Genomic DNA, 54,342 nt, shown 5'->3' with positions numbered 1-54,342 from the left:
CGCCGATCATGATCGCACTGGTGGGATCGACCCTGGCTTCGTCGAGGGCGTAGCGGAGCAGGTCGCGCTTGTCGACGCGTGTGCCGTCGAGCTCGGAGCCGAACACGCGTTCGAAATAGGGCTTCAGGCCGAAATGATCGACGATGCGCGTGGCGTAGACCGCGGGCTTGCTGGTGGCGACGAACATGCGCGGTGTTGTCGCGGCCAGCGTCGCCAAGGTGTCCGTGATGCCGGCATAGGCCTCGTTTTCGAACAGGCCGATATCGGCAAAGCGCTCACGATAGAGCAGCAGCGCCCGGTCGGCGAGCTCGTCGGTGCCCGTCAGCTTTTTCAGGCTGGCATGCAGCGGAGGCCCGATGCACCAGGTCAGCTTGTCCTCGCTCGGCACCGCGAGATTCAAGCGCTCAAGCGCGTATTGGATCGAGCGGGTGATCCCAGGCTTCGGGTTGGTCAGGGTGCCGTCGAGATCGAAATAGATTGTCATCATCAATGCGGAACCGGCGTGGAGACTGCCGCCCGTTGCTAATTGGATCGGGCCTCAAGTCAAGACCCTTGCATCATGCCGTCGTGCGCATTCGACGATCAGAATGCAGCGCGACCAAGCTGAATAATGCCTGGCGGCGCTGAGCTTGTTCCGGACAATGCAATCTCCCGGTATGCGTCGGTCGGCACAGGCTGCGGAGAGGTTCAGGAAGGCGGCGCTCGCGGACAGATTTGGCGAGGAAACCAGGAGCAATCTCGGATCCGGCGCCGTCAGCCGTCTTGTTGCCGCGGCATTTCAGACAATTCGAAATGGTTGGTCCGTCGAAATCGCGTTCGCTGATGTCGCGCCCCGTTATAAAGCTCGCTATTGGCGGGACGTAAGCGTAGAGTCGCGTCATCACCGCCCTTCCCACGGCTTCCATCGGTGACTGAGGGTCACGAGCGCTCCCGCCGAACGAGGAAGAGCGTGCATGCCTCGATTTCGTCTGGCCGACTGGATCGTGCCGCCAGTGATCGTCCCGATGTTTCTACTGCTTCTGGTGGCTGCGGCGGCTTTTCTGCGTGGATAGGACGCCACTGCAATATCTGGTGAGCGCGCGCGATCAAAGCGGCTACGTCAGCTTGGGTCGCACCACAACGGCTGCTGCTTTGAAGAAGGCGAGGGAGCTGTTGCAGGAAGGCTATCTCGACGTGCGGATATGCACACCGCAAGGCCGGATTCTGCTCTCCGATGAGTTCGACCAGTTCGAGGCATGAGGTGACGCCTGCGGTTCGTCACATGGCGCGCCTGGGTCCATCGCAAGAGAATGCCTCGTGTGAACGCCGCCCCGGAAAGGTATCTGGATGAAAACGCTCCTTGTCGTATTGACGCTCGGCGCATTCGCGCAAGGCGCTATCGCCGGTGAATCTGACTGCCGCGAGATCGAAAGCACGAGCGGACGGCTCGCCTGTTACGACGCCGCGTTTCCTCCGAAGGTGAAGAAGTCCATTGCCGTGGAAATCGACATATCTCGGGCCCCATACAAGGATCCATTCGTTGCGGAAGAGGCCCGAACCGCGGCGAAGCTGAAGAATATCTGTCGCGGTTGTTGAGGCTTGTAACCAGGCAGCGCGGGCGTGGCAGCGGGCTGACGGCGTGAACAAGCGCCATTAACGGGAGGATCTGTCATGTCACTTAAACAATTTGGCGTCGATGACGGGCCACATACCATGGACGGGCTGCGACTGAGCGCGCGGGATGGCGCTAAGCCGGTCGAGGCGTTCATTGGCCGCAAGGTGATGGATATCTGGGTCGCCTCGGTCGCGCATCGTGTCGGCAAACAAAGCCTGTTCCGTGGTCAGTACAATGCGCTCGGCAAACTGAATCTTGCGTCGATCGAGCGCATCGTCAGTGCAAAGTACCAGCTTGGAGTCACGCTCAACCGCCAACACCCGTTTGTCGAGGTTCTGGTCTCGGACATTGAGGAAAGTGGTGAGGCCCTTGATCTGAGCGAGCTCGTGCGCGAGCCGTTGCCGCCGGCATTCCATCGGCTGGCTTGAGCCGGACAGGATGACCATCGAGCATGCCGCCGTCGAGATCGCCCGCAAACCCTGGGGCCGCGTCGATCTGCGTCCCTGGAGCAGCATCGACGCTTCGGCTGATCCGGTCGGTGAGTTGCGGCTTGGGCGTATCGACAAGCGTGCGCCCAGCCCGGCGCTCCTGCTCAAGCTGCTGTTCACCAGCCAGCCCTTGTCGATCCAGGTTCACCCGAATGACGAATTCGCACACGCCATCGGCTTGCCGAACGGGAAGACGGAGGCGTGGTACATCCTGTCGGCGCCGCCGGGCGCGCGGGTTGCGCTGGGGTTGAAGCGGAAACTCACGCCGCAGGCATTGCGCGCGGCAATCAGGGACGGCTCGATTGCGGGCCATGTGCAATGGCGTCCTGCCGCGCCAGGCGACGTCATCTTCGTTCCCGGCGGCACGATCCACGCCATCGGCGCCAATATCGTGCTCGCCGAGATTCAGCAGCAGAGCGATACGACATTCCGTCTGTTCGATTTTGGCCGGCAGCGCGAGTTGCATGAGGACAGTGCCGTGGCCGCCTCCGATGCCTGGCCGCCGCCAACGCAATTGCCTCCGCGGCGTCTCACCGACGGTCGTACGGTTCTCGTCGCGAGCTCGCCTTTCGTGCTCGAGCGGATCGATCTTCAAGCCAATTCGCATTGGGAGCTCGATACCGATCGGGAAGCCTGGCTCCTCGTGATCGACGGGAAGGGGCGCATCGGACGGGCGAACGTGACCGTCGGAGAGGCCATCTTCATTGAGGCCGACAGCGCCGGTATCGACATTGGCCCGAGCGGGATGAGCATGCTGCTCGCCTATCCGGGACCGGATCCCATCGCATCCTTGCTGCAGGATTGTACGGGACTGACGAAAAATTCCACCGCCGCCCAGGCGCCGACATCAAGTGAAATCATCGAGGTACCGACATGACGCCGCTCCACCGTATCGCCGTCATCGGCAACTCGCTGCCTCGCCGATGCGGAATTGCAACCTTCACGACCGACTTGCACAAGGCGATCTCGATGTCGCGTGCGGATCTGGAGACCAGCATCGTGGCGATGACCGATCCCGGTCAGGCCTACGACTATCCTCCGGCGGTCGCTTTTCAGATCAAGGACGGCCATATCGACGACTACATGCGCGCCGCTGATTTCCTCAATGCCGGCCGGTTCGACATCGTGTGCCTCCAGCACGAATTCGGGATTTTCGGCGGCGAGGCCGGCGCCCATATCCTGGTGCTGTTGTCGCGCCTCACCATGCCGGTCGTGACGACGTTCCATACCGTGCTGGCGCGTCCGACGGCCAAGCAACGCGCCGTCGTGGAGCGTATCGTCGACGCGTCGTCGAAGGTCGTGGTGATGGCCAACAAGGGCCGGGAGCTGTTGCGTGACGTCTACCTGGTGCCGGACGACAAGATCGAGGTAATTGCGCACGGCATTCCCGATGTCGCATTCGTCGGGTCCGACGCAGCGAAAGCCAGACTCGGATTTGCGGGAAAGTCGGTCATTCTGACCTTCGGCCTGCTATCGCCCAACAAGGGCATCGAGGTCATGATCGACGCCATGCCGTCGATCATGAAGCGCTGCACGGACGCAGTCTACGTCGTGCTCGGCGCAACGCACCCGAATCTGGTTCGAGACCAGGGCGAGGCCTATCGCGAGGGCCTGATGGCGCGGGTGCGTGAACTTGGCATCCAGGATCACGTGGTGTTCCTCGATCGGTTCGTCGATCTGGCAACGTTGCTCGAATTCATTTCGATGTGCGACGTCTATGTCACGCCCTATCTCAACGAGGCCCAGATGACGTCGGGGACGCTAGCCTACAGCTTTGGGCTGGGGAAGCCGGTGGTCTCGACGCCGTACTGGCACGCCCGCGAGTTGCTCACTGAGGGATGCGGAGTCCTGGTGCCGTTCGGCGATGCCGCCGCGATCGGCGGCGAAATCGCAAACTTGCTCACCGACGACGTGCGACGGCAGGCGATGTCTCGGCGCGCCTATGCCGCGAGCCGAATGATGACGTGGGAATGCACGGCCGAGCGTTACATGTCGGTCTTCGAGACGGCACGGCACGGTCACCGGCCCAGGGTGTTTGCGCGCTCCGACATGGGCTTGCCGGGACTGCGTGGCCCCGCGCCGCCGGATATGCAGATCGGCCACTTCCTGTCGATGTGCGACGATGTCGGCCTGCTCCAGCATGCGGTGCATTCGGTGCCCGATCGCGCGCACGGCTATTGCGTCGACGACAATGCCAGAGCGTTGCTGCTGGCCTGCGCCCTCAACAATCCGGGCGAGCAACCGCTGTCGGAGGTCCTGACGGCCCGCTTTGCCGCCTTTGTGCAGCACGCGTGGAACCCCGACACCGGGCAGTTTCGCAACTTCATGGGCTTCAATCGCACCTGGCTTGAAGACAGGGGCTCCGAGGACAGTCACGGGCGGACCCTCTGGGCCTTGGGTGAGGCGGCGCGCACGGACGCGAGCCCGGCGCGGCGCCGGTGGGCTGCGGCCTTGTTCGCGCAGGCATTGTCGATCGCGGAGAGCTTTCGTTCGCCCCGCGCGTGGGCCTTCATGCTGCTGGGTTTGGACGCCTACTGCGCCGTGGCGCCGGACGATCTCCACGCCAGGGAAGTCCGGCATTCCCTTGCCGACAGGTTGATGTCCTGTCTGGCGTCGGTGGAGACGCCGGACTGGGTGTGGTTCGAGGAGGGGCTGGCCTATGACAACGCGCGATTGCCGCAGGCCCTGATGCTCGCGGGCATGGCGACGCAAACGCCTCAATATATCGATGCGGGATTGCGGTCGTTGCGCTGGCTCATGACGCAACAAACGACCGCGGCAGGTCAATTCCGGCCGGTCGGCACCTCTGGCTTCGGCGAGCAGCGGCAGCATCCCCGTGCCTTCGACCAGCAGCCGGTGGAAGCAACGGCGACGATTGCGGCCTGCCTCACGGCGTGGCGTGCGGATGGCGATGCCGAATGGAAGGCCATGGCAACGCGAGCCTTCGCCTGGTTTCTCGGCAGCAATGATCTCTCGGTGGCGCTGGTCGATCCGCTCACCGGCAGTTGCCGCGATGGCTTGCACCCCGATCGCGCCAACGAAAACCGCGGGGGCGAGTCGGTCGTTTGCTATCTCCTCGGCCTTGCCGAGATGCGTCAGCTTGCGCGCGTCAACGCGAGCCTGACAAGGCCGATCGCGTTGCGCGCCGTGGGCGCCTGAACTTCACCTTCCCACCTAGCGAGCCGAGGATACCGTGTCACAACCTTCCTTCCTGAACCGGCAGGGACTTCATCTGCGCCCCGATCCAGCGCGGGTCATCGTGCGGCCGTTCAAGCCGGCGACCGAACCGCGCGATCTCAATCCGACCGACAAGATGCGCGCAAATCATATCGTCGAGCGGGTTCTCGCACTTAATTCGGAAGCCGTTGCGGCCCAGCTCGCGGACGTCCTCGATAATTTCGAGGGCCGACATCGGAACCTCCTGGAGAGGTTCGAGGCCCGCGCCGACGATATGGAGGATGCTTTCGCAACGCATGGTATCTTCTCGAAAGCCCAGCGCCAGCTGATCGGCGCCTATTTTCTCAGCGAGTATTCGTTCGAGGCCTCAGCCTTGTTCAATCCGAGCATCGTACCGCACCCCGATCAATCCGGTAGCCCGGAGGGCGGCAAACGCTTCATCCTCAGTCTCCGGGCGATCGGCGAAGGGCATGTGTCGTCGCTGACGTTTCGAACCGGAACGATCGCGGCTGAGGGGAGCCTGACCGTCGATCCGACGGCTCGCCTTGCCTCGGTCCCGCGGATCAGCCATCGCGCATCCGGCCCGGACGGCGACCGGGTCGAGCTGACGTTCAGGCCCGAGGAAGATCTCAGCGAGCGTGTCATCTTTCCCGTGACCGAATCCCAATCGAACGGCATCGAGGATGCGCGCTTTGTCCAATTCAGCGACGGCGATCGGAAGACCTATTACGCGACCTACACGGCCTACAGCGGGCGGGCGATCCGGTCCGAATTGATCGAGACCAGCGATTTCATGTCGTTTCGACTGACGCCTTTGCGGGGCGCTGCGGCCCACAACAAGGGCATGGCGCTGTTCCCGCGCAAGATCGGCGGCAGCTATGCCATGATCGCGCGACAGGACAATGAGAACCTGTATCTGGTCTATTCGGACGACCTCTCCACATGGGAAGGCGGCCGGGCCCTTCTGAAACCGCAGTTTCCCTGGGAGTTCGTCCAGATCGGCAATTGTGGGTCGCCGATCGAACTCGACGAAGGCTGGCTGCTGCTGACGCATGGTGTCGGCCCTATCCGGAAATACTCGATCGGAGCGGCGCTGCTCGACAAGCACGATCCATCCAGGGTGCTGGCGCGTTCGAGCGAGCCGCTGTTGCGGCCTGAACCGTCCGAGCGCGAAGGGTATGTCCCCAACGTCGTCTATACCTGCGGCGCGATGAGGCACAATGACCAGATCATCCTGCCATATGCCGTGTCGGACACCTTCTCCAGTTTCGCAACGATCAGGATTTCCGCGCTCATGGATGCGATGCGACGCTGAGCGTTCGCAGTCGTTGACGTCACTTCCGTTTGCCAACAGGGTCAGAGGAGCCGTCATGGTTCGCCAAACAACCTACGTCGTGCAGGCGTTCAATGCCGGCAAGGGCGGGAATCTCAAGGCCGACTCTCCGATCGTCTGCAAATCGGAGAGCGGCGCGCTGCGAACGGCGGAGAGACTGGCCTTGAGCAAGCTCGGTGTCGTTGCGTTCTCGTCCAGCGGCGATGCCGAAATGGGTGACTATGACGATGAGCCGACGGTGTTTTTCCGGAAAGGCGAGATTCCGGCCGGCTTCGACTAAAGTCCCTGGTTGCGATCGAGAAGATACTTTTCAGAGGAGCCTACATGAGCGAGCGACTTGAAACCCTGAAGAAGGCCCGCGATCGCATGATCGAGGACAGAGACGCGCATGCGAAAGTGCTGGCCGCTCCCTTTGTGCGCGACACGGCCGAGCGGGCGCGCAACAAGTTCGTCGAGATTCAGGCGCTGATCGACGCCCTCGACCGCGCCATCAGCGGCGAAAGCCTGGTGCCCGTCAAGAACTGAGGCAGCGCAACGGGAAATCAGCCGACATCTCGTCGCAGGGGAGCGGTCGCATGCCGATGGCTGCGACCCCTTATTGCTGTCTCGCCCATTCGACGATCGCCGCCGCATCCGCGCCGGCCTGGGTCTCCCAGGTGGCGATCGTGTCCGTCGCGGCGTTGCGGAGTGCGGTGACGAGGGACGGCGGTGCGGGCTCGGCGATGTTGACGCCGTTGTCGCGCATGCGCGCATAATTCTCGGTCGTGCGATGGGCCAGCAGCGCGAACTGGCTCTGCTCGGTCTCGGCCGCAGCCGCCATCACCTCGCGCTGCATCGGCTCGGACAGCTCCGCGAACGCCTCGCTGCGGACGAAGGCGATCGAGACCGGCATCGCATAGTTGATGGCCGTGAAATGCGGCAGGAAGTCCCAGAGCTTGCGTCCCGCGCCGCCGTCGCCGGAGGTGAGGAACGCGTTCAGCTGGTGCTCCTTCAATCCGGCGAGCGCTTTGTCCATCGGCAGGAACTGCGCATTGGCCCCGGCCGCGCGCATCACCGCGCTGGAACTGGCGTCATAGGCCCGCAGGTTCAGCTTTGGCAGATCGTCGGCGCCTGCGAGCGCATGATCCGACCAGAGGCCCGTCGCCGGCCAGATCGTCAGATAGAGCAGCTTGAGACCGCGGGCGGCGAACGCCTTTTCGTAGAGTGGGCGTGCCCGCGCATTGGTGGCGCGAGCGACGTCGACCGATTGCACCAGGAAGGGCAGGGTAGAAAGGGCGAGCACCGGGTCGAGGCCGGACAGTGCGCCCGCAAAGGCATCGCCGCCGGCGATCCGGCCGTCCAGCGCCGCGCGCGGCATCTCGCCCGAATTGATCTTGAGCTCGTTGTCGAAGGCGTTGGCCACGGTCACGAAACCGTTGGTGCGCGCCGCGACGCGGTCGGCGAAAGTGGTGAGGCCGATCCCGGAAATGTTGCTTTGCGGATATTCCGTGGTCATCCGCCAGTTGACTTGCGCCATGGCCGGCGCGGCGGACAGGACCAGGGCGGCGAGGGCAAGGATCGCGCGGATCCGTTTGGCGGGGAAACGCATTGGGAGAAGCAGGTCAGGCAGCATATACTGGCAACTCGTCGAACCATGGCACGATGCCACAACATGGCGGATCATCTTCTCGCATGCCGCGCCGGCGTGCGCCACAGCGATGCTTGGGCAGTGTTGGCGCGAATTGCATCACTCGCCGTTGCCGTGCTGCTGACCTCTGCGACAGAGGTCGCGGCAGGGGACAGCTCGCCCGCGGGGACCGACGTCGCGGTGCCGAGCGTCGAGGAGCTGGCGACGCCGCCGCAGAAGCCAGCGGATGCGCGCGAGAGCGACACGCGGGAGTCCATCTGCCTGATCGTCGAGGCGGCCGCGCGGGACGCCAACCTGCCGCTGGAATTCTTCGCCCGCGTGATCTGGCAGGAGAGCCGATTCCAGGCCGATGCGGTGGGGCCCATGACGCGCAGCGGCGAGCATGCGCAGGGGATCGCACAGTTCATGCCGGGCACCGCGAGCGAGCGCGGGCTGCTTGACCCGTTCAACCCGGTTCAGGCCTTGCCGAAATCGGCCGAATTTTTGAACGAGCTGCGCAACCAGTTCGGCAATCTCGGGCTTGCGGCGGCCGCCTACAATGCGGGGCCGCGCCGCGTCCAGGAATGGCTGGCCGGTACCGGCCCGATGCCGGAGCAGACCCGCAATTACGTCTATGCCATCACCGGTGCGACGGTGGATGCCTGGGCGAAGGCCGGCGGTACCGGCAAGGGCCCGCCGAGCGCGCCGCCGACGAGCTGCCGCGATCTCATGGCCCTGTTGAAGCGCGCGCCGAATCCGTTCGTCGCCGAGCTCGAGCAGCATGTAGAGCTGGCCGCCGCGAAGATCTGGGGCGTGCAGCTCGCCGCCGGCTTCGACCGCAACAGGGCATTGGCGATGTATTCCCGCGCGGTCACGCGGCTGAGCGCGGTGATCGGCGAGCGCGACCCGAGCCTGCTGAGTTCGGTGATGCGCAGCCGCGGCACGCGCGCGTTCTACCAGGTGCGCATCGGCGCGGATACGCGCAGCGAGGCGGATGATCTCTGCAACCGCATCCGCAAGGCTGGCGGTGCCTGCTTCGTGCTGAAGAACCGCGGTGTGAGCGGGTAGGGCAACTCTCTCCCGCCGTCATTCCGGGGCGCGCCCCTTGGCGCGAACCCGGAATCCATTGTTCAACAATCTCTGCGGCCTGATGGATTCTCAGATGCGCAATTGCGCATCATAGCTCGCGACTTCGTCGCGCCCCGGAATGACGGCGGCGGGTGTTGGCCGTGCGCATGCCAGCTCCGCCGCGCGGTTCCTTGACGCGGACCGCCGCATTGCCCGTTATGCAGGCACGATTCCGTAACCCCAGCCGGCCGTCCCGTGGCGCTTCCTCCGCTCGATTCACCTCAATGGCAAAGTCCTTGGCGCGCCTTTGCGTGGGGGCTGCGCTCGATCACGCAGACGATCCTCACCATCGTGCTGTTCGTGACCTATCTCGGCATCGGCGCGCTCGCCCACGACACCCATTTCAGCCTGCTCTGGGCGCTCTGCTCGACGCTGTTCGTCTGGGCAGGCCCCGCGCAGATCATCCTGATCACGACGCTCGGCTCGGGCGCGACCGTCATCCAATCGGCGATCGCGGTGACGGTCAGTGCGATCCGCCTCTTTCCGATGGTGGTCTCGGTGCTGCCGCTGATGCGCACGCCGAAGACGAAACGGCGCGAGCTGGTCTTCGCCGCGCATCTCACCGCCGTGACGCTCTGGGTCGAATGCCACCGCTTCCTGCCGCAGGTGCCGCGCGAGCGGCGCATCGCCTTTGTCCACGGGCTCGGCTGTGGCCTGGTCTCGGTGTGCCTCACCGCCAACACGGCCGGCTATTTCCTCGCCGCCAACCTGACGCAGACGCTTGGCGCCGCGATCCTGCTGCTGACGCCGCTGTCCTTCCTGTTCTCGACCGCGCGCAACAGCCGCGAGGTCGCCGACGTGGTCGCGCTGGCGCTCGGGATTCTGCTCTATCCGCTGGCGGCGAAGATGAACTCCGGCCTCGACATCCTCGTCAGCGGCGTGGTGGCCGGGTCGATCGCCTACGGCGTGCATTGGTGGCGGGAGGTGCGCGCATGAGTTTCGCACAGCTCATCGGCGACTGGCATGCGCTCGCAGTCCTGTTCGTCGCCGGCGTCGTGCCCAACCAGATCTGGCGCATGCTGGGCCTGTGGTTCGGCGGCGGTATCGACGAGGGTTCCGAGCTGCTGGTCTGGGTGAGGGCGGTCGCCACCGCGATCCTGGCCGGCGTTATCGCCCAGATTGTGGTCGAGCCGCCGGGCGCATTGGCAAGCGTGTCCGATGTCCTGCGCTACGGCGCGGTCGGCGCCGGCCTCGTTGTCTTCCTGCTGACCCGCCGCTCGATCTTCGCGGGCGTTGTCACGGGCGAAGTCTTCATGCTGGCCGGCACGTGGTGGTTGGGCTAAAACCTTCGCGAACAGCAAGGAACTGGAAATATGGTTCGCGAAAACGAGCTCCGCGAGGGCGAGGTCGCCATCGAGCTGCCGCCCGCAGAGGATGCCGGCCTCGTCTTCATCGGCCGCATCCGCACGCCCTGGACGTCGCGGCTGGAGACGCCGCGGCAGGGGCGGCACGACGGCCCGATCTGCCGCCTCGAGATCTTCGAGCCGTTCGTGCCGGCCATCAAGGGCGTCGACTTCTACAGCAATCTCGAAGTGCTCTACTGGCTCGACAAGTCGCGCCGCGACATCATCCTGCAAAGCCCGAAGAACAACGAGAAGACCCGCGGCACGTTCTCGCTGCGCTCGCCGGTCAGGCCCAACCCGATCGGCACCTCGATCGTCAAGCTGGTCGGCATCGAGGGCAATGCCATTCTGGTGCGCGGGCTCGACTGCATCGACAACACGCCGCTGATCGACATCAAGCCCGACCGCTGCGAGTTCACGCCACTGGCCGCGCCGCAAGCCGGGGATTTCCAGACGGAGTAGTCGTCATTCCGGGGGCGATGCGAAGCGTCGAGCCCGGAATCCATCGGGCCGCAGAGATCGTCGTGAAATGGATTCCGGGCTCGCGCCAAGAGGCGCGCCCCGGAATGACGATGTGGAGAAAGTCAGCCCGCCTTCAGCGCCGCGATCAGCTTGGTCGCGTTCTCTTCCAGCACCTTGACGTCTTCCTTGCGGCTCGCGGGCGGCAGCATCGCCACCCCGTCGTGGCGCGGCAAGACGTGCATGTGCAGGTGAAACACCACCTGTCCGCCGGCCGGCTCGTTGAACTGTTGCACGGTGATGCCGTCGGCCTTGAACGCCTTCATCGCCGCGGCGGCGATCCTGTGCGCGCCGCGAGCGACATGGGCGTAGTCGTCGGGCTTGATGTCGAGGATGTTGCGGGCAGGGGCCGTCGGGATCACCAGCGTATGGCCCGGCACCCGCGGCATGATGTCGAGGAAGGCGAAGACGTGCTCGTCCTCATAGACCTTGTGGCAGGGAAACTCGCCGCGCAGGATCTTTGCGAAGATGTTGTTGGCGTCGTAGGCGGTCATGGCAGCTCCTCGGCGGCTCCTCGGAATTTTGCGCTTACTGTCACCAGCCGCATCGAACCGTCAAGGCGCCTCGTCGGCGCCTTTCCGGAACGGGCCGAGCTCGGCCAGCTCCCGTCCGGCCTCGGCGACATAGGCGCGCTCGCGCTTGAGGTAATCGTCGATGGCGCGGCGCAGGCCCGGATCGGCAATGAAGTGGGCGGAATGGGTCGTCTTCGGCAGGTAGCCGCGCGCGATCTTGTGCTCGCCTTGCGCGCCGGCCTCGACGTGTGTGAGGCCGCGGGTGATCGCGAAATCGATCGCCTGATAGTAGCAGACCTCGAAATGCAGGAACGGATGATGCTCGACCGCGCCCCAGTTGCGGCCGAACAGCGTGTCCGAGCCGATGAAGTTGATCGCGCCCGCGATCCAGCGGCCATTGCGGCGCGCCATCACCAGCAGCACGTCCTCGCTCATGGTCTCGCCGATCAGCGAGAAGAACTCGCGCGTCAGATACGGACGGCCCCATTTGCGCGAGCCGGTCTCCATGTAGAATTCGAAGAAGGCGTCCCAGGCCTCCTCGGTGATGTCTTTTCCGGTGAGCCAGTGGATGGTGATGCCGGACGCGAGCGCGTCGCGGCGTTCGCGCTTGATCGATTTGCGGTGGCGCGAGTTCAGGGTGGCGAGGAAGTCGTCGAAGCTCGCAAAACCCTCGTTGTGCCAGTGGAACTGCTGGTCGGTGCGCTGGAGGAAGCCGTGCCCGGCGAGCAGCTTCCACTCCGCCTCCCGCGCGAAGGTGACGTGCACAGAGGAGGCCTTGCTGACCCCGCACAGCGCCACCAGCCCGCTCGCCAATGCCTCCATGATGCGCTCGCGGTCGACACCGTCGCGGACCAGCAGCCGCGGCCCGGTCGCCGGGGTGAAGGGAACCGAGACCTGGAGCTTGGGATAGTAGCGCCCGCCGGCCCGCTCGTAGGCGTCAGCCCAGCCGCGGTCGAAGACGTATTCGCCCTGCGAATGCGATTTCAGATAGCAGGGCACGACGCCGGCAACGCGGCCGTCGATCTTGGCGACCAGATGCCGGGGTCCCCATCCTGTGCGGATCGTTGCCGAACCCGATTTCTCGACGGCGGAGAGAAACGCGTGCGAGACGAACGGGTTATAGGCAGGCTTTAAGAGACCGGCCGAATCGCCTGGAAGCCCGGATGAGGATCCCTTGCCATGCCCGTTGCAAGCCTTTTCGATAAGAGCCTTGCCGGGATTTGCGCAGGCGTCCCAATCTTCGGGCGACACTTCGCCAATAGACGGTACGGCCTCGAGCGTGATTTCGGTTGATGCCATCGTGCCCAAGATCGTGCATTGCAGCAGCGACTTCAAGAGGGCGGGAACTGAGGTGTAGATGCAAACGCGGTATCAGCGATTGTGCAAAGATCTATCCCGAGTCGTCCTGGCGATAGCCAGGACCCATACCCACAGAATTTGGTTTGGCGATGACTCGGAGTTGCAGCTTCGGGCCACGACTCCTCCCTGGGGTAATGGGTCCTGGCTTTCGCCAGGACGACCCTAGGGCTACGGCACGAACCCCTCGAAGATCATCTGGTCCGCGTATTGTCCGACTCGCGTCCGCTGCTCCGGCGTCCGCACGGTCCAGCCGAGCAGGGCGCAGCCGAACACATTGCGGGCGATCCAGGGGGCGGGTGCCGGGAGGTGGTCGACCTTGAAGGCGACGAAATGCGGCTGGGTCTGGAAGCCGTGGCGCAGGTACAGCATGCTGTCGCGCTGCGCCGCGGTCAGCTTGGCCCAGTACTCGTCCTCATAGCTCCGCTGCGCGACGATGCCGCGCGGGCGAGAGGGCAGCAGTTCGCGCAGCGCCAGCACCTGGTCGGGATCGAAGGACATGCCGACCGCGGGGCCCTGATAGGACGCCAGCACCTCGGCCATCCGCTTCACCAGCTTGCGGTCGCCGCCAAAATGGCTCTTCACCTCAATCACCAGCGGCACCCGGCCGCCAACCATGGCGCAGAGGTCGGACAGCGACATCATCCGCTCGTCCGTGTCCTTGAACCTGATCGCCCTCAGCTCCGCCGCGGTCCTCTCGATCACCTCGCCGGTGGCCTCGGTGAGGCGGCCGAGTGCATGGTCGTGATGGACCATGGCCTCGCCGTCGGCCGAGAGCTGGATGTCGACCTCGATCGAGAAATTGCCTGTGATCGCAGCCTGGACCGCGCCCGGCATGTTCTCGACGATTCCGCGGGAAATGTCGTGCAGGCCGCGATGGGCGACCGGCCGGGCTGTCAGCCAATCAGGGGCGCGCATTCGCGTCAGGCGACCTCGAACACACCCTCGACCTCCACCGCCGCATCCGCGGGCAGCGAGGCGACGCCGACGGTGGTGCGGGCATGGCGGCCCTTGTCACCGAAGGCGGCAACCATCAGGTCGGAGGCACCATTGAGCACCTTCGGCCCGTCGAGGAAGTCCGGCGCCGAGTTGATGAAGCCGCCGAGGCGTACCACGCGGACGACCTTGTCGAGATCACCCAAGGCCGCCTTGACCTGGGCCAGCAGGTTGACGGCGCAGCCGCGCGCGGCCGCGGCGCCTTCTTCGATCGAGACGCCGGCACCCAGCTTCCCCTTGGCGATCAGCTTGCCCGCGGGATCGAAGCAGACTTGGCCGGAGACGAACAGCAGATTGCCGGTGCGCACGAACGGCACGTAGTTGGCCACGGGGGTGGGCGCCTCGTGCAGCTTGATACCCTGTTCCGCCAGTTTCTGCTCGACCGTGCCCGCCATCTTCGACCTCGTTGTCCAAAAATCATCCACCCCGGGCGCGTCCCATCGGCGGCCGGGCGCGCCCTGTTTCGCCCATCGTGCCGCCACATGCAAGCAACCCCGGCGGGCTGCGTTTTGTTGAGGCAGGGCAGGAGGTTCAGGGCGAGGGCCGCAACTTTACGTGAAACGGCCTCAGTTGCGACGCAATGGAACGGTCATTAAAATGTCGAATCTGCGCTTCCCAAGGACGCATCTTCAAGGAACAGACATGATGCACCTTTTCCGGACTTCGCTCGGTGTGATGGCGCTCGCGGCGGCCGCTTGTGGCCCCGGCGGCGGGGCGCTGGCCGCCAACGGTCCGTTCCTCGCGCATCAGGCGCTCTATGACCTCAGCCTCGTCAAATCGCGTTCCAATTCGGTCAACAGCGCGCGCGGCCGCATCCTCTACAATTTCACCGGAAGCTCCTGCGAGGGCTACACCTCCGAATTCCGCCAGGTCTCCGAACTCGACAGCGGCGAGGGCAAGATCACGCTCAGCGACCTCCGCTCCAACTCCTGGGAGGACGCCGCGGGAAAAAGCTACCGCTTCAAGATCGAGACGCGGATGAACGAGGCCGACGCCGGCCGGGTCGACGGATCGGCAGAGCGCGACGGCGACCACATCAACGTCAAGCTGAAGCTGCCGGCGCCGAAGAGCTTTACGCTCGACGGCAAGATCGTGTTCCCGACCGAGCAGATCCAGCGCATCATCGCCGCCGCCAAGGACGGCAAGTCGCTGCTCGAGCTGTCCGTCTATGACGGCTCCGACGACGGCCAGAAAGTCTACAACACGCTGACCGTGATCGGCCAGCCGATCCCCGCCGACCGTGCCTCCTCGACCGATCCGTCCACCACGGACGAGCACATGAAATCGCTCAAGCGCTGGCCCGTCACCGTCAGCTATTTCGACCGCGACGCCCAGCAGAAGGAAGGCGAGCAGACGCCGATCTATGCAATGGCGTTCGAGCTCTATGAGAACGGCGTCTCGCGCCAGCTCGTGCTCGATTACAATGATTTCGTCATCTCGGGCGCGATGGGCAAGTTCGACGTCAAGGACAGCAAGCCCTGTAATTGAACGTCGATCGTCATTCCGGGGCTCGCGAAGCGAGAACTATGGTGCGCAATTGCGCACCTGAGAATCTCGAGATTCCGGGTTCAGTCCTGCGGACCGCCCCGGAAGGACGGCGAGAGTTGTTTGTCGGCTCTCACTCCGTGTCGTCATTGCGAGCGCAGCGAAGCAATCCAGAATCTCTCCGAGGAACGATTCTGGATTGCTTCGTCGCAAGAGCTCCTCGCAATGACGGGCTGGCCCTCAGCTCCCTCTCCCGCTACGCTCTCTCCCAACACAACTCCGGGAGCCCCCCATGCCCAAGCTCGATCATCTCCGCCCCAGCGGCCTGCACCACAATCCGGCCTATTCCCACGTCGTCACCGCCACGGGCGCGCGGACGATCTACATCTCGGGCCAGGTCTCGACCGACGAGGAGGGGCGGATCGTCGGCGAGGGCGATATCGCCGCGCAGACGACGCAGGTGATGCAGAATCTCGGCCTGGCGCTGAAAGCTGCCGGCGCGAGCTACGCCAACATCGTCAAGATCACGACCTTCGTGGTGAACTACAAGCCGGAACTGCGCCCGATCATCGGCAAGGCCCGCTCCGCCTTCTTCGAAGGCATGGAGCCGCCGGCCTCCACCCTCGTCGGTGTCTCCGCGCTCGCCGCGCCGGAATGGCTGATCGAGATCGAGGCGGTGGCGGTCGCGGATTGAGGTGCGGACGGAATGACTTTGCAGAATTCCATTCGGATCGCTGCTGCATTGATGAGCAGGAGCGATGGGCGCGTCCTGCTGGTCAGGAAGAAGGCTACCGAAAGCTTCATGCAGCCCGGAGGAAAGATCGAGACCGGCGAGCATCCGCAGGACGCGCTGAGGCGCGAATTGTCGGAGGAGCTCGGGATCGATATCGATCCGAGCGAGATGACCTATGTCGGGCGATACACTGCGCCTGCCGCGAATGAGCCGGGCCGGCAGGTCGATGCGGAAGTTTTCCGCATCGTCATTGCGCATCCGGTCGCTCCGGGAGCCGAGATCGAGGAGATTCTCTGGCTCGATCCGTCCACGCCCGGAGCTGTCAAACTCGCGCCTTTGACGCGGGACAACCTACTTCCGCTGTGTTCGTGAATCCCGTAGCCCGGATTGCGCTTCGCTCCACCCGGGCTACGAGTGCTTCGCTTTGGACATCTCCCGCAGAACGGCCATCGCCTCATCGGCCTGGTCGACAGCCACAAAGAGATGGTCGTGGTGGAAGGCCGAAACGGCATTCACGCTGATGCCGGCTTCGGCCAGTCGCGCCGTGATAGCCGCCAGAAAGCCCACCGCATCGAGTGCGGAGTGAACTGTCAGCGTGATCAGGCGCGATGCAAACGCGTAGCGTAAGCCTGATGCCTCGGCTTCTTCGCGTCGGATCACCAGCGTCGTTCCTTCCTGCTCGCGGAACGTCAGCAGTGGGTTGACCGCTGCGGGAATGGGCTCGTTGGGCGGGATCGTGCAAAACACGAAGGCGCCGGGCTGCATCTCCGGCTTCATGTTTCTCAACAGCACGCTGAGGTCGCGTTCGCCTGTCACGGTGCCAGCTCCTGGGCGGGCGGGATCGTTTGAGCCCTTGCGAAGCTATCGGCGCCTGAAGCCGTTGGAGTCACGGTCAACATACCTTTGTATATCTCTTCCAATCTTTCTCATACGCTGACCTTACGCTGGTACAATTGAGCGACGGCGGGAGATTCTTACAATTTGAGTCCACTCGGGTCACTGCGAGGAAGCTCAAATGAACGTCATCATTCGAAAGCTCAACGGCCTGTGGCACCTCGTCGTCGGGTCTTGTCAGATCCGAACTCCGTTCCTGGAGACTCAGGATCGGCAGTTGGTCGTTCAGTATGCCCGGCGCGTCTATCCGGGTGCGCGGATCTTCGAACGCGACTGAATTGAGCAGGACAAGATCACTCCTGCTGTCCTGTTTCGGGACCATCATACGCGATGCCACGAATGACGGCGGAGTTGCCGAACTTCTTGCGCAGACTGTCCACCGCGCGCTCGGCGTGGGCGGCGCGGCGGTCGAGCATGTCGGTGTCGTCGGCGGGCGAGCCTTCGCGCAGCGCGCTGACGCCGGCGCCCATCAGGCGGAAGGCGGTGCCGTCGATTTCCCTGGCCAGCATCTCGCGGCAGATCGAAAAGATCTTTGCGGCGAGCTGCGTTGGCGCTGCGATCGACTGCGAGCGCGTGCGCTGGCGGAAGTCGGCGGTCTTCAGCTTCAGCGTGACGGTCGAGCCGGCAAGCTCGCTGCTCTTCAGCCGCGACGACGTCTTCTCGCAGAGGCGCCAGAGAATCTTCTCCAGCGTCGCGAAATCGCGGATGTCGGTCTCGAAGGTGGTTTCGCTGGAAATCGTCTTGGCGCCCCGATCGGGCTCGACGCGGCGGTCGTCGATGCCGCGGGCAAGCCGCCACAGCCGACGGCCGTCGCTCGGAAATTGCCGCATCATCTCGATCTCGTCGGCCTTCTGAAGATCGGCGATGATGCGGAAGCCGCGTTGCACCAGGCGTTCCTGCGTCGCAGGACCGACGCCGAAGATGAAGCCGACCGGCCTCGAAGCCAGCATCAAACGCGCTTCCTCCTGATCGAGTGCGGCAAAGCCGCGCGGCTTGTCGAGGTCGGAGGCGATCTTGGCCAGGAACTTGTTGCAGGAGAGGCCGACCGAGACGCTGATGCCGATGTCGCGCTCGATGTTGCGGGCAAACCGCGCCAGCACCTTGGCCGGGATCATGCCGTGGACCCGCTCGGTGCCGGAGAGATCGAGGAAGGCCTCGTCGATCGAGAGCGGCTCGACCAGCGGCGTCAGCGCCTGCATGGCCTGGCGTACCTCGCGGCCGACGCGGACGTATTTCGCCATGTCGGGACGGATCACGATCGCGTGCGGGCAGGCATCGAGCGCCTTGAACATCGGCATCGCCGAGCGCACGCCATAGGTGCGTGCGATGTAGCAGGCGGCCGACACCACGCCGCGCTTGCCTCCGCCGATGATGACGGGCTTGTCGGCGATGTCAGGATTGTCGCGCTTCTCGACCGTCGCATAGAAGGCGTCGCAGTCGATATGGGCGATGGTCAGGCTCGAGAGCGCGCGGTGGCGGACGAGGCGAGGGGAACCACAAGCCGAGCAGCGCCGCACGCCCATATCCAGATCGACCAGGCAATCCCGGCAGAAGCAGCGGGGCCCGGCCGGGTCGGAGACGGTCACGGCACGTCGCGCTCCCAGGTCCGGTCGCCGAGCGCGTCGCCCAGCACCTGCCGCGCCGCGGCAACGTTGGTCGGATGCAGCTCCGAGGCCGTGGCAAAGGCCTTCACGGTCGCGTCATCGCGCAGCACGAAATCGAGTACGCTGAGGAGGAAATTGGGGTCCGAGGCGGCGTTCCGAAGGGTCTCCGGGCCGACACCTGTCTCGGCCAGGAACAGGCCCAGCCGCTCGGGCTCGCCCGCGACAAAGGACAATGCCTGAATCGCAACGATTTCAGCGACTTCGCGGGGGTTGTGAACAGGCTTTTTCAAGGGCCCAGTTTGCCTTTCCGTTAACTTTCAGTGTCTACTTTGGAATATGCCCGAGTCTCGCGACTGAGTCTTGCGACGCCCGACAAGCAACTGGAAACCACATCGCAGAAAGTGGCCCCTCGGGTTTAACGAAACTAGAGCGAATCTGAGGCTAGTTTGAATCCAGTTTTCGAAGCGCCGGGGAGCGGCGCCTGAGGCGTCACATGTATCGGGCTTCGTGCCAATCAGGAGGACGGGATGGCTAAGACCGTCCTGATCGTGGAAGACAACGAGCTCAACATGAAGCTCTTCCGCGACCTGTTGGAGGCGCACGGTTACCAGACCACGGGCACCAGCAACGGCTACGAGGCGCTGGATCTCGTTCGGAAAATGCGGCCCGACCTCGTGCTGATGGATATCCAATTGCCGCAGGTCTCGGGCCTGGAGGTGACGCGCTGGATCAAGGACGATCCGGAGTTGCGCTCCATTCCCGTCGTCGCGGTCACGGCCTTCGCGATGAAGGGCGACGAAGAGCGCATCCGCGAGGGCGGCTGCGAAGCCTATTTGTCCAAGCCGATTTCGGTCGGCAAGTTCATTGAGACGGTCCGGCGTTTTATCGGATAGGAAGTGAGTTCAAAGTGTCCGCGCGTATCCTGGTTGTCGATGACGTTCCTGCCAACGTCAAACTCCTCGAGGCCCGGCTTTCCGCCGAATATTTCGACGTGATGACCGCCTCGAACGGCACCGAGGCGCTGGCGATCTCCCGCCGCGCCGAATGCGACATCATCCTGCTCGACGTGATGATGCCCGACATGGACGGCTTCGAGGTCTGCCGCCGCCTGAAGACCGATCCGGCGACGCACCACATCCCCGTCGTGATGGTGACGGCGCTCGACAGCCCGTCCGACCGCAACCGCGGGCTGGAAGCGGGCGCCGACGATTTCCTGACCAAACCCGTCTCCGACGTCGTGCTGATCGCGCGCGTGCGCTCGCTGACGCGGCTGAAGATGATGACCGACGAGCTGCGCATGCGCGCCATCACCTCGCTCGAGATCGGCATGCAGGCGCCGGAGCGCACTGCGGTCGCCGACACCGGCAAGGGCGGCCGCATCCTCCTGGTCGACGACCGCCAGTCCTCCTATGAGCGGCTGGCGAGCCTGCTCGCGGCCGAGCACACCGTCGATGTCGAGCCGAACCCGACCGAAGCGCTGTTCCACGCCGCCGAGGGCAATTACGACCTGCTGATCGTCTCGCTCGACCTCAACAATTTCGATGGCCTGCGGCTCTGCAGCCAGGCGCGCTCGCTGGAGCGCACGCGCCATGTGCCGATCCTGGCGATCGCGGACCCCGAGAATTCGACCCGGCTGCTCCGCGGCCTCGAGATCGGCGTCAACGACTATCTGCTGCGACCAATCGACAAGACCGAACTCTTGGCCCGCGCCCGCACCCAGATCCGTCGCCGCCGCTACACCGATCATCTGCGCGACAACGTGCAGAACTCGATCGAGATGGCGATCACCGACGCGCTCACCGGCCTGCACAATCGCCGCTACATGGAGAGCCATCTGGCGACGCTCGCCGAGCAGGCCGCAACCCGCGGCAAGCCGCTGGCGCTGATGATCCTGGACATCGACTATTTCAAGTCGATCAACGACAATTACGGCCACGATGCCGGCGACGACGTGCTTCGCGAATTCGCGGTGCGCGTGCGCAAGTCGATCCGCGGCATTGACCTGGCCTGCCGCTATGGCGGCGAGGAGTTCGTCATCGTGATGCCGGAGACCGATCTCCACGTCGCCGGCATGGTCGCCGAGCGCCTGCGCCGCTCGATCGCGGGCGAGCCGTTCGCGATCCACAAGGGCACCAAGCGCATCGAGGTCACGATCTCGATCGGCCTCACAACGCTGGAGCAGAAGGGCGAGGCGGTCGCCGACGTCCTCAAGCGCGCGGATACCGCGCTGTACCGCGCCAAGCACGACGGCCGCAACCGGGTGGTCTCGCAGGCGGCGTGAGGGCGGCTCGCACAAAAGTTGTGAAAACAACCCCATGCACAGTAGCCGGCGCTAGCCGGATCAAGGGCTTACGCGGGTTGCAAGACGGCTTGCGCTGGCGATAGCGCCGTTTGGCTCGTCGGGCAAAACAGGGGCATTTTGTTAGGATCGCGGCGGTCCTACAAACTCCGCTGTCATTCCCCGCGAAGGCGGGGAATCCAGTACGCCGCGGCCTCTCGGTTCAATCACAACCGCCTCTGGAATACTGGATCACCCGCTTTCGCGGGTGATGACAGCGAGCGATACGGCGACAATGGTTAGTCTGGCGGGCGCTTGTGCCCCTTCGCGGGCTTCGCCGCACCATCCCCCACATCCACCCCCGCATTCCGCAACAACACCTTCGCCGCTTCCTTCGCGGCGCGCGCCATCGCGGGGTCGTCGCGGACGAGGTCCTGGGCGATGGAGCCGTCGACCAGCAGCACGAGCTGCGTTGCCAGCGCGTCCGCATTCGCAACGCCGAGTTCGTTGAGCCGCTCGCGAAACCAGACGCGGCGGCTTTCCTTGAAGGCGACCGCGATCTTCCTCACCGCGCGGTCCTTTGGGCCGAGCTCGGCCACCGCATTCACGAACGGGCAGCCGCGAAAATCCTTCGCCGCAAAACGGCGCTCCAGCGAATCGAAGGTGGCAAGGATCTGCTCGGCCGGCGGCTTGTCGGAGGGGCGCGGAGCTACGAAACGGCGCTCGAGGTAAGCCGCGATCAGCGCGTCCTTGGAGGGGAAGTGGTTGTACAGCGTGCGCTTGGAGATGCCGATCTCGGCCGCGATGGTGTCGACGCCGATGGCGCGAATGCCTTGCAGATAGAACAGCTTGTCGGCGGTCTCGAGGATCCGCTCCTTCATCGTCTGTGGGGTCGTCGGGGGAGCCATGCAGCAGCGCGCGTCCTGTTCGCTTGACAGCGTGCACCTTTTCATAGCCTAAGTACACAGGTCTGTGTAACCAAAATCAACTGATATTGCAGACGTCGGCGCTCGCGCCGCGCCCACGAGGGAGAAGAAACATGCCCCTGTTGCGGGTCCTGCGGCCGACATTGCCCATCCTGATCGGCGCCTCGATCATGCTGACTCTGAGCATGGGGTTGCGGCAGAGCCTCGGCATCTTCATGCAGCCGCTGACTCACGACATCCACATTTCGATCTCGGATTTCACGCTGGCGCTCGCCGTGCAGAACCTTGCCTGGGGCTTTCTCCAGCCGCTCGCCGGCGCGATGACGGTGCGCTACGGCTTCCGCCCGATCATGATCGTCGGCTCGCTGATGTACATCGCAGGCCTCATTCTGATGGCGACCGCGGGCGGGCTCGTCAGCATCATGATCGGCGCCGGCGTGCTGATCGGCACCTCGCTCGCCTGCACCGCGGCGGCGATCGCGATGTCGGTGGCCGCGCGCGCTGTGCCCGAGACCGTCCGGTCCACCGTGCTCGGCATCGTCTCCGGCGCGGGCTCGCTCGGCGCGCTGCTGTCCGCGCCGATCGGGCAGTTGCTCAACGAAGGCTTTGGCTGGCGCATCGGGCTCGCCGGCTTCGTCATCATGTCGGTGCTGATGATCCCTGCGGCCTGGTATGCGGGGCGTGTCGACAAGGTCCCGCTGCCGAAGCCGGCCGCCGACGATATCGGCGACGCCACGGCCGCATCGGTGGCGACGGCCGCGTTCGGCAACGCCTCCTTCGCGGTGATGACCTGCGCCTATCTCGTCTGCGGCATGCAGCTCGTGTTTCTCACGACGCACCTGCCGTCCTACCTCGCGATCTGCGGCCTCGATCCGATGCTGAGCGCGCAGACGCTCGGCATGATCGGCGGCTTCAACGTGCTGGGCTCGCTGTTCTTCGGCTGGGCCGGCCAGCGCTGGAATAAGCTCGCGCTGTTAGGGGGCATCTACATCCTGCGCTCGCTGGCGCTCGCCTGGTACTTCATGCTGCCGGCGACGTCGTTCTCGACGCTGCTGTTCGGCGCCATCATGGGCTTCCTGTGGATGGGAGTAGGGCCGCTGGTGGCGGGCGCGGTCGCCGAGATGTTCGGCCTGCGCTGGCAGGCGATGATCCAGGGCCTCGCCTTCATGAGCCACCAGATCGGCAGCTTCCTCGGCGCCTACGGCGGAGGGGTGCTCTACGACGCGCTCGGCTCCTACACCATGGCCTGGCGCATCGGCGTCGCGCTCGGTCTTGCCGGCGGCATCGTGCAGGTGGCGTTCGCGCTGATCCGGCCGTCGCAGCCGCCGGTGCTGCGGACGGCGTAGCCGGGGCGGGGACTCGTGAGCGGCGGTTTGGGGGATGCGGATGTCGCCGCTCGCAACCCGAAGCCGACACAACGGCGCAAGCCGAGGGGCTGTCGGCTCGGCGCCTCTGAGGATCTCACGGAAATGAGCTGTAGCTGCGCAACCGATTGCAGCGCCTGCAGGGCGATTGCTGCTTAACGGAGACGTCGCCGCCAGTCGCTCGGTGTCACGCCGGCGAGCTTTCTGAACGCCGCGGCAAAGGCGGTTTGGGAGGCGTACCCGAGCGCCGCTGCGATCGAGACGACCGAATCGTCAGTATCGCGCAGCATGTTCATGGCTTGCTCGAGTCGGTACTGGCGGAGCCAGGCATGCGGCGAGAGCCCTGTGCTTTCCTTGAAGGCACGACAGAAATGGAAGCGTGACAGGCCGGCATCCGAAGCAAGCATCGCGAGAGAGACATCGGAATCGCTCTCCGAGCGCAGGCGATCGATCGCGCGGCGGAGGGCTGTTGGCGACAGCCCGCCGATCAGTGCCTGGATCGCGGTAGGCGAACCGACGTGCGCGGCCAAGATGCGGGTGGCCAGGAGATCTGTCAGTTGATGTCTGAACAAGGCATCCAGGGCCGCATTGCCGTCCAGTGCATCCGCTGCACTCAGCAGCAGGCGGGATGTGATGGGATCGGGATGCCCCGTTCGCTCCATGAGGTCGCCAGGTGCAGCCGCGCGGGCTTCCCGGGCGACACGATCGAGCGTCGTGTGGGGGAGGTAGAGCTGAACGACATTGATGTCCCCGGCAATGTCCCATCGGGCGCTTGAGCCAGCCGGAATGATCGTCACCACGCCGGAACGGGCCGTTCCGATCGCGACCGACTTGCCGGCGCGCCGCTCAAGTCGCTGCACGCCGCACGGGTAAGTCATGACGACATGATTGGCCATGGGTTCAACGACGTCATGCAGGGCGCCATGTTTCCAATGGGCGATGGCGCCGCCCAACGGATCGGAGGCCATACGAATTGGCGCGGTCTTGAGCACCCGCGCCATCTCCACATCGGCCGGGCGGAGCTCGGGAACCGGAACGTCCCTCGGGTGCGCCGCCGGCGAGAACAGAGCCGCCAAGGGATCGTGCAAGATGGTTTTGTTCATGGGCTTGTGCTCGACATTGTCGTGCGCCGTCCTATCCGATGGCGAACAAGCTAAGCCCAACCGTCACGAATGGCCCGTCATGCGTTGTGAAATGTTGTTAGGAGGCGTCAGTCCTTCGCCCTTGGTAGTGTGAGGACTGCACGGCAATTTCCCGACCGTTGGCCTGACGCGGGACCTTGGCCTAAAATGTGGTCCGGAGCATGGGCACAATGCGACGGTTCCAATGACGACGCACGGCAAGGAAGTCCTGTCGTTCGGGCCGTTTCGCCTGACTGCAAGCGAACGGTTGCTCACCAAAGACGGAGTTCCCGTCGACTTGGGCGCACGCGCCTACGAAATTTTGACGGCTCTTGTCTCCACGCCGAATGAAGTCATCAGCAAGAAAGACCTTCTGTCGCTGGTCTGGCCCAACGTCACGGTCGAAGAGGGCAGCCTGCGCGGTCAAATGGCCAGCCTGCGCAAGATGCTCGGCGACGGAAAAGACGGCGCGCGATACATAACGACCGTGGCCGGTCGAGGCTACTGCTTCGTAGCGCCAGTCTCACGGTCGCTCGGGGAGCCCGAGGCGGCATCAGCTGCCGCTGAGAACTTTCGAAACGCCAACCTGCCCGTCCGTCCCGCAGGATTGATCGACCGGGAAGATGATCTGCAAAGGGTCGCCGCCCAGCTGGAAGTGGCGCGCTTCGTCACGGTGGTCGGCCTCGGAGGCGTCGGCAAGACCACGCTCGCGACCGCGCTCGGGCACCACCTGATTGAGGCATTCGGCGGCGCGGTGCTGTTTGTCGATCTGAGCATGTTGAGCGATTCACGGCTGGTGACGAGTACCGTCGCATCCATGCTGGGACTATCGGTGCGATCGGACGACGCTACGCCGAACCTGATCGCCTATCTTCGGGACAAGCGTGTCCTGTTGATCCTCGACACCTGCGAACATCTGATCGAGTCGGTAGCGACCTTCGCGTCGTGCGTCTTCAGAGAGACCCCGCAAGTCCACATACTCGCGACCAGCAGAGAAGCGCTACAGGTTGATGGGGAGCAGATCTATCGACTGGAGCCGTTGGCATGCCCGCCAGACGACGCGATGCCAACGGCGGCAATTGCGCGATCGTTCCCAGCTACGCAGCTGTTCGTCGAACGCGCAGCGGCGAGCGGCGCCCGGTTGGATCTCGACGATGCAGACGCGCCAATCGTGGTCGGTATCTGCCGGAAGCTGGACGGCGTGGCATTGGCCATAGAGCTGGCAGCAAGGCGCGTCGAGGCCTATGGATTGCGCGATACGGCGGCACTGCTCGACCAGCGCTTGACCTTGTTGTGGCTGGGTTCGCGCACCGCGCCGCCGCGTCATAAGACTTTGCAGGCAACATTGGACTGGAGCTACCGGTTGCTTTCCAGCGTCGAGCGGCTGGTACTTCGCCGGCTGGCCGTGTTCGTCGGACATTTCACGCTGGACGCAATGCTCGCGGTGGTCACAAGCGTCAACGTCGACCAGACCGCCGTCCTTGGCGCGATCGACAGCCTCATTGCCAAGTCGATGGTTACGACCCGCCCGATCGGAGCCATGATGCGCTATCGGCTGCTTGACACGACGCGCACTTACATTCTCGGGACGGAAATCGCCGATCCGGAGGCTGCCGATCTGGCCGCGCGTCACGCAAACTACTTTCGGCGCTGGTCGGAGCAGGCGGGAAGGGAATGGGCAGCGTTGTCGAGCGGCGCTGAAAGGGAGGCGCACCTTGCCGACCTCAACAATGTCCGGGCGGCGTTGGAATGGTGTTTTGGCGAGGGCGGCGATCCCGAAATCGGGATCAAGCTGGCGGCAGCCGCAGCGCCTGTCCTCTTGGCGATGTCGCTGTTGTCCGAATGCCATCGCTGGTCGCAGCACGCAATCGTCGCGCTGGAAGGCAGGACCCGCGGCGAACCGGAGGAGATGCAGCTCCAGGCAAACCTCGGGGTTGCATCAATGCACATGAACGGGCCGAGCGACGCAGCGCGTGCGGCGTTGGACCGAAGCCTCGCGATTGCGGAGGCAGGCGGCAACGTGCTCAGCCAAGTTGGAATTCTCGGCACGCTGTCGATGTTCTGCACGCGCGACGGCGAATTCAAGACTGCGCTGGATCATGCAAGGCGCGCGCGGACGGTTGCCGGGGCCGCCGAGGACCCTCACGCGATGGCCCTGGCCCAATCGGCCGTGGGCAGGGCGCTCCACTTCATCGGTGAGCACGGCAGCGCCCGGTCGGAGCTCGAGGCTGCGCTCCAGCATTGGTCGCACGCCCAGCGGGCCTATCTTGGGTTCGATGACCGTATCCTGGTTGGCCTCGGCCTTGCGCGGGGCCTATGGGTGCAGGGGCATCCCACCAAGGCCGCGGTCCGCGCGCGCGAGACAATCAAAGACGCGGAATCCAGCACCAATCCCGCATCGCTTGCTGTCGCTCTTGCCTGGGCTCCGGACGTATTCGTCTGGAACGGCGATCTCGCAAGCGCCGAAGCACATGCTGACCGCCTGGTGGCGCATGCCCGGTCCCATTCCCTGGGCCCCTATCTTCATGTTGGCTACGGGTACAAAGGCATCCTCGCGATCCGTCGTGGCGATGCAAGGGGCGGCGTCGACACACTTCGCGGTTGCCTGAAGCACTGCCACGCGATGCACTACGAGGTGCGCAACACGGAGTTCAACATTCTCCTGGCGCAAGGGCTCCTCGCAATCGAACAGGTCGGCGAAGCCATAAGATTGGTCGATGACACGATCAGCCGGGCCGAGGAGAATGGAGATCTCTTCTTCATGCCAGAAGCGTTGCGTGTCAGGGGACGCGCCGTCCTGGCTATGCCGACCCGGGTTGACGATGCGGAACGCTGGTTCAAGCAGTCGCTCGAATTGAGCCGTCGCCAAGGCGCGCACGCCTGGGAGTTACGCACCGCAATCGATCTGGCTGCGCTGTTGGCGGGTCGAGGGCAACCTGACGATGCCTGCGGGCTGTTAAGGCCCGTGTTCGAGCAATTCACGGAAGGCCTGGAGACGGCAGATCTGGCAGCTGCCGGCCGCCTGTTGGCGTCCCTGGTCGGCAGGACGAACTCGTGATGGAGATGGCCGTTGGCGCCGACTGCTGGCGCCAACGTTGGAATCGGACGGCTTCAACGTGGCGACCCGCGGCAAGCGCGGGCCGACATCCGCGGCTGAGTTCAAGCGGACGGGACTAGCGCGGACGCCCCGACCGCTTGAGTTCTGCGACCTTAAACCTGTTGCCGGCGGCCAGGCTGCTGCAGAACCAGTGGGCTCTGTTTCGATTCTCGCCCAGGAACACCTTCGTCTCGACGCAATTCTCGTAGGACGTATGGGTGATGGTGTCTCGGCACGTTGGCGAGAAAGGTCCATAATCTATGTTGCCGCCCGACTCGCTACAGCCAATCCAGGGCTCCTTGCCGTGTGGGAAACTTGATGCACAGCCACCGTTGCAGCTGCTGGCGACTTTCTCCAGGCTGGCAATCCTCCCCATCACTGAACCCGGTGCATACGAAGGCGTCCGTGCGGTTGACGATGACGTTTGAACGGTTGACGCAGTCCGGCGCGATGATGCCCCGGTGTTTGCCGCCCGCTGCGGCGCAGGTGGCTTCGTCAATTGCTTCGGTGCATCGACCGTGACGGGGGGGAGTGTGGCGGCGGAGCCGGTCGGGATTTGCGACGCGGCGGGACCGCACACCAGGACGGTTGACAAGACAGCGACAGTTGAAGGCACGACAAGGCTTGATGACAATCTCATGACCATGTCCTTCCCAAATCCGGGACGGAAATGCCGTTCCGGTAAGTGCACGGTAACATACATTCCGGATCGGGCAACCGAGGGTTGAGCGGATGTCTGCCGGTGGCCCGCGGCCGAGATGGCAGCCATGCAGAACGCGGAATGCTCGCGCCGTCATTGCGAGCCACCGGCCGCGCAAAGCGCGGCGCGATGACAGGCTCCGCGAGGCAATCCAGGGTGCCTCTGCAGAACGACTGGATTGCTCCGCAATTTTGTCGCGAGCTCCTCGCAATGACGGCGTGGAGAAGGAGTAGCGCGTCAGCTTCAGTCTCGCGCTCCGGACCCAGCGCCACAGTGCCCGCGCGTTGCCGCGCGCCCGGGACACGACAGACAAAATAAAAACGGGGCCGTGAGGCCCCGTCAAAAGTCCGTAGCGTATCCCGCGATCTTACTTGATCTTCTTACTTGATCTTGGCTTCGCGGAATTCGACGTGCTTGCGCGCGACCGGGTCGTACTTCTTCTTGACCAGCTTGTCGGTCATGGTGCGCGAATTCTTCTTGGCGACGTAGTAGAAGCCGGTGTCGGCCGAGGACACGAGCTTGACCTTGATGGTGACCGCTTTGGCCATGTTCAGAACCTCAGAAATGAAGGGAATCTGGAGCCGGCCAAACGGCCCGCGTTGGCCGGCAACCTAGCCAGAAACCGCCTGATGTCAAGGTTTTACACCCTGAAAACCACCCAAATCGGGCCCATTACGCCTCGAAGAAACGGTTTTTCGGCCGCGGCAGGCCCAGATTCTCCCTCAAAGTGGCCCCTTCATACTCTTTGCGGAAAATCCCGCGCCGCTGGAGCTCCGGGACCACCTTGTCGACGAAATCGTCGAGGCCGGCGGGCAGGAACGGGAACATGATGTTGAAGCCGTCGGAGCCGCGCCCGACCAGCCATTCCTCCATCTGGTCGGCGATGGTCTTAGGCGTTCCGACAAAGGCCAGCCCGCCATAGCCGCCGACGCGCTGGGCGAGCTGGCGGACGGTGAGCTTTTCGCGGGCGGCGAGGTCCACCATGCGCTGCCTGCCGCTCTTGCTGGCGTTGGTCTCGGGGATCTCCGGCAGAGGCCCGTCCGGGTCGAAGCCCGACGCATCGGTGCCGAGGATGACGGAGAGCGAGGCGATGGCGCTGTCGTAATGCACGCGGCTGTCGAGCAGCGCGCGCTTCTCCTTGGCTTCATCGACGCTGTCGCCGACCACGACGAAGGCGCCGGGCAGGATCTTGAGATGTTCAGGGTCGCGGCCGACCTTCGCCATGCGGCCCTTGATGTCGGCGTAGAGCTTTTGCCCGTCGGCGAGGCTGCCGCCGCCGGTGAACACGGCCTCCGCCGTCTCGGCCGCAAGCTGCCTGCCGTCTTCGGAGGCGCCGGCCTGCACGATCACCGGCCAGCCCTGCACCGGGCGGGCGATGTTGAGGGGGCCGCGCACCTTCAGATATTTGCCGTTGTGGTCGAGCGTGTGCATCTTCGAGGGCTCGAAGAACAGCCCGTCCTCGACATCGCGCACGAAGGCATCGTCGGCGAAGGAATCCCACAGGCCGGTGACGACGTCGTAGAACTCGCGGGCGCGCTTGTAGCGCTCGGCGTGCTCCATGTGATCTTCGAGCCCGAAATTCAGCGCGGCGTCCGGGTTCGAGGTGGTGACGATGTTCCAGCCCGCGCGGCCGCCGCTGAGATGGTCCAGCGAGGCGAAGCGGCGCGCGACGTGATAGGGCTCGTCGAAGGTGGTCGAGCCCGTCGCGATCAGGCCGATCCGCTCGGTGACGGCCGAGAGCGCCGACAGCAGCGTGAACGGCTCGAACGACGTCACGGTGTGGCTGCGCTTCAGCGCGTTGATCGGCATGTTCAGCACGGCGAGGTGATCGGCCATGAAGAAGGCGTCGAACTTGCCGGCCTCGAGCTTCCTGATCAGCGTCTTGATGTGGCCGAAATTGAAATTGGCGTCCGGCCACGCCCCCGGATAGCGCCAGGCGCCGGTGTGGATGCTGATCGGGCGCATGAACGCGCCAAGCTTGAGTTGCCGTTGTGCCATCGCCCCGTATCCGTTCTGGGTGTCGTTGGGGAAAGACATAGGCATGAGTGGCAACTCCGCCATTGGGGGAGGCGGGAAGAATTTTTCGTATTTCGCGATCCACTCAGCACAATCCCGTCATTCCGGGGCGCCGCGTCAGCGGCCAGCCCCGGAATGACGGTGAGGGAGTGGGCCGCCCATCGAACCAATCCGCCGCTCGCTCCGACCAAAGCCATGACCTCGTGAGGAGACCATCAATGGCAGGCGCGATGACAGTGGATGGCGGCATGGTCCGTATCGACCGGCCGATGCCCTGGGTTGGCCGGCTGCTGTCGTTGCCGCTGCTGGCGGCCAGCGGTTATCTGCTGTGGAATGTCGCGCTCGGCCTGCGCCAGGATTTTTCCAGCTTCGGCCGGCTCGCCGATGACCTCGTGCCGGTGCTGGTGTTCACCGGCCTCGGGCTGCTCGTCGGCATCCCCGGCCTGATCCTGCTCACCTTCCGCTATTTCGTCGTGCTCAACGAGACGCTGCGCCAGATCGTCATCACCAGCCAGTTCGGCCCGCTGAACATTCGCAGGCATCGCAATCTCGCTGACTATCACTTCATCAGCATCACCGACGACTACGACGCGGATCTGACGACCTATGACGTCAATCTCTGCGGCAACAAGGGCACCGAGCCGATCAGCCTGATGAGCTTCACCAGGCGCGAGGAGGCGGACAAGCTCGCGGGCGAGATCGGCCGCGTCCTCAAGCTGCCGGCGCGCGACTATGTCGGCACCGAGCCGGATAGCGACGACGCATGATAAGAATACTCGATCGGCTTAGCCCGGTTCATTTCTCCCTACGGGAGAGGTGAGCAGTCAGCTCAAAATATCCTTCTGCATCTTGCCGCCGTAGAAATGGAAGAACGGCACCGGCGCGTCGTGGCGGAGCGGGCCGGTGGCAAGGCGCGTGTCGAGCTCGTTGAGCACGTTGCGCGTCATCGGATGCAGATCGGCGAGCGGCTTCGAGCCGAGTTCGACCCAGACCAGCTCGACCAGCTCCGCATCCGCATGGATCACGCCCTCGACGCGATGGGTGATCGCGGAGGCATCCGCGGTGAAGAAGCGCGTGTCGAACCGCTTGACGCGACCGGGCGGGGTGATGGCGCGCGCGATCAGGAACAGGCCTGAGGGGTCGGGCAGCAGGCCCGCATCCGCAAACGGCTTCCAGGCGCTGTCGAGCTTGGGCGCTTTCCCCTCGGCCTTGCGCCCGAGGCAGAGGCCGGTCTCCTCGCAGGCCTCGCGGATCGCGGCGATCGCCAGCGATTTTGCGCGTGAGGCCGGCGTCTTCGGGCTGCCCTTGGCGAGGTTGGCTTCCAGCTCGGAGGTGATGGGGGCCGCACACGGCACACGGTAGTCGGCCTTGTCGACGCGGCCGCCGGGGAAGACGAACTTGCCGGGCATGAACACCACCTTGTCGTGGCGCTTGCCGACCAGGACTTTCGGAACGGCGCCGCCGCGATCGACCAGGATCAGTGTCGCCGCATCCTTCGGGCGGAAATAGGGATGATGGTCGGCTTCCTTGCCCTCGTGGATCTTCGCCTTCTCGGCTGCCTGCAACGTGTCCGTCATGTCCTCACCCAAACCGCTTCTTGCTTATTGCTTACACCGGCGGAATACCATCCGGAGGGTTGTCGTCAAAGCCGTGCATGCGCAGAGCCCATTGCAATCCGACCACGGCGCCCTTGACCGGCTGGAGCAGCGCGAGCGAGGCGAAGAACGTGAAAGGCAGGTAGGCCGCGAAACTGAGCCAGACCGGCGTCGTGTAGTTGGTCTCGATCCAGAGGATGCCGGGCACCACGATGTGGCCGACGATGACGATGACGAGATAGGCGGGCAAATCGTCGGCGCGATGCGGCGTGAAGTCGAGGCTGCACGCCGAGCAATGATCAGCGGTCTTCAGGAAGGCGCGGAACAGTTTTCCTTCGCCGCAACGCGGGCAGCGGCCGCGAAAGCCGCGCTTCATTGCCGTCCAGACATCGCGCTTCTCGACGAGGCCGGTCTCGCGCGTCCAGATTTTCGGGGCCGTGCTCATCGTCACCATGCCTTGCCCTTCTGGCCTTTGCCTTTGTTCTTCTTGCCCTTGCCGGGCTTCTTCGGCTTCGCCGGCTTGTGCTTCTTCGCCGGACTGCGTCCGGGATGCGCCTTGAACGAGGGGCGGCGTTGCGGACCGGATGCCCTGCGGCCCTGCGGCGCGGTCTCGCCGCTTGACGACAGCAGCTCGAAGCGCAGCGCGCCTGCGATCGGAGCTGCTTCTATCAGACGGACGTCGACCACGTCACCTAGCTGATGCATGGCGCCGCTGCGCGTGCCGACGAGGGCATGGCGGCTCTCGTCATAGTTGAAATATTCCGTGCCAAGGGATCGGATCGGGATCAGGCCGTCGGCGCCGGTCTCGCTCAGCTTGACGAACAGGCCGGCGCGCGTGACGCCGGAAACGCGGCCCTGGAAGCTGGAGCCGATGCGGTCGGCGAGATGGTGCGCGATCAGCCGGTCCACGGTCTCGCGCTCCGCCTTCATCGCGCGCCGCTCGGTCACCGAGATGTGGGCGGCGACCTCGCCGAGCGTTTCCGGTGTCTCGGTGTCGGGCAGCGCACCTTCGCCAAGGCCGAGCGCGCGGACCAGCGCGCGGTGCACGACGAGGTCGGCGTAGCGGCGGATCGGCGAGGTGAAATGCGCATAGCGGCGCAGGTTGAGGCCAAAATGACCGTAATTCTCGGCGGAATATTCGGCCTGCGCCTGGGCGCGGAGCACGACCTCGCTCACCAGCGGGAAGTGGTCGTGGCCCTCGAGCTGGGCCAGCACGCGGTTGAACAGGGCCGGGCGCAGCGCGCCTGATTTGGCGAAGGGAACGTCGAGTGTCTCCAGAAACTCCGCGAGGGCGTGCACCTTCTCCAGCGTCGGCTCGTCATGCACGCGGTAGATCAGCGGCAGCGACTTCTTCTCCAGCATCTCGGCCGCCGCGACGTTGGCGAGGATCATGAACTCCTCGATCAGCTTGTGCGCATCGAGACGCTCCGGAACGATGACGCGATCGACCGTGCCATCGCTCTTCAAGAGGATCTTGCGCTCGGGCAGATCGAGATTGAGCGGATCGCGCTCGTCTCTTGCGCGCTTGACGCAGGCATAGGCGGTGTAGAGCGGCCTCAGGATCGGATCGAGCAGGGGGCCGGTGGTGTCGTCAGGCCGGCCGTCGATCGCGGCCTGCGCCTGTGCGTAGTTCAGCTTCGCCGCCGAGCGCATCAGGATGCGGTGGAACGTATGCGAGCGCTTGCGGCCGTCGGGGCCGATCACCATGCGCACCGCCAGCGCGCCGCGCGGCTCGCCCGGCACCAGCGAGCAGAGATTGTTGGAGATGCGCTCCGGCAGCATCGGCACGACGCGGTCGGGGAAATAGACCGAGTTGCCGCGGTCGAGCGCGTCGCGGTCGAGCGCGGTGCCCGGCCGCACGTAAAAGCTCACGTCGGCAATGGCGACGTTGACGATGAAGCCGCCCTTGTTGTTGGGATCGCCATCGGCCTGCGCATGGACCGCGTCGTCATGATCTTTCGCATCGGGCGGATCGATGGTGAGGAGCGGGACGTCGCGCCAGTCCTCGCGCCCCTTCAGGTTCGCCGGCTCCGCCGCTTCGGCTTCACGCTCTGCCGCGGGGCGGAATTGCAGGGGAATGTCGTGCGCGTAGATCGCGATCAGGCTGATCGCCTTCTCCGACTTGACCGAGCCGAGCTTCTCCTTCACGCGGCCTGAGGCGAGGCCGAAGGCGCGTGAGCGGACGATGTCGACGCTGACGAGGTCGCCGTCCTGGGCGTCCTGTGCATCGGCCGCGGCAATGTTCAGTTCGCGGTCGGCAGACTTCTTGTCGACGGGGACGAGCCGTCCGCCGCCTTCGGGCAGACTGCGGAACACGCCGAGGATGCGGCTCTTGGCCTTGTCGAAGACCTTGATGATGTGGCCGCGATAGGCCGGGCCTTCGGTCTCGTCGATGCGCTCGACGCGCAGCAGGGCGCGGTCGCCGACGCCGGCGGCGGTGCCGGGCTTCGGCCGGCGCGGCATGACGATGAGGATTTTTGGCGGTTCGCCGCTTTCGACCTCGTCCCATTCGGTGGGGGAGGCGATCAGCTCGCCATCGGAGTCGCGGCCGGTGATGTCGGCGACCAGCGTCGACGGCAGGGTGTCCGGTTCCGAGACCTTGTGGCGCTTCTTCTTGATGGTCCCGTCGTCGGCGAGCTCGCGCAGCATGCGCTTGAGCTCGACGCGATCGGCGTTCTTCAGGCCGAACTCGCGCGCAATTTCGCGGGTGCCGACGTTTCCTTGATTTGCCTTGATGAAGGCGACGATGGCTTGCCTGTCGGGAAAGCCACGGTCATTCTTGCGTTTCACTTAACCTCTAATTCTTGCCGGCACTCTTCTTGGCCGGAGTGTTTGCAGGATTCTTGGTGGCGGCGGCCTTGGTCGGCGACGTCTTTGCAGTCGACGACACGGCGGCGCGCGCCTTGCTGGTGGATTCGGATTTGGCCGCGGCTTTCTTCGCGGCCGGTTTCTTGGGTTTGGGCGCGGCGTCATCGCCGCCGGCGGCCTTCGCCGCAGCCTTCTTGGCCTTGGCCGGCTTCGCCGCCTTCTTCGCCTTGGTCTTGCCGCCACCCTTGGCCGCGCGCTCGTCGATCAGCGCGATCGCCTGCGGCAGCGTGACGGTGTCCTTTTCGAACTCGGCCGGGATCGTCGCGTTGACGCCGCCGGCGGTGACATAGGCGCCGTAACGGCCGCTCTTCACGGTGACGGTGCCGAGCGTCGGATGATCGCCGATCGCCTTGCCGGGGTCGGCGCCGAAGCGGCGGCTCGGGCCCTTGGCGACCTTTTCCGCGATCAGCGTCACGGCGCGGTTGAGGCCGATGTCGAAGACCTCGTCGCCGGCCTCGAGGCTGGCATAGGTCTTCTCGTGCTTCACGAACGGCCCGAAGCGGCCGAGGCCGGCGGTGATCGGCTGACCGGTCTCCGGATGCTTGCCGATCTCGCGCGGCAGCGACAGCAGCTTCAGCGCAAGCTCGAGCTCGACGTCGCCGGGCGAGGTGCCCTTCGGGATGCCCGCGCGCTTCGGCTTCTCGCCTTCCTCATAATCCTTCTGCTCGCCGAGCTGGATGTACGGGCCGAAGCGGCCAGCCTTGACCCAGACGTCGCGACCGGTGTCGGGATCCTGGCCGAGCGAACGGTCGGCCGTCGCCTCGCTGTCGGCGGCGAGCTGACGGGTGTAGCGGCACTCCGGATAGTTCGAGCAGCCGACGAAGGCGCCGAACTTGCCGGCCTTGAGATTGAGCCGGCCGTTGCCGCAGCTCGGGCACTGCCTGATGTCGCCGCCGTCGGCGCGGGGCGGATAGATGTGCTGTCCGAGCATGTCGTCGAGCACGTCCAGCACCTGCGCCACGCGCAAATCCTTGATCTCGTCGACGGCGCCGATGAAGCCGCTCCAGAAATCCTTCAGCACCTGCTGCCAGGAGATCTCGTTGTTGGAGATGCGGTCGAGCTGCTCTTCCAGGTTGGCGGTGAAGTCGTATTCGACGTAGCGGCTGAAGAAGCTTTCGAGGAACGCGACCACGACGCGGCCCTTGTCCTCGCCGTGCAGGCGCTTCTTCTCCAGCTTGACGTAGCCGCGGTCCTTCAGGACCTGGAGGATCGAGGCATAGGTCGAGGGCCGGCCGATGCCGAGCTCCTCCATGCGCTTGACCAGCGAGGCCTCGGAGAAGCGCGGCGGCGGCTCGGTGAAGTGTTGGGTGACGGCGAGCGACTGCCGCTTCAGGCCGTCGCCGGCGCTCATCGCGGGCAGGCGGCGGGAGTCCTCGTCCTCCTCGTCGTCGCGACCTTCCTGGTAGAGCGCGAGGAAGCCGTCGAACTTGACGACCTGGCCGGTGGCGCGCAGCTCCAGCGTACGGCCGCCGGCCTTCGCCGTGATGTCGACGGTGGTGCGCTCGAGCTCGGCGGCTTCCATCTGGCTCGCGATGGTGCGCTTCCAGATCAGCTCGTAGAGCCGCGCCTGATCGGAATCGAGCTTGCGGCTCATGCTGTCCGGGCGGCGGGACATGTCGGTCGGGCGGATCGCTTCGTGGGCTTCCTGGGCGTTCTTGGCCTTGGCCTGGTACTGGCGCGGGGCCTCCGGCACGTAGGCGTTGCCGTAATCCTCGCCGATCACCTTGCGCGCCTGGGTGATCGCGGACGGATCGATCTGCACGCCGTCGGTACGCATATAAGTAATGAGTCCGGTGGTCTCGCCGCCGATGTCGATGCCTTCATAGAGGCGCTGGGCGATGCGCATCGTGTGCGCGGGCGCAAAGCCGTATTTGCGGCTGGCTTCCTGCTGCAGCGTCGAGGTGGTGAAGGGGGCCTGCGGATTGCGCCGGGCGGGCTTTGCATCGACCGCGGTGACCGCGTAGGCGGCGGCTTCCAGCGCCTTCTTGAAGTCTTCGGCTTCCGCGCCGGTGCCGATGTCGAGGCGCTGGATCTTCTTGCCGTCGGCGCCGACGAGACGCGCCTCGAACGCATCGCCGCGCGGGGTGAGCAGGGTCGCGACCAGCGACCAGTATTCGCGGGCGACGAACTTCTCGATCTCGAGCTCGCGGTCGCAGACGAGGCGCAGCGCCACCGACTGCACGCGGCCGGCCGAGCGGGCGCCCGGCAGCTTGCGCCACAGCACGGGGGAGAGGGTGAAGCCGACCAGATAGTCCAGCGCGCGGCGCGCCATATAGGCGTCGACCAGCGCGCCGTCGATCTGGCGCGGATGCTTCATCGCGTCCGTGACGGCCTGCTTGGTGATGGCGTTGAACACCACGCGCTCGATCTTCTGATCCTTGAGAGCGCGCTTTTCCTTCAACACCTCCAGCACGTGCCAGGAGATGGCCTCGCCCTCGCGATCAGGGTCGGTGGCGAGAATCAGGCGGTCGGCGTTCTTCAGAGACTTGGCGATATCGTTGAGCCGGCCGGCCGCCTTGGGGTCGACCTCCCAGATCATCTTGAAATTGGCGTCCGGATCGACGGAACCGTTCTTCGCCGGGAGGTCGCGGACATGGCCGAACGAGGCCAGAACCTCATAGGACGAGCCCAAATACTTGTTGATCGTCTTGGCTTTCGCCGGCGACTCCACAATGACGATATTCATGTAGTTCCAGTAACTTACGGGGAAATTCTAGGCCGAATTCGACGAGATTCGGGTCGGCCGTTTCGAACCGAACATGGGTGGTGAGGCCGTCGCTGTCAAATCGAGGGGTGTAGAAAGCCGCCGCGATGGGAAAAGTTTCATATCGAGAAAGTTGCAAAATACCACCTTGGAGTTGCGGTCGATGTGGGCGTAATGTTCCCGTGGGGCATGGATTCGGGGTGGGGTCTGGTGACTAGGCCAGGAAAGAAACGGGCGCGCGCCGCATCAGGCGCGCGGGAAGGCTCGCGCCACGAGGAACCGGGGGAAGGCGGGGCCGATGAGGCGGTTGCCTTCATCGCCGAGCAGGTGGCGGTGTTGCGCAAGCTCGCCGAGCGCCACAGGCTCGACGTGCTGCATTATCTCTTAGGCATGACGCAGCTGGAGGCCGACGAGCATCTGCGGCTGCGCACCAAGCGCAAGCTGTCGTGAGGCTGGCGTTTCCATCGGTCCCGTCATCCTGAGGTGCGAGCGATGGGGTGCGAAGCGCCCCATCGGGAGCCTCGAAGGATGAACGGCCAGGATGCAAGCCGGGCCGTCGCCCTTCGAGGCTCGCCGAAGAGGCGAGCACCTCAGGGTGACGGGGAAAGACTTGAGCACGCAACATCGCGATGACGATGTGATTAGCCGTTGCGGCTTGCCATTCTGGCCAATCGCTGGCCGAGATATTCGGCCGTGTTGAGATCGCTCCAAGGCAAGGCGCCGTCGACCAGGTGTGTCGCCAAGCCAAGCTGGCTGCCCAAACGATTGCGGCCGTCCCGATCCTCTCCGCCAGGGATATCGAGCCCGCACCAGAGCATGCCGTGCTGAGCACCCAGGATCGTAAAGTAGGTCAGCGTGTGGAGTTGATCCCCGCTTGCGCAGGCGCCCGTGGTGAACCCGGCTGCGATCTTGTTGGCCCAGGCTTGCTTGCTCCATCTGTCGCTCGAAGCGTCGGCAAAAGCTTTGAATTGGGCCGCGGGTCCGCCCATGTAGGTGGGACTGCCAAATGCGACCGCGTCGACGCGGTCGATCGTTTCCAATAACCTCTCATTCTGAAACCGGCCTGACACGATGTCGTCGCCTGTGATGCGACAAAGTGCGACGTCCGCCGTGCCAGCCGCTCCGCGCGCCACCGCATGCGCCAGCTTCTCGGTGGTGCCGGAGATGGAAAAATAGACGATGGCGAGCAGGGGCATAGCGGTGCCACTTTGGGATGTTCAGCCATCTTTGACGCCGTCGATATTTTGTACAAGTCCCCCTGCGCGGTAGTGGCAGCCGTGCGTCGTCACGCCGATCGCCGGCGCGGCGCCGGTCGCGGTTTCACTGTCGTGTCCGCGGGGCTGAGCAGCCGGCCGTCCTCCGCGCGCATTTCGAGCTTCTTCACCGGGCGGCCTTTCTCGCGATCGACCAGGATGGTCGCGATCTGCTCGGGGTGGTCGTCGAATTCCTCGCTCCATTGCCGCAGCGCGACCAGGATCGGGAAGGTGCCGCGGCCCTTCGGCGTCAGCAAATATTCAGAATAGGCGCTGCCGTCGGAGGCGGGGGCGGTCTCCAGAATGCCGTGATCGACCAGCGCGCGCAGCCGCGCGGCCAGAATGTTCTTGGCCATGCCGAGCTTGCTCTGAAACTCGCCGAAGCGGCGCAGGCCGAACAGCGCCTCGCGGATAATCAAGAGCGACCACCAGTCGCCGATCGCCTCCAGCGAGCGTGCGATCGGGCAGGTATCACCCTCGAAGCTGGTTCGTTTCACCATCGTCCTGGTCCCTTTCGCGTTCGCCCGATTCCGGAGGCGATCACGCGCTTGTGTGGTTGCATCATAAAACCAAATGCCCTAGATGGCAACGTAGTTTCATTATGAAACCACTGGAGGCGAACGTGAGACTGAAGAACAAGACGGCATTGATTACGGGCGGCAACAGCGGCATCGGGCTTGCGACGGCAAAGCTGTTCGTGGCCGAGGGTGCGAAGGTGGTGATCACCGGGCGCAACAAGGAGACGCTGGCGGCTGCCGCGAAGGAGCTCGGCCCGAACGCGCTTGCGGTCGTCGCCGATGCCACCGACATCGCGGCCACCGAAGCCGCGATCAGGCAGGGCGCCGAGAAGTTCGGCAAGTTCGACATCGTGTTCGCCAATGCCGGTATTCCCGGCAGCACACCGCTCGGTGCGGCGACGCTGGAGGTCTTTGAGAAGGTGATCAGCACGAACCTCACCGGCGTGTTCTTCACGGTTCAGTCGGCGCTGCCTCATCTCAACGACAATGCCTCGATCATCCTCAACGGCTCGGTGATCTCGGTGCTCGGCATTCCCGGCTATTCGGCTTACGGCGCGGCGAAGGCCGGCGTGCGGGCGATGGCGCGGATCATGGCCTCGGAGCTGTCGCCGCGCGGCATCCGCGTCAACGTCGTCGCGCCGGGCGCGATCCGCACGCCGATCTGGGGTGCTGCGATCGCAACGCCTGAAGCCGAGAAGGCGTTCGAGAAGCGCATCGCGCTGTCGACGCCGCTCGGCCGCATTGGTGAACCCGATCACATCTCGAAGACGGTGCTGTTCCTCGCCTCCGATGATTCCGCGCATATTCAAGGCCAGGAGATCTTCGTCGATGGCGGCGCAGTCGCCGCTCCGAGCGGTGCGCCGATCTATCGCGGCTGATCAAATCAAGTGCAAATTGAATCGGTCGGCGCCACGAGGTCGGTTGCGCCGACCGGTTCCCTCGTCCTGCGGGATGTATTTTCTGAACCTTGCGTGATGAGGTTGAACCTTGCCGCAAGCTGCCAAGACCCTTTTACGGGCAGGGGGTCATAAGACTCATTTTCAGGGAGCCCGTCATGCCAAAGGCAGCTCGCATTTTTTCGTCGATTTCAGCACCGCGCATTTTCACCGAACGCTCCGCCATTCCCGCCAGGCGCTCCGACAAATCGGAGCTCATCGGGGTGGCTGTTTTCTCCGGCATCGGCCTGTTCGTTTCGCTCGTGGCCGTCATCCTGGGCATGCAGGGCGCCTGGTTTTAGCCGGTGCGATCTGTCAGCCGCCGCCGGAATCCGGCAGCGGCTGCTGCGGTCGGCGTGAGCCTCACGCCGCCTGAAGGCTGGTGGCCGCCTGAAGTGCGCCGGCCAGCGCTTTCTCACGATGATCCGGTCCGACCTGGATGCCGTCGGCGGAGATGAACTCGGGATCGGTGATGCCGATGAAGCCGAACACCCAGCGCAGATAGGTTTCGAGATGCTCGCCAGCGGCAGTCGGCATGTCCGCGCCGTAATAGCCGCCGCGCGAGATCGCCACGATCACGCGCTTTGCGCCGGCAAGGCCCTGAGGTCCATTGGCGCCGTATTGGAATGTCTTCCCCGCCACCAGGATGCGGTCGATCCAGGCCTTGAGCTGGCTCGGGATGGTGAAATTGTACATGGGCGCGCCGATCACGACCACGTCGGCAGCGAGGAACTCGTTCAGCACGGCCGCGCTCGCGGCAAGGTCGGGTCCGAGTTCCGCCGGCGCGGGCGCGCCTTGCGCGGCCGCCAGATGCGAGCCGGAGAGGTGGGCGAGCGGGGTCTGGGTCAGATCGCGATAGACGACCTCGAGTGAGGACGTCGCCTGGCGGAGACGGTCGACGATGGCGGCGGAAACCTGCCGGCTGACGGAGTGGGGGCCGAGCACGCTGGAGTCGATATGGAGGAGTTTCATTGAGGTCACCCATGGTATAAATTTGTAACCCGCACTACATGAGTGACCATCGAAATCCCCGCAAGAACGCACTTTTTTGAGCCATGGACACATCTTTGAAACCTGCGCACATCGATCTGCCTGCTTCGCCAAGGCCGGATCAAAGGCCCGATCCCAACCATGCGGACTGCCGCGGGGTCGCCTCCGTGCTGTCCCGCGTCGGCGACAAATGGAGCGTGTTCGTCATCATGATGCTCGGCGACGGACCGAAGCGCTTCAACGAGCTGAAGCGCATGATCAACGGCATCTCGCAGCGGATGCTGACCTTGACGCTGCGTGGCCTCGAGCGCGACGGCCTCGTCACGCGCACGATCTTCCCGACCATTCCGCCGCGCGTGGACTATGAGCTGACCGATCTCGGCCGCGGCCTGTCGCGGCCTGTGGAGGCGCTCGGCAAGTGGGCGATGGAGCATCTGGCGCAGATCGAGGCCGCACGTACGCGGTTCGACAAGCGCGGCGAGAACTAAAGCAGCGACACCAATCCGCCGCCGTGGCGTTCGAGCCGGCCGGCGAGCTCGAGCTCCAGCAGCACGGTGCGCACGATCGCCGGCGAGGCGCCGGACATCCGCACGAGATCGTCGAGGCCGATCGGCACGGGGCCGAGCAGGCTGACGATCTGGTCGCGGTCGTGCGTCTGCGGATCGCTCTCGAACGGCTCGCTGTCGGGCTCGCGCGCAGGAATCACCAGCGGCCGCTCCATGATCGGTGCGACAGCGTTGATGACGTCGGCAGCTTCGGTGACGAGCGTTGCGCCCTGCTTGATCAGATCATTGGTGCCGGCGGCGCGCGGATCGAGCGGCGAGCCCGGCACCGCGAACACCTCGCGGCCCTGTTCGGCCGCCATGCGCGCGGTGATCAGCGAGCCCGAGCGGTGCGCGGCCTCCACCACGACCACGCCGAGCGAGGCGCCCGAGATCAGCCGGTTGCGGCGGGGGAAGTCGCGGGCGCGCGGCTCGTGGCCGAGCGGCATCTCGGAGATCGCCGCGCCCGCGTGATCGAGGATCGATCCGAGCAGGTCGCCGTGCTCGGGCGGATAAATGCAGTCATGGCCGCCGGCGAGCACGGCGATCGTGCCGCTTTCGACGCTGGCGCGATGCGCGGCCTGGTCGACGCCGCGGGCCAGCCCCGAGATGATGATGAAGCCGGCTTCGCCAAGCTCACGCGCGAGCTGACCAGCAAATTTCAGCCCTGCGCCGGAGGCATTGCGCGAGCCGACGATCGCGATCATCGGCCGCATCAAGGTTGTCGTGTCGCCGCGTACCGCGAGCAGCGGCGGGGCGTCGTCGAGCGTCGAAAGCCGCGCCGGATAGCCGTCCTCGCCGGGCGCGAGCCAGGCGATGCCGAATTTGCGGCTGGCGGCGAGCTCGGCCTTCGCCTCGTCCGCGCTACAGATGCGCCCCGACCGCGCCGCGCCGCCGCGGCGTGCCAGATCCGGCAGCCGCTCCAGCGCAGCGCGCGCCGTGCCGAAATGATCGACCAGCGAGCGGAAGGTGCGCGGCCCGACATTGTCGGAGCGGATCAGCCGCAGGCGGTCGACCCGTTCGGCTTCGGTCAGCTCCACGCTGGGGTTGATGGCGTCCACGGTGCCTCCTTGCAGGCGCAGCATGGAACAACCTGAGCGCGTGGGCAACAGGGGTGTGCGCTTGCGCGACCTCGCCCCGATGCTAAAAGCGATGGCAATAAGAAGGGTATTGCCATGATCTCACTCGCCGACCTCCAGCGCCGCATCGAAACGGGCGAGCTGTCGCCTGACGCAGCCATCGCCCAGTCGCACGCGGCGATCGAGGCGCGGGAGAAGGAGGTCCATGCCTTCGTCCGCCACGACAAGTCGGCAAGAGCGCAAGCCTCCGGCCCGCTGCGCGGCATCGCCGTCGGGATCAAGGACATCATCGACACGGCCAACATGCCGACCGAGATGGGCTCGCGGATCTATCGCGGTTGGCAGCCGCGCTCGGACGCGCCTGTCGTGATGATGCTGAAGCGGGCGGGCGCCACCATCATCGGCAAGACCACGACAACGGCGTTCGCCTCGCGCGATCCGACGCCGACGCTCAATCCGCACAATACCGGCCATTCCCCGGGCGGCTCGTCCTCGGGCTCGGCGGCGGCGGTCGGCGCCGGCATGATCCCGCTGGCGCTGGGCACCCAGACCGGCGGCTCGGTGATCCGGCCCGCCGCCTATTGCGGGACGGCCGCGATCAAGCCGTCGTTCCGCATGCTGCCGACCGTTGGCGTGAAGTGCTATTCGTGGGCGCTCGACACGGTCGGCCTGTTCGGCGCGCGCGCGGAAGATCTCGCGCGCGGACTGCTGGCGATGACCGGCCGCAGCGAGTTCTCCGGCATCGTCCCGGCCAAGGCGCCGCGCATCGGCGTGGTCAGGCAGGAGTTCGCCGGTGCTGTCGAGCCGGCGGCCGAGCAGGGCCTGCAAGCGGCGATCAAGGCGGCCGAGCGGGCCGGGGCCAGTGTTCAGGCCATCGATCTGCCCGAGGCGGTGCATGAGGCCTGGCGCATCCATCCCATCATCCAGGATTTCGAGGCGCACCGCGCGCTCGCCTGGGAGTTTTCCGAGCATCACGACGAAATCGCGCCGATGCTGCGCGCCAGTCTCGATGCGACGGTCGGGCTCACGCCGAAAGAATATGATGAGGCGCGCCGGATCGGCCGCCGTGGCCGCCGCGAGCTTGGCGAAGTGTTCGAGGGCGTCGACGTGCTCTTGACCTATTCGGCGCCGGGCACGGCGCCGGCCAAGGCGCTCGCGAGCACCGGCGACCCTCGCTACAACCGGCTCTGGACGCTGATGGGCAATCCTTGCGTCAACGTGCCGGTGCTGAAGGTCGGTGGCCTGCCGATCGGCGTGCAGGTGATCGCGCGCTTCGGCAACGACGCACATGCGCTTGCGACGGCGTGGTTCCTGGAGGATGCGCTGTCGAAATCAGGCTAGCGCGGGTTCTGCGGAAGGGGTGCGCTGGTCGGATGCAGGCGGAGCGGCACTGATCGTAGCTCCTTGCCCGAGCCAGCGCTCGGCCGCCTCGCGGCCGCTCCGGTGCAACAGGCGGATGAAGCCGCGGCCGAGATCGGCCGAGCTGCGCTGCGCCAGGCCTTCAACGGAGTCTTCCGCCGCGATCCTGGACAGCCGCAGCGAGGATGCGGCGTGCGATTGCGCCCATGCGATCGCCGCAACCTCGGCATTGAGCGCGGCGTTTGCGGTGATCTGGTCGAGCCGGCGGTCGATGGCGGCGAGCGTGATCGGCACGTAGCTGTCGCGGGACGGGGTGAGCTGGACCAGCAGCACGTCGGTCGCCGCCGTCTCCTGCGCCAGCTTCAGCAATGGCGGATTGCCGCCGAAGCCGCCGTCCCAATAGGCTTCGCCCTCGATCTCGACGGCGCAGTGGACCAGGGGCGGGCAGGTCGAGGCCAGCGCGACGTCGGTCGTGATGGCGTCGTTGCGAAAGATCTGCTGCTGCCCGTCGCGGATCCGCGTCGCCGCGATCAGGAGCCTTGGCGACCTCGCCGCGCGCAGCGCCGCGAAATTGATGTCGCGCGACAGCGCCTGCCGCAGCGGATCGAGATCGAACGGATCGAACTGGCCGGAGCGCAGCGTCGGCCCGAACGCGACCGAGCTTCCCGCCGGCGAAAAGCCGCCGACCAGCATCAGCGAGCGGAACGAGGCCTCGTGCATCAGGCGAACCCAGAACCGGTTCAGCCGCGCACGCGCAGCCTCACGGCCGCCCTCGGCGAGGCCGCAAGCGAGCAGCAGCGCATTGACGGCGCCGGCGCTGGCGCCGCTGATGGTGTCGATCTCGATATCGGGCTCTTCCAGGAGCCGCTCCAGCACGCCCCAGGTGAAGGCGGCGAAGGTGCCGCCGCCCTGAAGCGCCAGCGAGAGTCTTCGCGGTGGCCATTGATCGGGGCGGACCTGATCGCGCGCGACAGGTGCAGCCGCGGTCACGGCCTCGATGGGCGCGGCAATTTGTGCCACGGGGGCGGGCGGCGGCGCAGGTGGCGGTGCAACGGGAGCCGGTTCGGGGACACGAGGCGGCGAGGGCGCATCGGACCAGATGTCCGTCATGGACAGCAGTCGGCTCGCCGCAGTGCGTGCCGCACCTTGCGAACCACCGTCGATATGCGCGCCGACAATCTTCTCGCTCATTCTGAGCAACCGCGTAACGCCTTTTGCGCTGTCAGGATGACAGGCATGGAACTCGTTCGCCACTCTGGCCACGATTGGCTTGCGAGTTGCGAACAGGATTTGGCGTATAATGCGGAAGGAGCGCGGCGGTATCCGTACTTTTTCCCGGCGTTGGATTTTGTTTTGACGCGTTTTCCTGACGCGAACCGGAATCCAATTCGGTCGATAACGCTCTAGGCCTTCTCGCCGATCCGGCTTTCCTTGCCCGATTGCAGCCGCTTGATGTTCTCGCGATGCGCGTAGAACAGCAGCAGCGTCAGCACGGCGAACAGCGCGGACAAAGCGAGGTGGCCGAACCACCACAGGAACATCGGCGTGATGAAGGAGGCCACCAGCGCCGAGAGCGAGGAATAGCGCGTGGTGAAGGCGGTCGCCAACCAGAGCAGGCAGAACACCACCGCGGCCGGCCAGAACAGGCCGAGCAGGATGCCGATATAGACCGCAACACCCTTGCCGCCCTTGAATTTGAGCCAGACCGGGAAGAGATGGCCGAGGAAGGCGCCGAGGCCTGCCACCATCGCAGCATTGGGGCCGGCGATGTAGCCGGCGATCACGACCGCCACGGTGCCCTTCAGCGCATCGAGCAAGAGGGTGCCCGCAGCAAGGCTCTTGCGTCCGGTGCGCAGCACGTTGGTGGCGCCGATGCTGCCGGAGCCGATCGAGCGGATATCTTGCGTGCCGGCGAGCCTGGTCAGGACCAGCCCGAACGGAATCGAGCCGAGGAGGTAGCCGATGACGAGCGCCACCGGCAAAAATGCTTCAAGACCCATGGCTGCAAATCCCTTGACCGCATCGCCATGCTGAACTGCGACGCCACGCATGATCCTGTCCCGATCCGCTGTCGCGGTGCAGGGCGACACCCAAAACCGTCACCCTAGACATGCTCGAAGACCGTCCGTCCGCCGACAATGGTGCGCACCACGCGGCCTGTAAAGCGGGCTTCGTCGAACGGGGTGTTCTTGCAGGGCGATTTGAGCTCGGCGGGATCGACCACCCAGGGGACGTCGGGGTCGATCACGATCACATCCGCCGGGCTGCCTGCGCGCAGGGTTCCACCGGGCAGGCCCAGAATCTCGGCCGGCCGGGTCGACATCGCCTGGATCAGCGTCTTCAGGTCCAGCTCGCCATTGTGCATCAGCCGCAGGCCGGCGGGCAGCATGGTCTCGAGCCCCACGGCGCCGGGAGCTGCTTCCGCGAACGGCAGGCGCTTGACCTCGACGTCCTGCGGATTGTGGTCGGACATGATGACGTCGATGAGGCCGGAGGCGACGGCTGCGACCAGCGCGCGGCGGTCGTCCTCGGTGCGCAGCGGCGGCGACAGCTTCAGGAACGACCGGTAGGGCCCGATATCGTTCTCGTTCAGCGCAAGATGGTTGATCGAGACCGAGGCGCTGACGGCGAGCCCGGCGTCTCGGGCGCGCTTGAGGATGTCGAGCGAGTCGATGCAGGACAGCGAGGCGGCGTGATAGCGGCCACCGGTCAGCGCGACGAGGCGCATGTCGCGTTCCAGCATCACGGCTTCCGCTGCGTTCGGAATGCCCATCAGGCCGAGCCGCGAGGCGAACTCGCCCTCGTTCATCACGCCTTCGCCGACGAGATCGGGATCTTCGGTGTGATGCACGATCAGCGCGTCGAAATCGCGCGCGTAAGTCAGGGCCCGGCGCATCACTTGGGCGTTGGTGACGCTCCTGTCGCCGTCGCTGAAGGCGATGGCGCCCGCGGCCTTCAACAGGCCGAACTCGGTCATCTCCTCGCCGCGCATCCCCTTGGTCAGCGCCGCCATCGGCTGGATGTTGACGATCGCGGTGTCGCGGGCGCGGCGCATCACGAAGTCCACCGTCGCCGAATTGTCGATGACGGGCTCCGTATCGGGCTGGCAGATGATGGTGGTGATGCCGCCGGTCGCGGCCGCCTGGCTCGCGGACGCGAAGGTCTCGCGATGGCTGAAGCCGGGTTCGCCGACGAAAGCTTTCATGTCGATCAGGCCCGGGGCCACGATTTTGCCGGCGCAGTTGACGACGTCGGTGCCCTCGGGGACGCCGGCAGCGCCGATGCCGCGGCGGGTCTCGCGGATGATGCCGTCGGCAATCAGGACATCGCCGGGGCCGTCGAAATCCCTGGAGGGATCGACGACGCGGGCGTTGGCGAGCAGGATGGGACGGCGGTCAGTCAGCATGAGCATCACGCGTTCGGCAAGTTGCGGGCGAGCGCTTCGAGCACGGCCATGCGCACCGCCACGCCCATCTCGACCTGTTCGCGGATCAGCGATTGCGCGCCGTCGGCGACCGCGGTGTCGATCTCGACGCCGCGGTTCATCGGGCCGGGATGCATGACGAGAGCGTCTGGCTTGGCATAGCCAAGCTTTTTCTGGTCCAGCCCGAAATAGTTGAAATATTCGGAGGTCGACGGCACGAAGGAGCCGTTCATGCGCTCGCGCTGGAGCCGCAGCATCATGACGATGTCGGCGCCGTTGAGCCCCTCGCGCATGTCGCGCGCAACCTCGACGCCCATCCGCTCGATGCCGGGCGGCAGCAGCGTGGAGGGGCCGACGACGCGGACGCGGGCACCCATGGTGTTGAGCAGGATGATGTTGGAACGGGCCACACGCGAATGCAGCACGTCGCCGCAGATCGCGACGACGAGGCCCTCGATCCGGCCCTTGTTGCGGCGGATGGTCAGGGCGTCGAGCAGCGCCTGCGTCGGATGCTCGTGCGCGCCGTCGCCGGCATTGATCACGGAACCGTCAACCTTGCGGGCCAGCAGTTCCACCGCGCCTGACGCGTGATGCCGGACCACCAGGATGTCCGGGTGCATGGCATTGAGCGTCATCGCGGTGTCGACCAGCGTCTCGCCCTTCTTGATGGACGAGGAAGACACCGACATGTTCATGACGTCGGCGCCAAGCCGTTTGCCGGCGAGCTCGAACGAGGATTGGGTCCGGGTGGAAGCCTCGAAGAAGAGGTTCACCTGCGTCCGTCCACGCAGGACGGTGCGCTTCTTGTCAACCTGGCGGTTGAGCTCGACATATTCTTCGGACAGGTCGAGGAGGCCGGTGATGTCGGCCGCGGAAAGGCCCTCGATGCCCAGCAAATGCCGGTGGCCGAGGACGAAGGTCGATTTCGATGTCATTAAAACGAGAGCTATAGGCGGGGATGGCTGGGGGGGCAAGGGCCAATGCCGGGGCGGGGAGTTATCCCCTGAGGAGTCTGGTACACCGTCATTCCGGGATGGCGCGCAAGCGCCAGACCCGGAATCTCGAGATTCCGGGTTCGATGCTCCAGGCCGCGCTTCGCGGTCCTGTCGCATCGCCCCGGAATGACAGGGAAGTTTGGATGCGCTCAGCCAAATCAATTTTGATCGCACTTTTAGCGATCGCTTCAATCTCGTCCGCCCACGCCCAATCGCTCCCCGGCGGCTTCGTCTATTTGCGCGACATCGATCCCGGCATCATCCAGGACATCCGCTACGCCACATCGAACAATTTCGTCGGCCGTCCGCTCGCCGGCTACGGCGCCGGCGAGTGCGTGGTGAAGCGGGAGGTGGGGCTGCGGTTGAAGGCGGTCCAGCAGGACCTCGCCGCACAGAACCTGTCGCTCAAGATGTTCGACTGCTACCGGCCGGCGCGGGCCTCGCTCGACATGGTCGCGTGGTCGCAGAACGGCCGCGAGACCGCCGCCGAGCGCCGCTACAATCCCAGGATTGCCAAGACCGAGCTGTTTCGCCTCGGCTACATCGCGAGCCGCTCGCAGCATTCGACGGGGGCGGCGCTCGATCTCACCTTGGTCGATCTCAAGGCCGACAATTCCGGCAAATACGACCCGTCGAAAACCTATGCCGACTGCACGGCGTCGGTCGAGGCGCGGCCGCCGGAGGGCAGCGTGGACATGGGCACCGGCTACGACTGCACGGATACGAAGGGCCATACCGCAGCACCGTCGATTACGCCGGACCAGCGCGCCTGGCGCAAGCGGCTGGTGGCTGCGATGGCCAAGCAAGGCTTTGTGAACTATTCGAAGGAGTGGTGGCATTTTTCGCTGCCGGGGGCAGGCGGGGCGGCCTATGATTTCCCGATCCAGCCGCGGCGGAACTGATTCCGCGCCGGGGAAACAAGATGACTCAGCCCAGCTTCGCAACCCACGAGGTCTTCAACCAGTCGCCGCCGTTTTGGGATGTCGATCTGTTTGCCGTGGACCGGCCGCTGGTCGAGGCGGTCAAGGCCAATGGCGGCGCTAAGGCGGAGCGGGAGCTGTCCGAATTCGGCAAGCATTGGGGCTCGGCCGCGATGGCCGATCGCGGGCGCGTGGCGAACGAGAACACGCCAAAACTGCGCACCTTCGACGCCAAGGGGAATCGCCGCGACCAGATCGAGTTTCATCCGGCCTATCACGAGCTGATGGCGCACAGCGCGCATGCCGGTGTGCACAATTCGACGTGGACGGCGGACGGGAAGCCGGCGGGCGATGCCGCCGAGGTCATCCGCGCCGCAAAATTCTACATCGCTTCGCAGGTCGAGACCGGCCATCTCTGTCCAATCACGATGACGCGTGCCTCCGTCGCCGCGCTGGCGATGCAGCCGGATCTGCTGGCGCGCGTGATGCCGGTGCTGGCGACGAAGAGCTACGACCCGATGTTTGCGCCGTGGTGGCGCAAGCGCGGCATGACGCTCGGCATGGGCATGACCGAGAAGCAGGGCGGCACCGATGTGCGCGCCAACATGACGCGCGCGGTGCGCGACGGCGAGGCCTATCGCATCACCGGCCACAAATGGTTCATGTCGGCGCCGATGTGCGACGCGTTCCTGGTGCTGGCGCAGGCCGACGAGGGACTGACCTGCTTCTTCATGCCGCGCTTTGCGCCCGACGGGTCCGTCAACGCGATCCAGTTCCAGCGCTTGAAGGACAAGCTCGGCAACCGCTCCAATGCCTCGTCCGAGGTCGAATTCGCCGCCGCTTATGCGCAAGCGGTCGGCGAGGCGGGCAAGGGCATCCGCACCATCATCCAGATGGTGCAGCTGACGCGGCAGGATTGCGCGATCGCCTCCACCGGCCTGATGCGCTCGGGGCTCGCGCATGCGCTGCATCATGCGCGTCACCGCAGCGTGTTCCAGAAGCATCTCGCCGATCAGCCCCTGATGCAGGCGGTGCTGTCGGACATGGCGCTGCATGTGGAGGCGAGCGTCGCCCTGGTGATGCGGCTCTGCCGCGCCTTCGACCGCACCCCGCACGATGCGGCGGAGGCCGCCTATATGCGGCTGCTGACGCCCGCGATCAAATACTGGACCTGCAAGAGCGCGCCTAGCTTCCTCTACGAGGCGATGGAGTGCCTCGGCGGCAACGGCTATGTCGAGGACGGCATCCTGGCACGCCACTATCGGGAGTCGCCGGTCAACGCGATCTGGGAAGGCTCGGGCAACGTGATGTGCCTCGACGTGCTGCGCGCACTGTCGCGCGAGCCGGAGGCGGCGATGGCGGTGCTGCAATCGCTTGCCGCCGAGACCAAGGGTTTGCCGGGCGCAGGCGAGGCGGTCGCGTTCATCGACAAGACCTTCCGCCGCGCCGATGGCGAGCGCGTCGCGCGGCTCGCGGTCGAGAAGCTGGCGCTGCTTGCCGCGGCCGCCGCGCTGAACGGCGTGTCGCCGCGTCATGCTGAACTGTTCGCGGCCACGCGCCTCGCCACAACCCACGCCAGCATGTACGGCGCGGTCGAGCTGGAGAGCGGCGACGTGCGCGCGCTGCTGGAGAGGGCGCTGCCGTGAGCTTTTTGCTTCTTTTTTGCCGTCATTCCGGGGCGATGCGAAGCATCGAACTACGGTGCGCCCTTGCGCACCTTGAGAATCTCGAGATTCCGGGTTCGCCCTTCGGGCGCCCCGGAATGACGGCCATCTCAACGAAAGCCTCCTGATGGATTCCCTCAATCCCGAGCATCCGCCACTGACCATGACGCCCGCGGATCACGCGCCGCGCGTCTGGAGGTTCTTCGGTACGGCGCTGTGGGGCCTTCTCATCTTCGTCGCGATGTTCGTCGGCCAGGTCGGGGCGATCCTGCTGCTGGCCGCGCTGCGCGGCCTTCCGATCGACATGGCCTCGATCCAGTCGGTCGGCCGCGAGCCGGCGGCGCTCGCGCTGTCGGTCATCATGGGCCTGCCGGCGACACTCCTCGCGGTGTGGCTCGCCATCCGTATCAAGAAGGCCTCCTTCGTCGACTATCTCGCGCTGCGCTGGCCGTCCTGGATGCAGCTCCTGTTCGGCGCGGTCGGTCTCATCCTGCTGGTGCTGGCCTGGGAGACGGTGTCGCGGAGCCTCGGCCGCGAGGCGACGCCGGGCTTCATGACCGATCTGTTGAAATCGGGCCGTGACAAGGGCGCGGCCCTGTTGCTGCTGATCGCCTTCAGCGTGGCGGCGCCGATGTCGGAAGAGGTGCTGGCGCGCGGCTTTCTCTATCGCGGCTGGTCGGCGAGCTTCCTGCGCGTGCCCGGCGCGATCATCCTGTCGTCGCTGGTGTGGACGGTCGTGCATCTGCAATACGACCTGTACTTCCTCGCCGAGGTCTTCACCATCGGCGTGTGGTTCGGCTACATGCGCTATCGCGCCAATTCGCTCTGGCTCACGATCGTGCTGCACGCGCTGAACAACATGACTGCGGTGGTGCTGACGATGTGGCTGGGGGGCTGACGGAGGTTGCCCCGCATTCCGTCATTGCGAGCGCAAGCGAAGCAATCCAGAATCTCTCCGCGGAGGGATTCTGGATTGCTTCGTCGCATCAGCGCAAAATTGCTTCGCAATTTTGTCGCGAGCCCCTCGCAATGACGAGCAGAGGGAGGCGCCCACAACGACGAGTTTCAGGCCACCAGCGCGATCGCGACCGGCATCGTGATGGCCGCAAGGATCGTCTGCAGCGTGATGATCTGCGCCAGCAGCGGCGCATCGCCACCCATCTGCCGGGCCAGCACATAGGCGCTGGGTGAGGTCGGCACCGCCGCGCAGATCGCGACGATTGCCAGACTGTTGCCTGATAGCCCGAACCAGGCCGCAAGCCCCAGCGCGAGCACGGGCATCAGGACCAGCTTGAAGGCGACGCCGATCGTCGCGCTCAGGCTGGGACGCAGGAGGCCTTCGAGATGCAGGCCCGCACCGGTCACGAGCAGGCCGATCGCCAGCGATGACCGGCTCAGCGCGTCCGCAACCTCATGCCAGATCTTCGGCAGCGGCAGATGGACGACGTTGATGAAGAGCCCGATTGCGCAGGCCCAGATCAGGGGATTTCGGATCACCGTCATGACGATCGCGCGGGCGGACTGTTTCTCCGGCGATGCATAGTGCGCGAGCACGGCGACGCTGAACACGTTGACCAGAGGGATGATCGCGACCATCGCGACCGAAGCCAGCGCCAGCCCGACATCGCCGAACATGTTGGCGGAGACGGAGAGCGCCACATAGGTCTGCCAGCGCGTCGCGCCCTGGAAGATCGAGGTAAAGGCCGGCCCGTCAATATCGAGCCGCGACAGGGCCGGGCGCAGCGCGAGGCACAGCAGCGACATCGCCAGCGCCGACAGCAAGAGCGCGCCGCCGACGCCGGCGACCGGCACCTTGGAAAGGTCGGCCTTCACCAGCGTCTGGATCAGCAGCATCGGAAACAGCACGAAATAGGTCAGCCGCTCCAGCCCGTGCCATTGCGTGTCCAGCCGCATCAGGCTGCGCCTCAGCACGACGCCGAGCACGATGAGGATGAAGACCGGCAGCAGCGCCGCGATTACGACGGCCATGGGGGTCAGCCGTTTCCGGTGCGCAAGTTCGCGAGGCGGTCGAGCGCGCCTTGCAGGATGAAGATCGCGGCGTGCTCGTCGATCACCTCGGCGCGCTTGGCGCGGCTGACATCCATTCCGATCAGCTCGCGTTCGACCGCTGCGGTCGAGAGGCGCTCGTCCCAGAGGCCGATGGGGAGCGTGGTGAGATTGGCGAGGTTGCGGGCGAAGGCGCGGGTCGATTGCGCGCGCGGGCCCTCGCTGCCGTCCATGTTGATGGGCAGGCCAAGCACGAAGCCGACGACCTTGCGCTCAGCAGCGATCGCGAGCAGCCGGGCGGCGTCCTGCTTGAACGCCTTGCGCTGAATGGTCTCGACGCCGGTCGCCAACCGCCGGTCCGGGTTCGACACGGCGACGCCAATCGTCTTGGTGCCCAGATCAAGGCCAACCAGCCCGCCGCGTTCGGGCCAGTGGGTTGCAGCATCGACCAGGGGCAGGATAAGAGCCGGCATGGCATCAGCGCATATCACGCGTCACGCCGTGGAGTGAACCCGGAACATGGATGCGCTGACACTATTCGGCCTGTTTGCCGTCACCGCGATGCTGGTCTGCTATGCGATGGAGGACCGCAGCCACTGGTTCGTGCTGCTGTTCGCGATGTCCTGCGCGCTCGGCTCGGCCTACGGCTTCCTGCAGGGCGCCTGGCCGTTCGGGCTGGTCGAGGCGATCTGGGCCGTGGTGGCGCTCCGGCGCTGGTATCTCAGGCCGCGATGACGTCGTCGTCCTTCTTCAGGCAGGCGGCAAAGCCTTGCAGCGCGCTGTACTGATGTCCGGCACTGCGCTGGATGAAGAGTGTCTCGACGCGCGCGTGCGAGGCGCTCAGCGGGTGGATCGACACGCTGCCGTTCATCGCGCTGCGCTCGACCACGGCGCGCGGGAGCAGCGTCACGCCCATGTCGGCGGCGACGCAGCCGATCATGCCGTCGAGCGTGCCGAGCTCAAACCGTGCGGCCGACGGCCAGCCGAACTCGACGAAGATCTGCTCGAGTCGTTGGCGATAGGTGCAGCCGGTGCGGAACACCAGCGCAGTCGGACCTGACTCCGGCGTGCCGGCACGCAGCTCGGCTAGCGAGCTCCAGCGCCGCGCGCTGACCAGCACCAGCTCTTCGCGGAAGGCGCTCGTCGCCGTGAGGTCGGCATGCGCGATGGGACCTGCGACGAAGGCGCCGTCGAGCGTGCCTTCGAGCACGCCAGCAAC

General features: G+C 65.2%; 59 protein-coding genes (2 of these 59 cut by a window edge). 30 read left to right on the top strand and 29 right to left on the bottom strand.

Translation table 11 applies throughout. The features are described from left to right. Both AAFG50_RS24645 and AAFG50_RS24640 read right to left on the bottom strand, forming a co-directional pair. A protein-coding gene (locus AAFG50_RS24645) for an HAD family hydrolase (protein WP_028171544.1) crosses the window boundary here: on the bottom strand, positions 1-487 show its 5' portion. Its footprint begins 152 nt before the window's first position; 487 of the gene's 639 nt are visible here — the first part of the coding sequence; its start codon is at positions 485-487; its stop codon lies beyond the left edge, outside the window. A 70-nt stretch (positions 488-557) separates the two neighbouring features. Next, a complete protein-coding gene (locus tag AAFG50_RS24640) occupies positions 558-881 on the bottom strand; it encodes a hypothetical protein (protein WP_131234181.1) in 324 nt (107 codons plus the stop codon). A 190-nt stretch (positions 882-1,071) separates the two neighbouring features. On the opposite strand from AAFG50_RS24640, the gene AAFG50_RS24635 reads away from it, so the two are divergent. The 8 genes from AAFG50_RS24635 to AAFG50_RS24600 all read left to right on the top strand — a co-directional run bounded on the left by AAFG50_RS24635 (position 1,072) and on the right by AAFG50_RS24600 (position 7,117). Further along, entirely contained in the window at positions 1,072-1,239 is a 168-nt protein-coding gene (locus tag AAFG50_RS24635) for a hypothetical protein (protein WP_231166499.1), read from the top strand. An 87-nt stretch (positions 1,240-1,326) separates the two neighbouring features. Beyond that, complete coding sequence (locus AAFG50_RS24630) at positions 1,327-1,575, top strand: hypothetical protein (protein WP_028171546.1); 249 nt, start codon at positions 1,327-1,329, stop codon at positions 1,573-1,575. 75 nt (positions 1,576-1,650) lie between these two features. Next, a complete protein-coding gene (locus AAFG50_RS24625; RefSeq protein WP_039184670.1) occupies positions 1,651-2,022 on the top strand; it encodes a hypothetical protein in 372 nt (123 codons plus the stop codon). Between the two features lie 10 nt (positions 2,023-2,032). After that, positions 2,033-2,959: a class I mannose-6-phosphate isomerase gene (locus AAFG50_RS24620; RefSeq protein ID WP_028171548.1), complete on the top strand. Its 927-nt coding sequence runs from the start codon at positions 2,033-2,035 to the stop codon at positions 2,957-2,959. Beyond that, on the top strand, positions 2,956-5,241 hold the full coding sequence (locus AAFG50_RS24615; protein ID WP_028171549.1) for a glycosyltransferase family 4 protein: 2,286 nt from the start codon (positions 2,956-2,958) through the stop codon (positions 5,239-5,241). The genes AAFG50_RS24620 and AAFG50_RS24615 overlap by 4 nt, the downstream gene beginning before the upstream one ends. A 34-nt stretch (positions 5,242-5,275) precedes the next feature. Next, positions 5,276-6,574: a glycoside hydrolase family 130 protein gene (locus AAFG50_RS24610; RefSeq protein WP_028171550.1), complete on the top strand. Its 1,299-nt coding sequence runs from the start codon at positions 5,276-5,278 to the stop codon at positions 6,572-6,574. A 55-nt stretch (positions 6,575-6,629) separates the two neighbouring features. Then, positions 6,630-6,872: a hypothetical protein gene (locus AAFG50_RS24605; RefSeq protein WP_028171551.1), complete on the top strand. Its 243-nt coding sequence runs from the start codon at positions 6,630-6,632 to the stop codon at positions 6,870-6,872. A gap of 44 nt (positions 6,873-6,916) precedes the next feature. Further along, positions 6,917-7,117, top strand: a complete 201-nt coding sequence (locus AAFG50_RS24600) for a hypothetical protein (RefSeq protein WP_011087899.1) — start codon at positions 6,917-6,919, stop codon at positions 7,115-7,117. A 70-nt stretch (positions 7,118-7,187) separates the two neighbouring features. Here the strand turns inward: AAFG50_RS24600 and AAFG50_RS24595 are convergent, their stop codons facing one another. Next, positions 7,188-8,204, bottom strand: coding sequence for a TRAP transporter substrate-binding protein (locus tag AAFG50_RS24595; protein ID WP_028171552.1), 1,017 nt, complete (start codon positions 8,202-8,204; stop codon positions 7,188-7,190). Positions 8,205-8,243: 39 nt separating this feature from the next. On the opposite strand from AAFG50_RS24595, the gene AAFG50_RS24590 reads away from it, so the two are divergent. The 4 genes from AAFG50_RS24590 (at position 8,244) to tsaA (ending at position 11,131) form a co-directional block, all read left to right on the top strand. Further along, on the top strand, positions 8,244-9,266 hold the full coding sequence (locus tag AAFG50_RS24590; RefSeq protein ID WP_231166498.1) for a lytic transglycosylase domain-containing protein: 1,023 nt from the start codon (positions 8,244-8,246) through the stop codon (positions 9,264-9,266). A gap of 255 nt (positions 9,267-9,521) precedes the next feature. Continuing rightward, positions 9,522-10,262, top strand: a complete 741-nt coding sequence (locus AAFG50_RS24585; RefSeq protein WP_028171554.1) for an AzlC family ABC transporter permease — start codon at positions 9,522-9,524, stop codon at positions 10,260-10,262. Beyond that, positions 10,259-10,609: an AzlD domain-containing protein gene (locus AAFG50_RS24580; protein WP_028171555.1), complete on the top strand. Its 351-nt coding sequence runs from the start codon at positions 10,259-10,261 to the stop codon at positions 10,607-10,609. The genes AAFG50_RS24585 and AAFG50_RS24580 overlap by 4 nt, the downstream gene beginning before the upstream one ends. Before the next feature lie 30 nt (positions 10,610-10,639). Then, the gene (gene tsaA / locus AAFG50_RS24575; RefSeq protein WP_028171556.1) at positions 10,640-11,131 is read left to right on the top strand and encodes a tRNA (N6-threonylcarbamoyladenosine(37)-N6)-methyltransferase TrmO; all 492 of its coding nucleotides are present in this window, start codon (positions 10,640-10,642) and stop codon (positions 11,129-11,131) included. Between the two features lie 122 nt (positions 11,132-11,253). Here the strand turns inward: tsaA and AAFG50_RS24570 are convergent, their stop codons facing one another. The 4 genes from AAFG50_RS24570 to AAFG50_RS24555 form a co-directional block, all read right to left on the bottom strand. Beyond that, on the bottom strand, positions 11,254-11,682 hold the full coding sequence (locus tag AAFG50_RS24570; RefSeq protein WP_028171557.1) for an HIT domain-containing protein: 429 nt from the start codon (positions 11,680-11,682) through the stop codon (positions 11,254-11,256). Between the two features lie 60 nt (positions 11,683-11,742). Next, positions 11,743-12,999 carry a GNAT family N-acetyltransferase gene (locus AAFG50_RS24565; protein WP_028171558.1) on the bottom strand — a complete coding sequence of 419 codons (1,257 nt, stop codon included), beginning with the start codon at positions 12,997-12,999 and terminating at the stop codon, positions 11,743-11,745. Positions 13,000-13,227: 228 nt separating this feature from the next. Next, complete coding sequence (locus AAFG50_RS24560) at positions 13,228-13,974, bottom strand: glycerophosphodiester phosphodiesterase (protein WP_028171559.1); 747 nt, start codon at positions 13,972-13,974, stop codon at positions 13,228-13,230. Positions 13,975-13,979: 5 nt separating this feature from the next. Further along, positions 13,980-14,447, bottom strand: coding sequence for a RidA family protein (locus tag AAFG50_RS24555; RefSeq protein ID WP_008130072.1), 468 nt, complete (start codon positions 14,445-14,447; stop codon positions 13,980-13,982). Between the two features lie 247 nt (positions 14,448-14,694). Here AAFG50_RS24555 and AAFG50_RS24550 point away from each other — a divergent pair, with 247 nt between their 5' ends. The 3 genes from AAFG50_RS24550 (at position 14,695) to AAFG50_RS24540 (ending at position 16,642) form a co-directional block, all read left to right on the top strand. Further along, the gene (locus AAFG50_RS24550) at positions 14,695-15,540 is read left to right on the top strand and encodes a cell envelope integrity EipB family protein (RefSeq protein ID WP_028171560.1); all 846 of its coding nucleotides are present in this window, start codon (positions 14,695-14,697) and stop codon (positions 15,538-15,540) included. Positions 15,541-15,829: 289 nt separating this feature from the next. Then, positions 15,830-16,231: a RidA family protein gene (locus tag AAFG50_RS24545; RefSeq protein ID WP_028171561.1), complete on the top strand. Its 402-nt coding sequence runs from the start codon at positions 15,830-15,832 to the stop codon at positions 16,229-16,231. A gap of 12 nt (positions 16,232-16,243) precedes the next feature. After that, entirely contained in the window at positions 16,244-16,642 is a 399-nt protein-coding gene (locus AAFG50_RS24540) for an NUDIX domain-containing protein (RefSeq protein ID WP_028171562.1), read from the top strand. A 36-nt stretch (positions 16,643-16,678) separates the two neighbouring features. Here the strand turns inward: AAFG50_RS24540 and AAFG50_RS24535 are convergent, their stop codons facing one another. Then, complete coding sequence (locus AAFG50_RS24535; RefSeq protein WP_028171563.1) at positions 16,679-17,086, bottom strand: ACT domain-containing protein; 408 nt, start codon at positions 17,084-17,086, stop codon at positions 16,679-16,681. Between the two features lie 199 nt (positions 17,087-17,285). On the opposite strand from AAFG50_RS24535, the gene AAFG50_RS24530 reads away from it, so the two are divergent. Next, positions 17,286-17,441 carry a hypothetical protein gene (locus tag AAFG50_RS24530; RefSeq protein WP_165448163.1) on the top strand — a complete coding sequence of 52 codons (156 nt, stop codon included), beginning with the start codon at positions 17,286-17,288 and terminating at the stop codon, positions 17,439-17,441. Between the two features lie 16 nt (positions 17,442-17,457). Here the strand turns inward: AAFG50_RS24530 and AAFG50_RS24525 are convergent, their stop codons facing one another. Then, on the bottom strand, positions 17,458-18,750 hold the full coding sequence (locus AAFG50_RS24525; RefSeq protein WP_028171564.1) for a DNA polymerase IV: 1,293 nt from the start codon (positions 18,748-18,750) through the stop codon (positions 17,458-17,460). Further along, positions 18,747-19,058: a DUF3572 domain-containing protein gene (locus AAFG50_RS24520; RefSeq protein ID WP_011087883.1), complete on the bottom strand. Its 312-nt coding sequence runs from the start codon at positions 19,056-19,058 to the stop codon at positions 18,747-18,749. Before AAFG50_RS24520 ends, AAFG50_RS24525 begins: the two co-directional genes overlap by 4 nt. 237 nt (positions 19,059-19,295) lie before the next feature. On the opposite strand from AAFG50_RS24520, the gene AAFG50_RS24515 reads away from it, so the two are divergent. Beyond that, positions 19,296-19,661, top strand: coding sequence for a response regulator (locus tag AAFG50_RS24515; protein ID WP_007603272.1), 366 nt, complete (start codon positions 19,296-19,298; stop codon positions 19,659-19,661). A 14-nt stretch (positions 19,662-19,675) separates the two neighbouring features. After that, positions 19,676-21,049, top strand: coding sequence for a PleD family two-component system response regulator (locus AAFG50_RS24510; protein WP_028171565.1), 1,374 nt, complete (start codon positions 19,676-19,678; stop codon positions 21,047-21,049). A 296-nt stretch (positions 21,050-21,345) separates the two neighbouring features. On the opposite strand, the gene AAFG50_RS24505 is transcribed toward AAFG50_RS24510, so the two are convergent. Continuing rightward, positions 21,346-21,954, bottom strand: a complete 609-nt coding sequence (locus tag AAFG50_RS24505) for a TetR/AcrR family transcriptional regulator (protein ID WP_028171566.1) — start codon at positions 21,952-21,954, stop codon at positions 21,346-21,348. Between the two features lie 131 nt (positions 21,955-22,085). Here AAFG50_RS24505 and AAFG50_RS24500 point away from each other — a divergent pair, with 131 nt between their 5' ends. Continuing rightward, positions 22,086-23,318 (top strand): MFS transporter, encoded by a 1,233-nt coding sequence (locus AAFG50_RS24500; RefSeq protein WP_028171567.1) that lies wholly within the window; start codon positions 22,086-22,088, stop codon positions 23,316-23,318. A 173-nt stretch (positions 23,319-23,491) separates the two neighbouring features. Here AAFG50_RS24500 and AAFG50_RS24495 read toward each other — a convergent pair whose 3' ends face one another. Continuing rightward, positions 23,492-24,439, bottom strand: a complete 948-nt coding sequence (locus AAFG50_RS24495) for an AraC family transcriptional regulator (protein ID WP_028171568.1) — start codon at positions 24,437-24,439, stop codon at positions 23,492-23,494. A gap of 223 nt (positions 24,440-24,662) precedes the next feature. On the opposite strand from AAFG50_RS24495, the gene AAFG50_RS24490 reads away from it, so the two are divergent. Beyond that, on the top strand, positions 24,663-27,515 hold the full coding sequence (locus AAFG50_RS24490; protein ID WP_028171569.1) for a winged helix-turn-helix domain-containing protein: 2,853 nt from the start codon (positions 24,663-24,665) through the stop codon (positions 27,513-27,515). Between the two features lie 1,119 nt (positions 27,516-28,634). Here the strand turns inward: AAFG50_RS24490 and rpmG are convergent. Beyond that, positions 28,635-28,802, bottom strand: coding sequence for a 50S ribosomal protein L33 (gene rpmG, locus AAFG50_RS24485; protein WP_007603295.1), 168 nt, complete (start codon positions 28,800-28,802; stop codon positions 28,635-28,637). 124 nt (positions 28,803-28,926) lie between these two features. Continuing rightward, the gene (locus AAFG50_RS24480; protein WP_028171570.1) at positions 28,927-30,252 is read right to left on the bottom strand and encodes an LLM class flavin-dependent oxidoreductase; all 1,326 of its coding nucleotides are present in this window, start codon (positions 30,250-30,252) and stop codon (positions 28,927-28,929) included. A 236-nt stretch (positions 30,253-30,488) separates the two neighbouring features. Between AAFG50_RS24480 and AAFG50_RS24475 the strand changes: the two genes are divergently transcribed. Beyond that, positions 30,489-31,037: a hypothetical protein gene (locus AAFG50_RS24475; RefSeq protein ID WP_028171571.1), complete on the top strand. Its 549-nt coding sequence runs from the start codon at positions 30,489-30,491 to the stop codon at positions 31,035-31,037. Between the two features lie 57 nt (positions 31,038-31,094). Here the strand turns inward: AAFG50_RS24475 and AAFG50_RS24470 are convergent, their stop codons facing one another. The 4 genes from AAFG50_RS24470 to topA are packed head-to-tail and all read right to left on the bottom strand — an operon-like array spanning position 31,095 to position 37,419. Continuing rightward, entirely contained in the window at positions 31,095-31,847 is a 753-nt protein-coding gene (locus AAFG50_RS24470; RefSeq protein WP_028171572.1) for an NUDIX hydrolase, read from the bottom strand. Between the two features lie 31 nt (positions 31,848-31,878). Further along, positions 31,879-32,319 carry a DUF983 domain-containing protein gene (locus tag AAFG50_RS24465; protein ID WP_028171573.1) on the bottom strand — a complete coding sequence of 147 codons (441 nt, stop codon included), beginning with the start codon at positions 32,317-32,319 and terminating at the stop codon, positions 31,879-31,881. After that, positions 32,313-34,655, bottom strand: a complete 2,343-nt coding sequence (gene rnr / locus AAFG50_RS24460; protein ID WP_028171574.1) for a ribonuclease R — start codon at positions 34,653-34,655, stop codon at positions 32,313-32,315. Before rnr ends, AAFG50_RS24465 begins: the two co-directional genes overlap by 7 nt. A gap of 7 nt (positions 34,656-34,662) precedes the next feature. Then, a complete protein-coding gene (topA, locus tag AAFG50_RS24455; protein ID WP_028171575.1) occupies positions 34,663-37,419 on the bottom strand; it encodes a type I DNA topoisomerase in 2,757 nt (918 codons plus the stop codon). 228 nt (positions 37,420-37,647) lie between these two features. On the opposite strand from topA, the gene AAFG50_RS24450 reads away from it, so the two are divergent. Further along, positions 37,648-37,887 (top strand): hypothetical protein, encoded by a 240-nt coding sequence (locus tag AAFG50_RS24450; protein WP_028171576.1) that lies wholly within the window; start codon positions 37,648-37,650, stop codon positions 37,885-37,887. A gap of 191 nt (positions 37,888-38,078) precedes the next feature. On the opposite strand, the gene AAFG50_RS24445 is transcribed toward AAFG50_RS24450, so the two are convergent. Then, positions 38,079-38,633, bottom strand: coding sequence for a flavodoxin family protein (locus AAFG50_RS24445; RefSeq protein WP_028171577.1), 555 nt, complete (start codon positions 38,631-38,633; stop codon positions 38,079-38,081). 89 nt (positions 38,634-38,722) lie between these two features. Beyond that, on the bottom strand, positions 38,723-39,190 hold the full coding sequence (locus AAFG50_RS24440) for a helix-turn-helix domain-containing protein (protein WP_028171578.1): 468 nt from the start codon (positions 39,188-39,190) through the stop codon (positions 38,723-38,725). Between the two features lie 122 nt (positions 39,191-39,312). Here AAFG50_RS24440 and AAFG50_RS24435 point away from each other — a divergent pair, with 122 nt between their 5' ends. Together AAFG50_RS24435 and AAFG50_RS24430 are read left to right on the top strand one after the other, a co-directional pair. Continuing rightward, positions 39,313-40,086: a glucose 1-dehydrogenase gene (locus AAFG50_RS24435; protein ID WP_028171579.1), complete on the top strand. Its 774-nt coding sequence runs from the start codon at positions 39,313-39,315 to the stop codon at positions 40,084-40,086. Between the two features lie 176 nt (positions 40,087-40,262). Next, a complete protein-coding gene (locus tag AAFG50_RS24430) occupies positions 40,263-40,445 on the top strand; it encodes a hypothetical protein (RefSeq protein WP_028171580.1) in 183 nt (60 codons plus the stop codon). Between the two features lie 61 nt (positions 40,446-40,506). On the opposite strand, the gene AAFG50_RS24425 is transcribed toward AAFG50_RS24430, so the two are convergent. Next, positions 40,507-41,115 (bottom strand): FMN-dependent NADH-azoreductase, encoded by a 609-nt coding sequence (locus tag AAFG50_RS24425; protein ID WP_028171581.1) that lies wholly within the window; start codon positions 41,113-41,115, stop codon positions 40,507-40,509. Positions 41,116-41,198: 83 nt separating this feature from the next. Between AAFG50_RS24425 and AAFG50_RS24420 the strand changes: the two genes are divergently transcribed. Beyond that, entirely contained in the window at positions 41,199-41,621 is a 423-nt protein-coding gene (locus AAFG50_RS24420) for a helix-turn-helix domain-containing protein (RefSeq protein WP_011087865.1), read from the top strand. Here the strand turns inward: AAFG50_RS24420 and dprA are convergent. Next, positions 41,618-42,760 carry a DNA-processing protein DprA gene (dprA, locus tag AAFG50_RS24415; protein WP_039184659.1) on the bottom strand — a complete coding sequence of 381 codons (1,143 nt, stop codon included), beginning with the start codon at positions 42,758-42,760 and terminating at the stop codon, positions 41,618-41,620. The two genes, AAFG50_RS24420 and dprA, sit on opposite strands and share 4 nt — an antisense overlap. A 90-nt stretch (positions 42,761-42,850) precedes the next feature. Between dprA and AAFG50_RS24410 the strand changes: the two genes are divergently transcribed. Continuing rightward, the gene (locus AAFG50_RS24410; protein WP_028171583.1) at positions 42,851-44,095 is read left to right on the top strand and encodes an amidase; all 1,245 of its coding nucleotides are present in this window, start codon (positions 42,851-42,853) and stop codon (positions 44,093-44,095) included. Here the strand turns inward: AAFG50_RS24410 and AAFG50_RS24405 are convergent. The 4 genes from AAFG50_RS24405 to AAFG50_RS24390 form a co-directional block, all read right to left on the bottom strand. Then, on the bottom strand, positions 44,087-45,304 hold the full coding sequence (locus AAFG50_RS24405; protein WP_028171584.1) for a patatin-like phospholipase family protein: 1,218 nt from the start codon (positions 45,302-45,304) through the stop codon (positions 44,087-44,089). The genes AAFG50_RS24410 and AAFG50_RS24405 overlap by 9 nt on opposite strands. Before the next feature lie 212 nt (positions 45,305-45,516). Continuing rightward, positions 45,517-46,113 (bottom strand): glycerol-3-phosphate 1-O-acyltransferase PlsY, encoded by a 597-nt coding sequence (plsY, locus tag AAFG50_RS24400; protein ID WP_028171585.1) that lies wholly within the window; start codon positions 46,111-46,113, stop codon positions 45,517-45,519. 104 nt (positions 46,114-46,217) lie between these two features. After that, the gene (locus tag AAFG50_RS24395; RefSeq protein ID WP_028171586.1) at positions 46,218-47,519 is read right to left on the bottom strand and encodes a dihydroorotase; all 1,302 of its coding nucleotides are present in this window, start codon (positions 47,517-47,519) and stop codon (positions 46,218-46,220) included. 5 nt (positions 47,520-47,524) lie between these two features. Continuing rightward, positions 47,525-48,472, bottom strand: coding sequence for an aspartate carbamoyltransferase catalytic subunit (locus tag AAFG50_RS24390; protein WP_011087859.1), 948 nt, complete (start codon positions 48,470-48,472; stop codon positions 47,525-47,527). 203 nt (positions 48,473-48,675) lie between these two features. Here AAFG50_RS24390 and AAFG50_RS24385 point away from each other — a divergent pair, with 203 nt between their 5' ends. The 3 genes from AAFG50_RS24385 (at position 48,676) to AAFG50_RS24375 (ending at position 52,014) form a co-directional block, all read left to right on the top strand. After that, positions 48,676-49,434, top strand: coding sequence for a M15 family metallopeptidase (locus tag AAFG50_RS24385; protein WP_039185230.1), 759 nt, complete (start codon positions 48,676-48,678; stop codon positions 49,432-49,434). 20 nt (positions 49,435-49,454) lie between these two features. Continuing rightward, on the top strand, positions 49,455-51,098 hold the full coding sequence (locus AAFG50_RS24380) for an acyl-CoA dehydrogenase family protein (protein WP_028171588.1): 1,644 nt from the start codon (positions 49,455-49,457) through the stop codon (positions 51,096-51,098). 145 nt (positions 51,099-51,243) lie between these two features. After that, positions 51,244-52,014 (top strand): type II CAAX endopeptidase family protein, encoded by a 771-nt coding sequence (locus AAFG50_RS24375; RefSeq protein ID WP_271554726.1) that lies wholly within the window; start codon positions 51,244-51,246, stop codon positions 52,012-52,014. A 167-nt stretch (positions 52,015-52,181) separates the two neighbouring features. Here AAFG50_RS24375 and AAFG50_RS24370 read toward each other — a convergent pair whose 3' ends face one another. Both AAFG50_RS24370 and ruvX read right to left on the bottom strand, forming a co-directional pair. Beyond that, positions 52,182-53,105, bottom strand: coding sequence for an AEC family transporter (locus AAFG50_RS24370; RefSeq protein WP_028171590.1), 924 nt, complete (start codon positions 53,103-53,105; stop codon positions 52,182-52,184). A gap of 5 nt (positions 53,106-53,110) precedes the next feature. Further along, on the bottom strand, positions 53,111-53,596 hold the full coding sequence (ruvX, locus tag AAFG50_RS24365) for a Holliday junction resolvase RuvX (protein WP_028171591.1): 486 nt from the start codon (positions 53,594-53,596) through the stop codon (positions 53,111-53,113). A 46-nt stretch (positions 53,597-53,642) separates the two neighbouring features. Here ruvX and AAFG50_RS24360 point away from each other — a divergent pair, with 46 nt between their 5' ends. Then, positions 53,643-53,858: a hypothetical protein gene (locus AAFG50_RS24360; protein ID WP_028171592.1), complete on the top strand. Its 216-nt coding sequence runs from the start codon at positions 53,643-53,645 to the stop codon at positions 53,856-53,858. Here the strand turns inward: AAFG50_RS24360 and AAFG50_RS24355 are convergent. Then, positions 53,845-54,342, bottom strand: the 3' portion of a protein-coding gene (locus tag AAFG50_RS24355; protein WP_028171593.1) for a LysR family transcriptional regulator. Its footprint extends 393 nt past the window's final position; only the last 498 of its 891 coding nucleotides appear in the window; its start codon lies off the right edge, out of view; it ends in the stop codon at positions 53,845-53,847. The genes AAFG50_RS24360 and AAFG50_RS24355 overlap by 14 nt on opposite strands.

The organism is Bradyrhizobium sp. B039, assembly GCF_038965675.1.
Lineage (GTDB): Bacteria > Pseudomonadota > Alphaproteobacteria > Rhizobiales > Xanthobacteraceae > Bradyrhizobium > Bradyrhizobium diazoefficiens.
Note: the sequence above shows the minus strand (reverse complement) of the source record. Positions and strands in the feature narration are given on the sequence as shown.

Coding starts and splice junctions, on each gene's coding strand:
- AAFG50_RS24640 (WP_131234181.1), bottom strand. CDS start 881: ATGACGCGACTCTACGCTTACGTCCCGCCAATAGCGAGCTTTATAACG.
- AAFG50_RS24630 (WP_028171546.1), top strand. CDS start 1,327: ATGAAAACGCTCCTTGTCGTATTGACGCTCGGCGCATTCGCGCAAGGC.
- AAFG50_RS24625 (WP_039184670.1), top strand. CDS start 1,651: ATGTCACTTAAACAATTTGGCGTCGATGACGGGCCACATACCATGGAC.
- AAFG50_RS24620 (WP_028171548.1), top strand. CDS start 2,033: ATGACCATCGAGCATGCCGCCGTCGAGATCGCCCGCAAACCCTGGGGC.
- AAFG50_RS24615 (WP_028171549.1), top strand. CDS start 2,956: ATGACGCCGCTCCACCGTATCGCCGTCATCGGCAACTCGCTGCCTCGC.
- AAFG50_RS24605 (WP_028171551.1), top strand. CDS start 6,630: ATGGTTCGCCAAACAACCTACGTCGTGCAGGCGTTCAATGCCGGCAAG.
- AAFG50_RS24600 (WP_011087899.1), top strand. CDS start 6,917: ATGAGCGAGCGACTTGAAACCCTGAAGAAGGCCCGCGATCGCATGATC.
- AAFG50_RS24595 (WP_028171552.1), bottom strand. CDS start 8,204: ATGCTGCCTGACCTGCTTCTCCCAATGCGTTTCCCCGCCAAACGGATC.
- AAFG50_RS24590 (WP_231166498.1), top strand. CDS start 8,244: ATGGCGGATCATCTTCTCGCATGCCGCGCCGGCGTGCGCCACAGCGAT.
- AAFG50_RS24580 (WP_028171555.1), top strand. CDS start 10,259: ATGAGTTTCGCACAGCTCATCGGCGACTGGCATGCGCTCGCAGTCCTG.
- tsaA (WP_028171556.1), top strand. CDS start 10,640: ATGGTTCGCGAAAACGAGCTCCGCGAGGGCGAGGTCGCCATCGAGCTG.
- AAFG50_RS24570 (WP_028171557.1), bottom strand. CDS start 11,682: ATGACCGCCTACGACGCCAACAACATCTTCGCAAAGATCCTGCGCGGC.
- AAFG50_RS24565 (WP_028171558.1), bottom strand. CDS start 12,999: ATGGCATCAACCGAAATCACGCTCGAGGCCGTACCGTCTATTGGCGAA.
- AAFG50_RS24560 (WP_028171559.1), bottom strand. CDS start 13,974: ATGCGCGCCCCTGATTGGCTGACAGCCCGGCCGGTCGCCCATCGCGGC.
- AAFG50_RS24555 (WP_008130072.1), bottom strand. CDS start 14,447: ATGGCGGGCACGGTCGAGCAGAAACTGGCGGAACAGGGTATCAAGCTG.
- AAFG50_RS24550 (WP_028171560.1), top strand. CDS start 14,695: ATGATGCACCTTTTCCGGACTTCGCTCGGTGTGATGGCGCTCGCGGCG.
- AAFG50_RS24545 (WP_028171561.1), top strand. CDS start 15,830: ATGCCCAAGCTCGATCATCTCCGCCCCAGCGGCCTGCACCACAATCCG.
- AAFG50_RS24540 (WP_028171562.1), top strand. CDS start 16,244: ATGACTTTGCAGAATTCCATTCGGATCGCTGCTGCATTGATGAGCAGG.
- AAFG50_RS24530 (WP_165448163.1), top strand. CDS start 17,286: ATGAACGTCATCATTCGAAAGCTCAACGGCCTGTGGCACCTCGTCGTC.
- AAFG50_RS24515 (WP_007603272.1), top strand. CDS start 19,296: ATGGCTAAGACCGTCCTGATCGTGGAAGACAACGAGCTCAACATGAAG.
- AAFG50_RS24505 (WP_028171566.1), bottom strand. CDS start 21,954: ATGGCTCCCCCGACGACCCCACAGACGATGAAGGAGCGGATCCTCGAG.
- AAFG50_RS24500 (WP_028171567.1), top strand. CDS start 22,086: ATGCCCCTGTTGCGGGTCCTGCGGCCGACATTGCCCATCCTGATCGGC.
- AAFG50_RS24495 (WP_028171568.1), bottom strand. CDS start 24,439: ATGAACAAAACCATCTTGCACGATCCCTTGGCGGCTCTGTTCTCGCCG.
- AAFG50_RS24490 (WP_028171569.1), top strand. CDS start 24,663: ATGACGACGCACGGCAAGGAAGTCCTGTCGTTCGGGCCGTTTCGCCTG.
- rpmG (WP_007603295.1), bottom strand. CDS start 28,802: ATGGCCAAAGCGGTCACCATCAAGGTCAAGCTCGTGTCCTCGGCCGAC.
- AAFG50_RS24480 (WP_028171570.1), bottom strand. CDS start 30,252: ATGGCACAACGGCAACTCAAGCTTGGCGCGTTCATGCGCCCGATCAGC.
- AAFG50_RS24475 (WP_028171571.1), top strand. CDS start 30,489: ATGGCAGGCGCGATGACAGTGGATGGCGGCATGGTCCGTATCGACCGG.
- AAFG50_RS24470 (WP_028171572.1), bottom strand. CDS start 31,847: ATGACGGACACGTTGCAGGCAGCCGAGAAGGCGAAGATCCACGAGGGC.
- AAFG50_RS24465 (WP_028171573.1), bottom strand. CDS start 32,319: ATGGTGACGATGAGCACGGCCCCGAAAATCTGGACGCGCGAGACCGGC.
- topA (WP_028171575.1), bottom strand. CDS start 37,419: ATGAATATCGTCATTGTGGAGTCGCCGGCGAAAGCCAAGACGATCAAC.
- AAFG50_RS24445 (WP_028171577.1), bottom strand. CDS start 38,633: ATGCCCCTGCTCGCCATCGTCTATTTTTCCATCTCCGGCACCACCGAG.
- AAFG50_RS24440 (WP_028171578.1), bottom strand. CDS start 39,190: ATGGTGAAACGAACCAGCTTCGAGGGTGATACCTGCCCGATCGCACGC.
- AAFG50_RS24430 (WP_028171580.1), top strand. CDS start 40,263: ATGCCAAAGGCAGCTCGCATTTTTTCGTCGATTTCAGCACCGCGCATT.
- AAFG50_RS24425 (WP_028171581.1), bottom strand. CDS start 41,115: ATGAAACTCCTCCATATCGACTCCAGCGTGCTCGGCCCCCACTCCGTC.
- AAFG50_RS24420 (WP_011087865.1), top strand. CDS start 41,199: ATGGACACATCTTTGAAACCTGCGCACATCGATCTGCCTGCTTCGCCA.
- dprA (WP_039184659.1), bottom strand. CDS start 42,760: ATGCTGCGCCTGCAAGGAGGCACCGTGGACGCCATCAACCCCAGCGTG.
- AAFG50_RS24410 (WP_028171583.1), top strand. CDS start 42,851: ATGATCTCACTCGCCGACCTCCAGCGCCGCATCGAAACGGGCGAGCTG.
- AAFG50_RS24405 (WP_028171584.1), bottom strand. CDS start 45,304: ATGAGCGAGAAGATTGTCGGCGCGCATATCGACGGTGGTTCGCAAGGT.
- plsY (WP_028171585.1), bottom strand. CDS start 46,113: ATGGGTCTTGAAGCATTTTTGCCGGTGGCGCTCGTCATCGGCTACCTC.
- AAFG50_RS24395 (WP_028171586.1), bottom strand. CDS start 47,519: ATGCTGACTGACCGCCGTCCCATCCTGCTCGCCAACGCCCGCGTCGTC.
- AAFG50_RS24390 (WP_011087859.1), bottom strand. CDS start 48,472: ATGACATCGAAATCGACCTTCGTCCTCGGCCACCGGCATTTGCTGGGC.
- AAFG50_RS24385 (WP_039185230.1), top strand. CDS start 48,676: ATGCGCTCAGCCAAATCAATTTTGATCGCACTTTTAGCGATCGCTTCA.
- AAFG50_RS24380 (WP_028171588.1), top strand. CDS start 49,455: ATGACTCAGCCCAGCTTCGCAACCCACGAGGTCTTCAACCAGTCGCCG.
- AAFG50_RS24375 (WP_271554726.1), top strand. CDS start 51,244: ATGGATTCCCTCAATCCCGAGCATCCGCCACTGACCATGACGCCCGCG.
- AAFG50_RS24370 (WP_028171590.1), bottom strand. CDS start 53,105: ATGGCCGTCGTAATCGCGGCGCTGCTGCCGGTCTTCATCCTCATCGTG.
- ruvX (WP_028171591.1), bottom strand. CDS start 53,596: ATGCCGGCTCTTATCCTGCCCCTGGTCGATGCTGCAACCCACTGGCCC.
- AAFG50_RS24360 (WP_028171592.1), top strand. CDS start 53,643: ATGGATGCGCTGACACTATTCGGCCTGTTTGCCGTCACCGCGATGCTG.